Source organism: Streptomyces neyagawaensis, from assembly GCF_023516595.1.
In the GTDB taxonomy this organism is placed as follows: Bacteria; Actinomycetota; Actinomycetes; order Streptomycetales; family Streptomycetaceae; genus Streptomyces; species Streptomyces neyagawaensis.
Genome location: NZ_JAMGBG010000173.1, coordinates 1 through 47,583, shown reverse-complemented (window position 1 = coordinate 47,583; position 47,583 = coordinate 1). Strand labels below are relative to the sequence as shown.

The 47,583-nt window shown below is 71.0% G+C and carries 39 protein-coding genes and 1 pseudogene; 22 read left to right on the top strand and 18 right to left on the bottom strand.

Annotation, left to right across the window (positions count from 1 at the left end; all coding sequences use genetic code 11):
* From M8J73_RS41310 to M8J73_RS41285, 6 genes and pseudogenes are all read right to left on the bottom strand, one after another.
* A pseudogene (locus M8J73_RS41310) lies at positions 1-306 on the bottom strand (amidohydrolase family protein); the annotation flags it as partial.
* A 36-nt stretch (positions 307-342) separates the two neighbouring features.
* The gene (locus tag M8J73_RS41305) at positions 343-690 is read right to left on the bottom strand and encodes an L-rhamnose mutarotase (RefSeq protein WP_055538179.1); all 348 of its coding nucleotides are present in this window, start codon (positions 688-690) and stop codon (positions 343-345) included.
* Positions 687-2,702 (bottom strand): DUF8034 domain-containing protein, encoded by a 2,016-nt coding sequence (locus tag M8J73_RS41300; RefSeq protein WP_055538180.1) that lies wholly within the window; start codon positions 2,700-2,702, stop codon positions 687-689. The genes M8J73_RS41305 and M8J73_RS41300 overlap by 4 nt, the downstream gene beginning before the upstream one ends.
* Before the next feature lie 117 nt (positions 2,703-2,819).
* On the bottom strand, positions 2,820-3,698 hold the full coding sequence (locus tag M8J73_RS41295; RefSeq protein WP_055538181.1) for a carbohydrate ABC transporter permease: 879 nt from the start codon (positions 3,696-3,698) through the stop codon (positions 2,820-2,822).
* Complete coding sequence (locus tag M8J73_RS41290) at positions 3,688-4,602, bottom strand: carbohydrate ABC transporter permease (RefSeq protein ID WP_055538182.1); 915 nt, start codon at positions 4,600-4,602, stop codon at positions 3,688-3,690. Before M8J73_RS41290 ends, M8J73_RS41295 begins: the two co-directional genes overlap by 11 nt.
* Positions 4,599-5,963: an ABC transporter substrate-binding protein gene (locus M8J73_RS41285; protein ID WP_055538183.1), complete on the bottom strand. Its 1,365-nt coding sequence runs from the start codon at positions 5,961-5,963 to the stop codon at positions 4,599-4,601. Before M8J73_RS41285 ends, M8J73_RS41290 begins: the two co-directional genes overlap by 4 nt.
* A gap of 393 nt (positions 5,964-6,356) precedes the next feature.
* On the opposite strand from M8J73_RS41285, the gene M8J73_RS41280 reads away from it, so the two are divergent.
* The 7 genes from M8J73_RS41280 (at position 6,357) to M8J73_RS41250 (ending at position 14,313) form a co-directional block, all read left to right on the top strand.
* Complete coding sequence (locus M8J73_RS41280; RefSeq protein ID WP_055538184.1) at positions 6,357-7,154, top strand: FadR/GntR family transcriptional regulator; 798 nt, start codon at positions 6,357-6,359, stop codon at positions 7,152-7,154.
* Positions 7,155-7,576: 422 nt separating this feature from the next.
* Positions 7,577-9,628, top strand: a complete 2,052-nt coding sequence (locus M8J73_RS41275; RefSeq protein ID WP_055538185.1) for a family 43 glycosylhydrolase — start codon at positions 7,577-7,579, stop codon at positions 9,626-9,628.
* A gap of 161 nt (positions 9,629-9,789) precedes the next feature.
* Positions 9,790-10,431 (top strand): superoxide dismutase, encoded by a 642-nt coding sequence (locus M8J73_RS41270; RefSeq protein WP_055538186.1) that lies wholly within the window; start codon positions 9,790-9,792, stop codon positions 10,429-10,431.
* 318 nt (positions 10,432-10,749) lie between these two features.
* Complete coding sequence (locus M8J73_RS41265; protein WP_055538187.1) at positions 10,750-12,225, top strand: FG-GAP-like repeat-containing protein; 1,476 nt, start codon at positions 10,750-10,752, stop codon at positions 12,223-12,225.
* Positions 12,226-12,245: 20 nt separating this feature from the next.
* On the top strand, positions 12,246-13,172 hold the full coding sequence (locus M8J73_RS41260; RefSeq protein WP_055538188.1) for an aminoglycoside phosphotransferase family protein: 927 nt from the start codon (positions 12,246-12,248) through the stop codon (positions 13,170-13,172).
* 159 nt (positions 13,173-13,331) lie between these two features.
* Entirely contained in the window at positions 13,332-13,472 is a 141-nt protein-coding gene (locus M8J73_RS41255) for a serine hydrolase (protein WP_107423946.1), read from the top strand.
* 184 nt (positions 13,473-13,656) lie between these two features.
* Complete coding sequence (locus M8J73_RS41250) at positions 13,657-14,313, top strand: hypothetical protein (RefSeq protein ID WP_055538189.1); 657 nt, start codon at positions 13,657-13,659, stop codon at positions 14,311-14,313.
* 87 nt (positions 14,314-14,400) lie between these two features.
* On the opposite strand, the gene M8J73_RS41245 is transcribed toward M8J73_RS41250, so the two are convergent.
* Positions 14,401-15,363, bottom strand: a complete 963-nt coding sequence (locus tag M8J73_RS41245; protein WP_055538190.1) for a helix-turn-helix transcriptional regulator — start codon at positions 15,361-15,363, stop codon at positions 14,401-14,403.
* A gap of 215 nt (positions 15,364-15,578) precedes the next feature.
* Between M8J73_RS41245 and M8J73_RS41240 the strand changes: the two genes are divergently transcribed.
* Positions 15,579-16,265 (top strand): alpha/beta fold hydrolase, encoded by a 687-nt coding sequence (locus M8J73_RS41240; protein WP_055538191.1) that lies wholly within the window; start codon positions 15,579-15,581, stop codon positions 16,263-16,265.
* A 285-nt stretch (positions 16,266-16,550) separates the two neighbouring features.
* Positions 16,551-17,885, top strand: coding sequence for a glycoside hydrolase family 68 protein (locus tag M8J73_RS41235; protein ID WP_240501171.1), 1,335 nt, complete (start codon positions 16,551-16,553; stop codon positions 17,883-17,885).
* Positions 17,886-17,991: 106 nt separating this feature from the next.
* Here M8J73_RS41235 and M8J73_RS41230 read toward each other — a convergent pair whose 3' ends face one another.
* Positions 17,992-19,155, bottom strand: coding sequence for a magnesium and cobalt transport protein CorA (locus M8J73_RS41230; RefSeq protein ID WP_206187812.1), 1,164 nt, complete (start codon positions 19,153-19,155; stop codon positions 17,992-17,994).
* 175 nt (positions 19,156-19,330) lie between these two features.
* Between M8J73_RS41230 and M8J73_RS41225 the strand changes: the two genes are divergently transcribed.
* A complete protein-coding gene (locus M8J73_RS41225; protein WP_055538193.1) occupies positions 19,331-20,476 on the top strand; it encodes a winged helix DNA-binding domain-containing protein in 1,146 nt (381 codons plus the stop codon).
* A gap of 141 nt (positions 20,477-20,617) precedes the next feature.
* Here M8J73_RS41225 and M8J73_RS41220 read toward each other — a convergent pair whose 3' ends face one another.
* The 3 genes from M8J73_RS41220 to M8J73_RS41210 all read right to left on the bottom strand — a co-directional run bounded on the left by M8J73_RS41220 (position 20,618) and on the right by M8J73_RS41210 (position 25,840).
* Entirely contained in the window at positions 20,618-21,415 is a 798-nt protein-coding gene (locus M8J73_RS41220) for a S1 family peptidase (RefSeq protein WP_249829787.1), read from the bottom strand.
* 375 nt (positions 21,416-21,790) lie between these two features.
* Positions 21,791-24,652, bottom strand: coding sequence for a helix-turn-helix transcriptional regulator (locus tag M8J73_RS41215; RefSeq protein WP_249829786.1), 2,862 nt, complete (start codon positions 24,650-24,652; stop codon positions 21,791-21,793).
* A 345-nt stretch (positions 24,653-24,997) separates the two neighbouring features.
* Positions 24,998-25,840 (bottom strand): helix-turn-helix transcriptional regulator, encoded by an 843-nt coding sequence (locus M8J73_RS41210; protein ID WP_055543167.1) that lies wholly within the window; start codon positions 25,838-25,840, stop codon positions 24,998-25,000.
* Positions 25,841-25,995: 155 nt separating this feature from the next.
* On the opposite strand from M8J73_RS41210, the gene M8J73_RS41205 reads away from it, so the two are divergent.
* Positions 25,996-27,675, top strand: a complete 1,680-nt coding sequence (locus M8J73_RS41205) for an AMP-binding protein (protein ID WP_055543168.1) — start codon at positions 25,996-25,998, stop codon at positions 27,673-27,675.
* Positions 27,672-29,282: an AMP-binding protein gene (locus M8J73_RS41200; RefSeq protein ID WP_055543169.1), complete on the top strand. Its 1,611-nt coding sequence runs from the start codon at positions 27,672-27,674 to the stop codon at positions 29,280-29,282. Before M8J73_RS41205 ends, M8J73_RS41200 begins: the two co-directional genes overlap by 4 nt.
* A 188-nt stretch (positions 29,283-29,470) precedes the next feature.
* Here the strand turns inward: M8J73_RS41200 and M8J73_RS41195 are convergent, their stop codons facing one another.
* A complete protein-coding gene (locus M8J73_RS41195) occupies positions 29,471-30,193 on the bottom strand; it encodes a hypothetical protein (RefSeq protein WP_206188080.1) in 723 nt (240 codons plus the stop codon).
* Between the two features lie 258 nt (positions 30,194-30,451).
* Here M8J73_RS41195 and gcl point away from each other — a divergent pair, with 258 nt between their 5' ends.
* The gene (gene gcl / locus M8J73_RS41190; RefSeq protein ID WP_055543170.1) at positions 30,452-32,236 is read left to right on the top strand and encodes a glyoxylate carboligase; all 1,785 of its coding nucleotides are present in this window, start codon (positions 30,452-30,454) and stop codon (positions 32,234-32,236) included.
* Between the two features lie 494 nt (positions 32,237-32,730).
* The gene (locus M8J73_RS41185; protein ID WP_240501525.1) at positions 32,731-34,011 is read left to right on the top strand and encodes a Shedu anti-phage system protein SduA domain-containing protein; all 1,281 of its coding nucleotides are present in this window, start codon (positions 32,731-32,733) and stop codon (positions 34,009-34,011) included.
* A 389-nt stretch (positions 34,012-34,400) separates the two neighbouring features.
* Here the strand turns inward: M8J73_RS41185 and M8J73_RS41180 are convergent, their stop codons facing one another.
* Both M8J73_RS41180 and M8J73_RS41175 read right to left on the bottom strand, forming a co-directional pair.
* Positions 34,401-35,294: a 2-hydroxy-3-oxopropionate reductase gene (locus tag M8J73_RS41180; RefSeq protein ID WP_055540463.1), complete on the bottom strand. Its 894-nt coding sequence runs from the start codon at positions 35,292-35,294 to the stop codon at positions 34,401-34,403.
* Positions 35,295-35,341: 47 nt separating this feature from the next.
* The gene (locus tag M8J73_RS41175) at positions 35,342-36,181 is read right to left on the bottom strand and encodes a TIM barrel protein (RefSeq protein ID WP_055540464.1); all 840 of its coding nucleotides are present in this window, start codon (positions 36,179-36,181) and stop codon (positions 35,342-35,344) included.
* Positions 36,182-36,433: 252 nt separating this feature from the next.
* Here M8J73_RS41175 and M8J73_RS41170 point away from each other — a divergent pair, with 252 nt between their 5' ends.
* The 8 genes from M8J73_RS41170 (at position 36,434) to hypA (ending at position 43,271) form a co-directional block, all read left to right on the top strand.
* Positions 36,434-38,263: a hypothetical protein gene (locus M8J73_RS41170; RefSeq protein WP_372504101.1), complete on the top strand. Its 1,830-nt coding sequence runs from the start codon at positions 36,434-36,436 to the stop codon at positions 38,261-38,263.
* Between the two features lies 1 nt (position 38,264).
* The gene (locus M8J73_RS41165) at positions 38,265-39,353 is read left to right on the top strand and encodes an NADH-quinone oxidoreductase subunit B family protein (RefSeq protein ID WP_055543377.1); all 1,089 of its coding nucleotides are present in this window, start codon (positions 38,265-38,267) and stop codon (positions 39,351-39,353) included.
* Positions 39,354-39,492: 139 nt separating this feature from the next.
* Positions 39,493-41,286 (top strand): nickel-dependent hydrogenase large subunit, encoded by a 1,794-nt coding sequence (locus M8J73_RS41160; protein WP_249829785.1) that lies wholly within the window; start codon positions 39,493-39,495, stop codon positions 41,284-41,286.
* Positions 41,279-41,839: a NifU-related iron-sulfur-binding protein gene (locus tag M8J73_RS41155; protein WP_055541481.1), complete on the top strand. Its 561-nt coding sequence runs from the start codon at positions 41,279-41,281 to the stop codon at positions 41,837-41,839. The genes M8J73_RS41160 and M8J73_RS41155 overlap by 8 nt, the downstream gene beginning before the upstream one ends.
* Positions 41,836-42,432, top strand: a complete 597-nt coding sequence (locus M8J73_RS41150) for a DUF5947 family protein (RefSeq protein ID WP_055541480.1) — start codon at positions 41,836-41,838, stop codon at positions 42,430-42,432. The genes M8J73_RS41155 and M8J73_RS41150 overlap by 4 nt, the downstream gene beginning before the upstream one ends.
* Positions 42,433-42,473: 41 nt before the next feature.
* Positions 42,474-42,680, top strand: coding sequence for a hypothetical protein (locus M8J73_RS41145; RefSeq protein WP_055541479.1), 207 nt, complete (start codon positions 42,474-42,476; stop codon positions 42,678-42,680).
* A gap of 32 nt (positions 42,681-42,712) precedes the next feature.
* Positions 42,713-42,907: a hypothetical protein gene (locus M8J73_RS41140; RefSeq protein WP_157873286.1), complete on the top strand. Its 195-nt coding sequence runs from the start codon at positions 42,713-42,715 to the stop codon at positions 42,905-42,907.
* 7 nt (positions 42,908-42,914) lie between these two features.
* On the top strand, positions 42,915-43,271 hold the full coding sequence (gene hypA, locus M8J73_RS41135) for a hydrogenase maturation nickel metallochaperone HypA (RefSeq protein WP_055541477.1): 357 nt from the start codon (positions 42,915-42,917) through the stop codon (positions 43,269-43,271).
* Between the two features lie 105 nt (positions 43,272-43,376).
* Here hypA and hypE read toward each other — a convergent pair whose 3' ends face one another.
* The 4 genes from hypE to hypF form a co-directional block, all read right to left on the bottom strand.
* Complete coding sequence (hypE, locus tag M8J73_RS41130) at positions 43,377-44,447, bottom strand: hydrogenase expression/formation protein HypE (RefSeq protein ID WP_055541476.1); 1,071 nt, start codon at positions 44,445-44,447, stop codon at positions 43,377-43,379.
* Positions 44,440-45,585 (bottom strand): hydrogenase formation protein HypD, encoded by a 1,146-nt coding sequence (gene hypD, locus M8J73_RS41125; RefSeq protein WP_055541475.1) that lies wholly within the window; start codon positions 45,583-45,585, stop codon positions 44,440-44,442. Before hypD ends, hypE begins: the two co-directional genes overlap by 8 nt.
* Entirely contained in the window at positions 45,582-45,863 is a 282-nt protein-coding gene (locus M8J73_RS41120) for a HypC/HybG/HupF family hydrogenase formation chaperone (RefSeq protein WP_055511614.1), read from the bottom strand. The genes hypD and M8J73_RS41120 overlap by 4 nt, the downstream gene beginning before the upstream one ends.
* A gap of 3 nt (positions 45,864-45,866) precedes the next feature.
* Positions 45,867-47,583 (bottom strand): carbamoyltransferase HypF (gene hypF / locus M8J73_RS41115; protein WP_249829784.1); only part of this gene is annotated, 1,717 nt, incomplete at its 5' end.

Here is a 47,583-nt window from a genome sequence, read left to right as displayed (position 1 = left end):
CGTGTCGCCGATCGCCGGCGAGGTGAGGTCCGCCCAGCCGACCACCGCCTCGATCAGTGGCTCCCGCTCCGCGAGGGCGAGCAGGTCCTCCGTCTCGGGCACCTCCGGCACGCACTGCACGGCCACCGTGCCGTGGAGGTGACGGCCCGCGATGGGGCGGGTCGCGGTGGAGCGCAGGTCGTCGGGGGTGAAGGTGCGGCGGATCGACGTCAGGTCGGGGTCGTCGAGCCAGGGCTGCGGACGCTGGTCGAGGTCCCACAGATGGTGGTGCGCGTCGATGAGAACGGGGGCGGGGGCGGAGGTCATGGCGGTTCCAGTCGGGTCGGTCCGGCGCGGTCCGTGTCAGACGGTGGCGTTCTCGCCGGGCGGGCCGAGGTGCCAGATCTCGGTCAGTTCCGTCCACTGGCGGGAGTCGCCCCGGTCGGGCCAGGGCTCCTGGCAGGGGTCGGTGAGCTTCCACCACTCCTGCGTCTCGGGGTCGGCTTCGAGGACAGCCATGTCTGCCTCGAAGTCGTCGCCGTGGTACTCGAGGTAGCCGAACAGCACGTCACCGTGGAGGAAGATGCCGAAGTTGCGGATGTTCGCCCGGTGCAGGGCGGCCTCCACGCCGGGCCAGACCGCCGCGTGGAGTCGCAGGTACTCCTCCCGGTGCTCGGGCCGGAGCCTGATGGTCTGGGCGATGCGCTTCACGCCGTGCTCTCTTCCGTGCCGGGGGCGGGCTCGCCTGCGTCGGTGTCGAACGGGGTGCGGTAGCTGGGGGTGTTGGCGCGCAGGTCCAGCCGCAGGACGAGCTTGATCCGGGTGGACGCGGGCAGCCGGACGGTCAGGAAGGGGCTGTCGCAGGACAGTTCTTCCTCGGTGACGACGGGCTCGGTGTGGCCGTAGTCGTACATGTCGCCGATCCAGCCGTCGTCCGGGCAGACCGTGTAGCGGACGGCGGTGATGGTGTGCTCGGCGAAGGCGCCGGCCTGGACGATCACGGTGCGGTCCGTCTCGGGGGCGAGGTTGACCAGTTCGACGGTGGTCGCCTCGGGGTCGATGGAGCTGACCAGCGCGGCCACGTCCTGCGGTAGACCGGCGCGGCGGGCCTCGGCGTCGTGGTAGCGCAGTCGGGCCTGCTGCAGGCCGCCGTTGTAGAGCACCTGGGGGCCGCCCCAGGTCAGCTGGACGAGGGCCTCGGTGGCGACGGGGTTGGACTGCTGCCAGACGTGGATGTCGGCCTCGGGCACGTCCAGGTCGCGGTAGCGGTCGACGCGGCGCAGCCGGTGGCGGATCTGGGCCTGTGCGGTGGCGAGGATGCGCTCCGGATAGTCGGGGTCGTCGCCGGCCAGGAAGGCGAACCAGGCCTTCTCGTGGCCGGACTCCTCCTTGGCGCGGAACGGCCGCAGGGTGCGCCAGTCGATCGCCTCGGCCTCGCGCAGGTTCTCCAGCCGCTCGCGGTCGGCGTCCGAGGCCGAGTGGTGCCACAGGGCCACCGGTACGGGCGGGGTGGTCGGGTTGTAGTCGAACCAGCCGTTGTCGTTGTGCCGGAACGGCACGTGGAGCGTGGGGATGTCGGCGTCCGGGCCGAGTTCCACGGCCCACTTGGAGGGCAGGCTGGAGTCCGCCTCGGTGTGGGGCATCACCTTGCCGCGGGCGATGAGCGAGTCGAGCGTGGTGCGGACCATGGACAGGAAGTCGTCGTCCCCGGTGACCGTCGCCGCCGCGAGCGCCGCCACGCAGGCCGCGGATCCGATGCTGTGCCAGCCGTGGGGCCAGGACCAGCCGTAGTGGCCGCCGTACCAGCGGCCTTCGAGGAGTCCGCCGACGACTCCGTCCGGGCTGACGTTGTCGGGGATGACACCGTCGTTCGCCTCGGTGCGCTCCCGCCACGCGCCGACGTACTCGACGATCCAGTCGCGGTAGCGCTCGTCGCCGGTCAGGATCCAGGCGTTGAGGACCAGACCGGTGGCGCCGAGGTTGAGCGCGGTGTCCCCGACGCCCATCCGGTCGCGCATCTGCGCGCCGAGACGCGGGTCGGAGGAGAGCGGGAACGGACCGCCCTGCGCCTCGGGGATCCACTCGAGCGGGTACCCGTAGGTGTCGGCCTCCTTCTGGAGCCAGGGGTAGACGTCGCCGTCGAACAGGCCCGTGCGGTCGGGGTCGCTGCCGTTGTGCGGGCGGGTGATGATGCGGTGCTCGGGGTCGTAGTTGCCCTTGGCCGGGTCGACGTACAACTCCGCGAAGCGCAGGGCGCGTTCCGACCAGCGCTTGGGGTCGGCCATGCACAGGAAGAAGAGCAGCAGCAGGCTCTCGCCCTGGTGGAACCAGTCGTAGCCGCGCTCGAACTCGTCGCGCAGCATGCCCAGTTCGGTGAGCTGCTTGGTCACGCCCTCCCAGTGCTTCTCGCTGGCGGGCAGCAGGTCGTCGGCGCCGCCGAGGAGGTAGAGCTGGGGCCAGTTGAAGAACACCTCGTAGAAGTCGTCCGCACCGTCGCGGGTGGTCAGCTCCCCGGTGTAGTTCAGCCGTCCGTCCGGGCCGGTGAAGTCGCGGGCGAAGCGCCGCCAGGCGTGGTCGAGCAGGTCGAACAGCGCACGCTGCGACACGGCCCAGCCGGGCGGTTCGAGTACCGGCACCCCCGCCTCGATCTCGGGTTGCGGGGCGGGCTGCCCGGAGACCGGGATGTCCCCGTTCGAGGCGGGGCCGGAAGAGGTGAAGGGCATGGGACGGAGCTCCGTTCGGGGGGCGGCGGGGTGCGTGCGCCGGGGTGCGTGCGCCGGGGACGACGGTCGGGCGGACGACGCCGGATCGGTATCAGGGTCGGGACGGCAGGCCGGGGCCTACTCCTTGGTGGCGCCGGCGAGCATCCCGCTGACCAGGAAACGCTGGGCGAAGAGGAAGACGACCAGTACGGGTGTGATGGCCACGAGCGTCGCCAGGGCCAGCTGCGGCCGCTCGATCGCGAGGGCGCCGACGGCGGGATTGAAGGACGGCACATTGCTGAGCAGGGTGCCGACCCCGACCTGGATGGGCATCTGGCCGCTCTCGGGCAGCATCACGTAGGGCAGGAAGTAGTTCGTCCAGTTGGCGACGAAGCTGAAGAACCCGACGAGCGCGACGACCGGTGTCGCCAGCGGCAGGGCGATGTGCCGGAAGACGCCGAACTCCGAGCAGCCGTCCATCCGTGCCGCCGCCAGCAGGTCCTTCGGCACCGCGGTGGTGAAGTAGATGTACGTCAGATACACGCCGAAGGGGTAGAACGAGTACGGCAGGATGATCGACCACATCGTGCCGATCAGACCGACCGCGTTGATCTCCAGGAACAGCGGCACCACCAGCGTGGCGGTCGGCATGAGCATCACGACCAGGGTCGCGACGAGCAGGGCGTGCCGTCCGCGGAACTCGGTCATGGCCAGCGCGTAGCCCGCCGGGATGGCCACACAGAGCGTGATGACCAGCGAGATCAACGCGTACAACGTCGAGTTGCCGAGCCACTGCAGGACGGCGTTGTCCTGGAACGCGGTGAGGGCGTCCCAGTTGGCCTTGAAGGTGTGCCAGGAGCCGAAGGAGAGCGGGCTGCCGTGGACGAGCTGCTGATCGGTCTTGGTCGCCGCGAGGACGAGCCACAGCACCGGCAGCACGAAGAACACCAGGAAGACGAGCAGGACGGAACCGGTCAGCAGACGGGGCACGAGGCGGCGCGGGGAACTAGTCGGCATCGAAGAACCCCGATCGTGCGACGAAGACGGCGGCGACCGACACACTGACGACCAGGAGCTCCACCGAGACCGCGGCGGCGCCGTTGACGTTGTTCATCTGGAAGGCGAAGTCGTACGTCAGCTGGTTCAGCGAGTAGTCGCGTCCGGCCACGCCCACACTGGCGAGGGACAGCAGCTGGGGCTCCACGAAGAGCTGCGCACCGCCCGCGAAGGCCAGGATCACCATGTACACGATCCACTTGCGGAGCATGGGGATCTGGATGTGCCAGGCGGTCTGCCAGGCGCCCGCGCCGTCGATGCGCGCGGCTTCCATGACGTCGGTGGGGATGTTGTTGAGCGCGCCGTAGATGACGACGATCCAACCGCCCGCGCCGGTCCAGAACGCGATGACCGTGAACAGCAGGGGCAGGTTGCCGGGCGCGATCACCTCGCCGAAGGTGTCGTACCCCAGCATGCCCAGGAGCGAACTGACCGGGCTCACCGTCGGGTCGAGCATGAACAGCCACACCAGCACACTCGCGGCGCCGGCGAGCGCTCCTGGGATGTAGAAGAGGAAGCGCAGGGACTTGCTGACGGTGCCGGAGGCGAGGCGGTGCAGCAGCAGCGCCAGGCTCACCACGAACACCACCAGGGAGACCAGCCAGAACAGCAGGTACAGCGCGACATGGCCGACGGCGTCCATGAAGCGGAAGTCCTGTGCGGTGGTGACGAAGTTGCTGAAGCCGGTGAACGTGCCCCCGGCGTCGGTGAACGCGAAGTAGACGGCGTACCCGGTCGGCAGGATGCCGAACGCGATCAGGAGCAGTACATAGGCCGCGACGAAGGCGACGCCGGCGCGGCTCTGCCGGCCGGTGCCGCTGGGGCGCCGACGGGCAGAGCCGGACGGGGAGTGGCTGAGGGTCACTGCTCGACCTTGTATCCGTTGGACTTGGCGTGCTTGACGATGGCGTCCTGCCAGGCCGGCAGCATCGAGACGATGGACTTGCCCTGGGTCAGGCCCGGCTTGACGGTGGCCGCCCAGATCGCCTCCTGGCTGAACTGGCCCGAGCCCCACTCCGGCCACACCTGGGAGGCGGCGGTGGAGAGCGCGCTCAGGTCGCTGGCGAAGTAGCCGGAGGCGTCCTGCTGCTTCAGCCAGTTCTCGGCGGCGGGAGCGTAGGCCGGGAAGCCGGGCGACTTCTCTCCCTGGTAGGCGTTGTCGGTGGTGACCCACTTCAGGAAGTCGGTGGCCGCCTTGAGGTGGGTGGAGTGCTGGGACAGCAGCCAGGTGCCGCCGCCGACGTTGCCCGTGGACGTCTCGGAGTCGCCCTGCCACTGCGGCATGGGCGCCGCCCCGATCTGCTTGGCGGGGACCTTGAGGGTGTCCTTGAAGACCGCGCCGCCGTACCAGGCCGGGCCCGGCATGAGCAGGACCTTGTCGGCCTTGTTCTTGCCGAAGTCGGTGCTGAAGACGCCGCTGATGGACATGGACTTGTTCTTGATCAGTACGTCCAGGAGCTTGGCCATCTTGGTGCAGGCCTCGCTGGTGGTGTTCACCGACACGGACTTGGGGCCGGTGATGTGGTTGGCGCCGCACTTGCTCGCCCACAGATAGATCTCGGGGGTGAAGGAGTCACCCGCGTCACCGACGAGATAGCCCGGGTGCTCCTTGGCCACCTTCGTGCCGAGCTTCTGGTACTCCTCCCAGGTCGTCGGCACCGTGTAACCGAACTTCTTCAGCAGCGGCGCGTTGTACCAGAGCACCGCCTGGGAGAGGTCGTTGCGCAGACAGTAGACGGTGCCGTCGACCGTGCAGACGTCGTTGGCGCCCTTGGCGAACTTCCCCAGGGTCGACTCGGGGATCAGACCCTTGTTGAGCGGAGCGGCGAAGCCCGCGTCGACCGCCCAGGAGGTCTCGTTGTTCTGGGAGCTGAACACGACGTCCGGCCAGCCCTTGCCGGTGCGGTTGAACAGCTGGACCTTCGTCTGCAGGTAGTTGGACCCGTTGGCGTCGCCGTCATAGCTGACGATGTCGAGCTTCACCCCCGGGTGCAGCCGCTGGTACAGCTTCGCGGCGTCCATCCGGGTCGCGTCCACCCAGACGGTCAACGCCCCGTCCTTCTGCGGCGCCTGGGCGAAGCCGTCCTTGGTGGTCTTGCCGGCGGTACCGCCGCCGCCACAGGCCGTCACGGTCAGCAGCACCGTGACCGCGCACCCGGCCAGCGATGCCGCTCGCTTCCTGCCGAGGGCTCTCTTCGCGCTGGACGAGGACTGGTTGACCGTCATGAGTGACTCCACTGGTTGAGCGGGTGCCCCGAGCAGAAGGGGCAGGCGGCGCGAGCAGGTGGGCGAGTGGCGCGAGCGGGGACGACGCTGGGCGGCCCGGAAACGCGACGGAAACGGAAGAGGCGGTGTGCTGCAATCAGCGTGGAAGAAATTAGCCGCCTTATCGAGTGGTACGTCAAGGGTGCGTGCAGCGCCTCTTTGCTGGATTTCCGGCGGCGGGCGAGTAGTTGCGCCAACTATGCCCGATAAGAACTGTTTGCTTACTCGGGTGTCCATGGTTCTCCCTACGGATCTTGGTCAGAATGAGTACGACTTATCTCTGCTGTGCGCTACGATGATGCGGCTCCACCGCGATCAGTCGCGTGAGCAGAAGTCACCCGGGAGGCAGCGCAGATGCACGACACGCCAGCGATCGAAGCGGGCCTGCCGGCTCAAGTCCCTGCTGCCGCGCCCGCGAGGGCGGCCGGCCCGGACGAGCGGCGGGACTACCGCCCCGGGTACGAGGTCGTGGCGGAGCGGATCCTCGCGTACATCGCCGAGCAGCGACTGACGCCGGGCGACCGGCTGCCCACGGAGATCGACCTCGCCCGGACGCTGGACACCAGCAGGGCGGTGGTGCGGGAAGCCGTCAAGATCCTTTCGGCGCTGGGTCGGGTGCGGGCGCACAAGGGGCGGGGTCTGTTCGTCGCGGACGACGAAGGCATGCTCATCACCAGTCGGTGGGGAGGCTTCTTCCGCCCCGTCGACATCGACCACGTGCTGATGCTGTTCGAGTTCCGCAGGGTTCAGGAGATGGCCGCCAGCAGCCTGGCGGCCACCCGCGCCACCCCCTCGGAACTGCGCAGCATCGAAGTCGCCATGGAGCAGTGCCGGCACGGGTTCGTCCACGGCCAGGTCGACGTGTTCAACCAGGCGGACGAGGACTTCCACATGGCCGTGTCGGCGGCCTCGCACAACACCTTCCTCGTCAGCGCCGTGCGGGACGCGCGGCGCCTGCAGCGCCAGTCCAGCGCCATCGGTATCCATGACTCGTTCGGGGAGAACACCCAGGCGGCCATCGAGGAGCACGGGGCGATCTACCGGGCCATCCGTGACGGCCGCCCCGAGGAAGCGGCGCAGGCCACCGCGGTACACCTCGACCGAACCCTGGAGGACTACCGGCGCGAGATCCAGCGCCGCCTGTTCGGCTGACGCCGTCTGTTCTGTTCGGCCGACGCCGCCCGTCGGTGCGCTGTGTGCGCCCCGTCCCGGCCGCCGCACGTCTCTGGAAAAACGCGGACGATCCGTTGACTTCCGTGCGGCCGGGACTCTAACTTCGGCGTCGACCGGTTCGACAAGCCGATAGATGTTCGGAATATCGACCAACTGTCGTTCCGTCCTCGGTCGTCGCGTGTCCCAAAGGACTCGTTGCCCAGGCGTCCGGGGGGTGCCTTCGTCATGCCGCCACCCCCGCACCACGCGGGTGAGGGGCGTCGGCCCGCTGGGACGGCGGGCGCGACGCGAAGGCCGTGCCCCTTCGACGTTCTCCCTTCGACGTTCTCCCTCCCGCGTTCTCCTCGCGGTGTCCACCCGACGCTCCCCGCACCTGATGACCTCCAGCCAAGGACTGCATCGTGGACCTCACCAGAAGACAACTCGGCCGGCTCGCCGCGGTCGGTACCGGCGCCCTCCTCCTCCCGGGCCTGCTCCCGTCGAGCGTGGCGGCGGCGGACTCGTTCCCGGCCGGCACCTGGGGTGACCAGGGCGACGGCACCTACGCCAACCCGATCGTCCCGGCCGACCTCAGCGACTGGGACTGCATCCGGGTCGGTGACGACTACTACGGCATCACCAGCACGTTCGGGTACTCGCCCGGCATGGCCGTCCTGCACTCGAAGGACCTGGTCAACTGGCGCCCGATCGGCGGCTCGGTCGACGACGTCACCCGCATCGGACCGGAGCTGAACTGGGACCGGATGAACCGCTACGGCCGCGGCGTGTGGGCCGGGGCGATCCGCTTCCACGCGGGGCGGTACTGGGTGTACTTCAACACGCCCGACGAGGGCTTCTTCATGACGTCGGCCCCGTCGCCGGAAGGGCCCTGGGAGCCGCTGCACTCGATGTGGCGGACCTCCGGCTGGAACGACGTGTGCCCGTTCTGGGACGACGACGGCCAGGGCTACCTGGTCACCACGCACTACTCGGACGCCTACAAGATCCACCTGTACAAGCTGTCCGAGGACGGCAAGTCGCTGATCGGCCCGGCCCCGGTGATCCACCAGTCGAACCGCAGCGAGGCCAGCAAGCTGTACAAGATCGACGGTGTCTACTACCACCTGTTCAGCGAGGTGAAGCCCGAGGGCCGGGTCCTCATGATGAACCGCGGCTCCAGCATCCTCGGCCCCTTCGAGACCCGGCAGTTGCTGCATGTCAACACCTCTGTCGACCGCGAGCCCAACCAGGGCGGGCTGATCCAGACCCCGGGCGGCGACTGGTACTTCGTGACCCACCACGGCCACGGCGACTGGGAGGGGCGCGTGCTGTCCCTGCTGCCGGTGACCTGGGTGGACGGCTGGCCGATCATCGGCACGGTCGGCTCGGACGGCATCGGCAACATGGCGTGGAAGGGTCAGTTGCCCGGCATCGGCACCCCCGGCCTCCCCGTCGACGCGCTGCCCGCCGTCGTGACCAGCGACTCGTTCACCGACACCCGCCTCAAGCCGCAGTGGGAGTGGTACTACCAACCCCGCGCGGGCTACTGGTCGTTGACCGAACGCCCCGGCTATCTGCGCCTGAAGGCATTCGCGCCGCTGAACGGAAACAACCTGATGAAGGTGGGCAACACCCTCACCCAACGAGTGCTGCGCACCGCGGGTGGCGCCACGGTGACCGTCCGCCTCGAACTCGCCGGCCTCGCCGACGGCCAGCACGCCGGGCTGTGCCACTACGCCGCGACCTACGCCGGACTCGGTGTCCGGCGTACGGGGACCACCACCACGATCGAGCACAACGCAGGCGGCACCCTGACCAGCGGCGCGGACATCACGCAGAACGCCGTGTGGCTGCGCACCACATGGGACGTGAACGGGGTCAGCCGCTTCTCCTACAGCCTCGACGGGAGCACGTTCACCCAGGTCGGTGGCACCTACCAGCTCACCTGGGGCGGCTACCGCGGCGACCGGATCGGCCTCTACACCTACAACGCGGGCGGCACCGGTTACATCGACGTGGACTCGGTGCAGTACACCATCGCCCCCGCGCGGACGTACACATGCGTCAGCGTGCGCAGCGGCAAGGTGGCCGACGTCTCCGGTGGGTCCGGCGCGGACGGCGCCGCCGTGATCCAGTGGACCGGCAACGGTGCGACGAACCAGCAGTGGGCCTTCCAGTCCACGGCCGACGGCTACCACACCATCACCTGCGTCCGCAGCGGCAAGGTGCTCGACGTGGCCGGGTCCTCCACGGCGGACGGCGCGCGGGTCGTTCAGGCGACCCCCGACGGCAGGACCAGCCAGCAGTGGCAGCTGCGCCCGCTGTCCGGCGGTGTGTTCCAGGTGGTCAACCGCAACAGCGGCAAGGTGCTCGACGTCAGCTCCGGCAGCACGGCCGACGGCGCCGCGCTGATCCAGTACACCAGCAGGGGCAGCACCAACCAGCAGTGGACGTTCCGCCGGGTCACCGGCTAGCACACCGATCCCGCCCGCCGGCTGATACGAGCCGGTGCGGTCACGGCCCGGCCCGACGGCTCCTTCGCCGTGGGGTCGGGCCGTCATGCGTGGGGCCGGCCGCCTCTTGCTGGTACCGTGCAGTTGCACATCTGTTGCAATAGTGTCGGAGGATGTTGGACATGGCGGTGTACACGCTCCCGGAGCTTCCCTACGACTACGCGGCGCTCGAACCGGTCATCAACCCGCAGATCATCGAGCTGCACCACGACAAGCACCACGCGGCGTACGTCAAGGGCGCGAACGACACGCTGGAGCAGTTGGCGGAGGCGCGGGACAAGGAGCAGTGGGGTTCGATCAACGGTCTGGAGAAGAACCTGGCCTTCCACCTCTCCGGCCACATCCTGCACTCCATCTACTGGCACAACATGACCGGCGACGGCGGCGGCGAGCCCCTGGAGAAGGACGGCGTGGGCGAGCTGGCGGACGCCATCGCCGAGTCCTTCGGCTCGTTCGCGGCCTTCAAGGCGCAGCTGACCAAGGCGTCGGCGACGACGCAGGGTTCCGGCTGGGGTGTGCTCGCGTACGAACCGCTCAGCGGTCGCCTCATCGTCGAGCAGGTCTACGACCACCAGGGCAACGTCGGCCAGGGTTCCACCCCCCTCCTGGTCTTCGACGCCTGGGAGCACGCCTTCTACCTCCAGTACAAGAACCAGAAGGTGGACTTCATCGACGCGATGTGGGCCGTCGTCAACTGGCAGGACGTGGCACGCCGTTACGCCGCCGCCAAGGAGCGCGGCGACAGCCTGCTGCTCGCCCCCTGAACGGGCTGACGCATGACGCCGCGACCGTGGCGGCGTCCGCACCGACGTCCTGCTCGTGATCGTCTTCTCAACCTTCACCGGCAGGCGGTAGGAGGAAGGGCTCCCACGAGGACGTGACTCGCGGGAGCCCTTCTGCCACCCGGCCGCCGGCAGGACATGGTCGCCGACCAGGCTCTCGGGGCCGTCCCTTCCTCACCGGCGCGCCGTACCCGCTTCACCCGGCTGTCATCGCACAACCATCCACCGTTTCCAGGTGTCTTGGAGGTGAATCACACCGTGCGAGGCATCTCGATGTCGCTCGCGCTTTGAGGAGGAGCAGTGGGAATCCGCCGACCTGCCGTATCGACCGCCGTGGCCGCCGCCCTGATCGGATCGTTCGGCGTGCCGCTCGTCGCGGGCACCGCGTCCGCGAAGGACGGCGTCGCGACCGTGCGCGAGGACTTCAACGGCGACGGCTACCAGGACATCGCCGTCGCCGCCCCGGGCGCCACCGTCGGCGGGCATGCCCGCGCCGGATACATCGCGGTCACCTACGGCTCCCCGCAGGGCCTCGACCCCAAGCGCACCAAGGTCATCACCCAGGACACCACCCACGTGCCCGGCGCCTCCGGCGACAACCACGTCTTCGGCTACGCGATGGTCTCCCGCGACCTGGACGGCGACGGCCTGACCGACCTGGCCGTGGTCGCCCGCGACTACCGGCCGGAGAACAACGTCAACGGGTCGGTGACCGTCCTGTGGGGCCGGAAGACCGGCCTGTCCGGCGACGGTGCCGTCAGCGTCGGCGCACCGGCGAACGCCCAGGTCGGCGACGACCTCACCGCAGGCGACTTCGACGGCGACGGGTACACGGACCTGTTCATGGGCAACGGGGACGAGTACGACTTCCACGACGTCCTCTACGGCCCCTTCGGCCGCAACGGCGCCCCCACCCGCACCCAGCAGGTGCAGGTGTACAGCACCGACAACTCCATCAACTCCACCGCCACCGGCGACTTCAACGGCGACGGCGTCGAGGACCTCGCGACGTTCTACGTCTACGAGAACCACGCCGAGGGCGGCAAGCTGTGGCTCGGCTCCAAGTCCGGCCTGTCCACGGTCCCGCAGCGGCTGAACTCCGCGGCCGGCACCGCCGTCGCCGACTTCGACCGTGACGGCTACGCCGACCTCGCCACCCGCGTCTTCATCAACGGCGACACCGAGGGCACCGAGGAGGACCCGGGCACCGTCAAGATCTACTACGGTTCCGCGTCCGGCCCCAGCCAGACCCGTACGCAGACGATCACCCAGAACACGGCGGGTGTGCCCGGCGCGAGCGAGAAGGGCGACCAGTTCGGCGGACGGCTGCACGCGGGCGACGCGAACGGTGACGGATACCCCGACCTGGCCGTCGGCGTCCCCGGCGAGGCGATCGGCTCCAAGGCCAGGGCCGGCGCCGTGGTGCTGCTCAAGGGAGCCAGGGGCGGGCTCACCGGCAAGGGCGCGCAGGCGTTCCACCAGGACACGACGGGAGTTCCGGGTGCCGCGGAGTCCGGCGACGTGTTCGGCGCGGCACTGCGGCTGCTCGACCTGACCGGCGACGGCAAGGCGGACCTGGTCGCGGGCGCGCCGGGCGAGAACCTGGGCAGCGTCGTGAACGGCGGCGCGGTATGGCTGCTGCGCGGCACGGCCACCGGCGTGACCGCCTCCAAGTCGGTCGCGGAGAACCCGACGGACATCGGGGCCCCGGCGCCGAGGGCGCTGTTCGGCGCGAACCTGAGCGACGACAATGGTGCGGGAGTGGTGATCCCGTAGCCGAGGAGTCGCGACGCCGCATGAGCGACACCGAGCTCGGCACCGTTACCGAGACCGGTACCGATACCGAGATCACCGCAGACCTGGTCCGCGACCTGCTGCGTGAACAGCATCCGGACCTCGCGGGGCTGGCCGTCCGTGAGGTGGCGGGCGGCTGGGGCAACCAGATGTGGCGCCTCGGGGACGAGTTGGCCGTGCGCATGCAGCGCATGGACCCCACTCCGGAGCTTCAGCTGAAGGAGCGGCGGTGGCTGCCGGTGCTGGCGCCGCGCCTGCCGCTCCCGGTGCCGCGCCCGGTCAGGTTCGGCGAACCGTCCGAGCGCTTCCCCAAGCACTGGACCGTGATGACGTGGGTCCCCGGCGAGCCGCTGGACCATGGCCGGATCAGCCGCGGCGACCACGCGGCTGACCGGCTTGCGGCCTTCCTGCGGGCGCTCCATGTGGAGGCGCCCGCAGAGGCGCCGGTCTCCACGGACTTCGGTGCCCGTCCCAGGAACTGCACGGACGGCTTCGAGTACTTCTTCGAGGCCGTCGTCCCCGACGACATCGCCACCGAGGTCCGGGCTGTCTGGGACGACGCCGTCGCGGCCCCCGCATGGGAGGGCCCGCCGGTGTGGGTGCACGGCGACCTCCATCCCGCGAACGTCGTCGTCTCGGACGGAACGCTCTCGGGCGTCATCGACTTCGGTGCCCTGACCGCCGGCGACCCGGCATGGGACCTCGCGGCCGCATGGGTCCTGCTGCCCGAGGGCACGGCCTCACGGTTCTTCGACACGTACGCGGACGCGGACGAGGCGGCGATCCGGCGCGCCCGCGGGCTGGCCGCCATGAAAAGCCTGTTCCTGATACTCATGGGCCAGAACGGAGACCGGGGCCTCCCCGGCGGCAAACCCCACTGGGGCCCCGCGGGCCGAGCCGCATTGGACCGTGTCCTGAAAGGCGTTTGACGCACGCTGCTACGGACCTGGTCGAGAGCCCGCTCCCTGATCGCCGAGTAAGAGCCGCGTGCTGTCCAACGTCGCAGCAGAGCAGATCAGTCAGGGCCATGACCCCGAAGTCCTGGCAAGTCGGTTCCCTGCACGAAGATCCTCACGGGCACGCTGCTCATGCGACTGGCGGCCGAGGGAACGGTGGACCTGGACGATCCGGCGGAACGTCGGCTGTACCCCCGCGGTACCGGCATTACGCTGCGCCGCCCGGCCGACCACACCTCCGACCTTCCTCGCCTACCGCCCAGCGCGCCGTAGACCGGTCAAGGCGGACGGTGGGGGCCATGTGGATGTCACTGAGCCGTTGACCGACCCCTGGGGTTTGGGCCAGAACATCCTGGGCCTCGGTACCGTATTGCGCGGGATCCTTGATCATCTTGGCTGCAAACCGGGTTACCGTGGCGCCTGTCGTATGCCATCTACCGCTTGAAAGGGTAACTCCGTGAGCACATTTGACGGTTCGCAACCGGCGGCGACCGCACAGCCTGGGGACCTTGAGCGGCTACTGGTCACCGCAGCGGATCTGGCCGACGCGGGCCTCGACGACTTCACTGTGCTGGCGTCGCCCTCGTCCGACGAGGACCCGCCGCCGATGACCGGTCCGACCCCGGAGCTCACGGCCCTGCTGAACAGGGCGTTCAGCGACAAGGCCGCGAGAGAGGTCAGGACCTCGTTCATGAACGCCGACTCCTCTCTCGTCGTCGACGAGGGGGTCTCGGAGCGAGTAGCAGGGGCTGCCGTGGCCTGGATGGCCGACATGCGGCAGGTGTACGCCCAGTGCCCCGCCTGGACGATGAACATCGGCGATCAGGAGATCACCGTCCACGTGGTGGATCCGGCCGATGATCCGAGCGAGCCGCTCAAGGTGGAGCAGCGGTTCGGTGACGAGGCCTTGATGCGTACGATGCTCGCCGGTCCGGTCGGGCAGCAGGCCCAGATCACCACCCTTCTGGTGCGGGGTGGTGACCGTGCTCTGGAACTGACGTTCCGTTGCTTGGCGGGCGAGCCCGGTGGGCCCGAGGCGGCGCGGCTAGCCATCGCGATGTCGAAGTTCCTTGAGCTGGCTCCGGCAAAGTTCCTGAATCGGCCGCTCGTCTAGAGTCTCTCGCGACGTGGAGATGTGACGAATGGGCACATGGACAGGGCCGGCTTGAGCTGTTGCCACCGCCTGCTCGGCCCGGAGCTCTTAGGGCTGGTCGGCCACGGCGGCGGTGAAACGCGCCACGAGGGCCGCCACCGCGGCACGCAGCTCTTCTCCGCCCTCGACGCGGAAGGCGAACGGCAGACTCGCCAGCCATTCCTGCGCGTACATCGCTGGGTTGCGAGTGCTGCCGACCAGAACGCATCCGTCCCCCAAGGCTTCGAGCCGTCCCATGGGCGGCCGGATCCAGGGGGCCACCTCGGTCAGGGGGAGGTCGAACACCACGCGGGTGGAGAACTCCCATCCGAGGCCCAGGTTCTCCTCCAGCACCGCCACCGGGTCGAGACCTTCGGGCGGTTCGAACCCATGCCCGGTCCGCCGGACCGCGCGGACCCGGTCGACCCGGTAAGTGCGGATCGCGTCCGCGCGATGGGAGTGGCACAGCAGATACCAGCGCCCGTAGCGGACGACGAGGGACCAGGGATCCACCTCGGCCTCCCACTCGTTGCCGACCTCGCTGCGGTACGTGACCCACACGCGGTGCCGGGCTGCGACGGCACCGACGAGTTCGCTGGTGATGGCCGGATCCGGGCGGGACACGTACGGGTCCGGTGCGGCCGACGCGTACTCCCGCAGCATTGCCGCATGGTGGCCGACGCTCTCCGGCAGCGCCTTGATGACCTTGCCCAGGGCGGTGCTGACCAGGTCGTCGGCACCGGCTGCGCTCGGCTGGCCGCTGAGTACGGCCATCACCAGGCCGAGGGCCTCGGTCTGCGTGAAATGCACAGGGGGCAGCCTCGTCCCGCGCCCCAGCCGGTACCCGCCATGCGGCCCCCGGGCCGACTCCACGGGGATGCCGGCCTCTCGGAGTATCCCGACGTATCGGCGCGCGGCTCGCTCCGTGACGCCCAGCCGTATGGCAAGTTCTCCGGCCGTCGTACCGGGGCGGGACTGGATGATCTCCAGGGCGCGCAGCGCTCGCGCGGTGGGGCTGAGATCGTTCGGCACGGGAGCAGGCTAATCCGCTCCGCCGAGATCCAGGGTCAAAGGAGTCCGCGGGATTCCCCGGGCCCCTGGGGCGAGGGTGGGCGGGGCTGGTTCCCGGACTTGGCCGCCACCGGATGACGCCCAGGCGCTTGGACGGTCGCCGGACAAACCGGCAGTGGATTGTCCGGATCTCCTCCTACGGTGACATCCGTGAAGCAGAAGAAGGGGAACTGACCATGAACATCCTGCTCATCGGCGGCCTGTGGCTGAACGGAGCCGTGTGGGGCCCTGTCGCCTCCGCGCTGCAGGCGCACGGCCATCGCCCAGTGCCGCTCACCCTCCCGGGCCAAGGGGACGGTTCCGCGTCCGCCACGCTCGACGACCAGGTGGAGGCGGTGCTCGCCGCCGTGGACGCAGCGCCCGGCAAGCTCATGGTGGTGGGGCATTCCGCCGCCGCCTCGCTGGCCTGGCTGGCCGCCGACCGGTGGCCGGGGCGGTTGGCCAAGGTCGCCCTCATCGGCGGCTTCCCGTCCCCCCACGGTCAGCTGTACGCCGACTTCTTCGAGGTGAGAGACGGCGTCATGCCCTTCCCGGGCTGGAGCCCGTTCGAAGGACCGGACGCCGCCGACCTCGACGACGAGGCCAGGCGAGAGCTGGCGGCTGCCGCGATCCCCGTGCCCCAAGGCGTGGCCAAGGGCGTGGTGCGGCTGACGGACGACCGGCGGTTCGACGTCCCGGTCGTGGTCGTTTGCCCGGAGTTCACGCCCGCGCAGGCGCAGGAGTGGATCAACGCCGGCGACGTCCCGGAGCTCGCCCGCGCCAAGCACGTCGACTTCGTCGACATCGACTCGGGCCACTGGCCCATGGTCACCAAGCCCACCGAACTGGCCCGGATCCTGGCTGCGGCAGCCAACGCGGCCTGACGGGACGCCTGCCGGGCAGGAGCACGGCACGCCGGGCCTGCACCAAAGTAGCCGCCGCATGGGTCGGGCCGAGCGGCACTCGACCGTGTCCTGAAAGGCGTTTGACGCACGCCTCACGCAGCCGCGCCGCCATGGGTGCGGACACCCTTTCATCCCCCAGCGCCCGAAGTTAATTGCCAGTAACAGAAGTTGATGGCGTGTCAGGCGAGAAGGGGGGTAGCCGCGAAACGGAATCGCTCCCCACGGTTCTGTTCCGTTCGGTCACCCGCTTTGGAAGGACGACGCATGCGCAGATCACGGAGAGTGCTGATCCGGCTGGCCACGGGCTTGATGGCCCTCGCGGTGCTGGGCGGTGTGGCGACACCGGCTTCCGCCGACGAACCGACCTCGTCCCAGACGGGAACACGGCAGTACAGCGCGGCCGACGACTACCACGCCGTCTGGTCCCGCGCGGATGCGTTGAAGCTCCGGCAGAACAGGACCAACACCGCCCCCCGCGTGTCGCCGGACTTCCCGGTGATGACCGACAAGGTGTGGCTCTGGGACACCTGGCCGCTCACCAAGCTCAACACCCGCACCGCCACCTACAAGGGCTGGCACGTCATCTTCTCGCTGACGGCACCGCGCTCCGTGCCGTTCGGCGACCGGCACTGGTACGCGAAGATCGGCTACTTCTACTCGCGTGACGCCAAGAGCTGGAAGTACGGCGGTGACCTGTTCCGGCCCGGCACCTCGTTCGGCTCACGTGAGTGGGCCGGCTCGGCAGCTCTCGTCGGCGACAAGGTGTACTCCTTCTACACCGCCTCCGGGCGCGACAACGGTGGGGTCGACCCCAACGACGCCCTGCAGCGTCTGGCCCAGGCGACCGGCAAGATCCACGCGGACAGGAACCGCGTGTGGTTCAGCGGCTTCCGGGACCACCGCATCATCGCCGAGGCCGACGGCAAGCTGTACCAGACCCTGCAGCAGTCCCAGGCGGGCCCGATCATCTACGCCTTCCGTGACCCGTTCGTCTTCCGGGACCCCCGGGACCGCAAGATCCACCTCTTGTTCGAGGGCAACACGGGCGGTGTCGCCGGCACGTACCAGTGCACCAAGCGCGACATAGGTGACGTCCCGGCCGGCCATGAGGTGCCGGAGGACGCGAAGTACTACACGGGCAACATCGGGCTCGCCACGGCTGCCGACGGAAGCATGGACACATGGCGACTGCGACCCCCGCTGCTCTCGGCCAACTGCGTGAACCAGCAGACCGAACGGCCCCACCTGGTCATCCGTAACGGCAAGTACTACCTGTTCACCATCAGCCACAAGTTCACGTTCGCACCCGGGCTGAGCGGTTGGGACGGCCTCTACGGCTTCGTCGGTTCGTCCCTACGCAGCGACTACAAGCCGCTCAACGGCAGTGCACTGGTCCTGGGCAACCCGGAGGACGCCCCGACGCAGCAGTACTCGCACTACGTGATGCCCAACGGGCTGGTGGAGAGCTTCATCGACACGGTCCCGACCGCCGACGGCGGGACCCGCTTCGGCGGCACCCTGGCCCGCACGCTCCTGGTGTCCCTGAAGGGCGACCAGACCAAGCTCATCACACAGTTGGACTACGGCTTCATCCCGTGACCCACCACAGTCGAGCAACCCGCCGTGGCCGGCCACGCCGCATCGTGGCCCCACGGTGGTGTTGTCGCAGCGACGGGTCTTGCGGTAGCCGGTGGTGCTCTGGCGGTCAGAGCCAGTCCCGCCGTTTGAAGATCACGTACAAACTGACACAGACGATCCCCATCAAGCCGATCGCGAAGGGGTATCCGAAGGTCCAGCTCAGTTCGGGCATGTGCTGGAAGTTCATGCCGTAGACCGTCCCGACGAGTGTCGGAGCGAACAGGATCGCCGCCCACGAGGAGATCTTCTTGATCTCCTCGTTCTGTTCGAAGCCCGCCTCCGCCAGGGCCCGCATCTCCGCGTTCTGTTGCTGGGTCACCAGCGTCGCGTTCACCGTGAGGATGTCCGTGAGGGCCTGGCGGAAGCCGTCGACGCGTTCGCTGGTGTGGGTGACGTGGTCGGCGACGTCGCGGAGGTAGCTCTGGAGTTCGTCGTCCGTCTCGTACTTGGTGAAACCGGCCATGAGGCCGTGCAGCATCCCGACCAGAGGGCGGGTGGCCCGCTGGAACTCGACAACCTCGCGGGAGAGTTCGTAGATGCGGCGGGACACCTCCGGGTCGCCCCGGAACACCTCGGTCTCGATCTCGTCGATGTCGTTCTGCACGCCGGCGACGACCGGCACATAGTCGTCCACCACCGCGTCGAGGATGGCGTACAGCACCGCCTCCGGGCCCAGCTTCAGGAGTTCCGGCGTCTCCTCCATGCGGCGGCGCACCGCCGACAGGTCCGGCGCCGCGCCATGCCGGACCGTGATGACGAAGTCCGGCCCCACGAACACGTGCAGCTCACCGAAGTCGACCTCCTCCGGCGCGTCGAGATAGCGGGCGGCGCGCAGTACGACGAACAGGGTGTCGCCGTAGCGCTCCAGCTTGGGGCGCTGATGGGCCTCCATCGCGTCCTCGACGGCGAGCGGATGGAGGTCGAACTCCGCTGCCAGCGACAGCAGTTCACCCTCGGTGGGGCGGGCCAGCCCGATCCAGGCCATGCCCGACGGTGCCTCCCGCAGTGCGCGGTAGGTCTCGGCGAGCGTCGCGGGCGCGGTGACCCGTACACCGTCCTCGTACAGGACCGCCTGTACGACACTGGCCGCCCGGTCCGGCCGATCCGGTTCCGCCGGTCCGGGGCGAGGCGCCGGCGGTCGGCCCGCGGGCGGCGCGGGCGGGGTCAGCGCGCGGCGCCAGCCCGACACCCTGGCGCTCTTCGAGGCTGGGCGGGCACGTCGTTCGGCCATCGGTTCGCCTCCGGAGTCGCACATCTGTCTGTGTGATCTTCGAACAGGATATCCGGGGCAAACCGTGGCACGGGCCCCGGGAGTTCCGAGCCCGCCGGGCGTCCCCAACGGCTTCTGCCCGTCCCGCCGGGCGTCGCGGACAGAAGCTGTCCGCAAGGGCCGTTAGCGTTTCACCATGACGAAGAAGGCGACCTCGACCGCACCCCTGCTCGGCGCCCGCGCCCTCAACCGCGCCACCCTCGCCCGGCAACTGCTGCTGCGCCGCACGCCGGTGGCCGAGATGTCGGTGAGCGGAGCCGTCGAGCATCTGCTCGGGCTCCAGGCGCAGAACGTCAAACCGCCGTACTACGCCCTCGCCGCCCGCCTGGAGGGCTTCGCCCCCGAGCAGCTGTCGACGCTGATGGCGGAGCGCGCCGTCGTCCGGATCGTCACCATGCGGTCCACCATCCACACCCACACCGCCGAGGACTGCCTCACCCTGCGGCCCCTCGTGCAGCCCGCCCGCGAACGGGAACTGCAACTGTTCCGCAAGGGCCTCGTCGGCGTCGACCTCGACCGGCTCACCTCCCTCGCACGGGAGTTGGTGGAGGAGGAGCCCCGCACCCTCAAGCAGCTGCGCGAGGCCCTGCTCGTCGAGTGGCCTGACGCCGATCCGCTCGCCCTCGGCATCGCCGCGCGCTGCCGGCTGCCGCTGGTGCAGGTCACCCCGCGCGGCCTCTGGGGCAGGAGCGGCCAGGTCGCGCTGACCACCGCCGAGCACTGGCTGGGTCGCCCGGCCGCACCCGCCCCGGCGCCCGAGGCCGTCGTACGCCGCTATCTCGCCGCCTTCGGGCCCGCCTCCGTCAAGGACATGCAGACCTGGGCCGGGGTGACCCGGCTGCGCGAGGCGTTCGAGCGGCTGCGCCCGGAGCTGGTCACCTTCCGCGACGAGAACGGCGTCGAACTCTTCGACCTGCCCGACGCGCCCCGCCCCGACCCGGAGACCCCGGTGCCGCCCCGTCTGCTGCCCGAGTTCGACAACCTGCTCCTCTCCCACGCCGACCGCTCCCGTGTCGTACCGCCCGACCTCAAGGGCCGCAGCTGGCAGGGCAATCAGGCGTACCGGACCTTCCTCGTCGACGGTTTCCTGGCCGGGATCTGGAAGTTCGACGGGCCCGCCGTCGTCCTGGAGCCGTTCGTCCGTCTCACCGCGGAGCAGCGGACCGACCTCGTCGCGGAGGCCGAGCGCACCCTCCGGACACTCCCCGGTGAGGGCGAGAACGAGGGCGAGGGCGAAGACGGCGACCCGTACGACATCCGCTTCGGCACCGTCGCGAACTGACGCGACCGGGACGCGACCCGGACATGGCGGACGTGGCGGACGTGGAGAGGGGGCGCTGCGAACCGCTCGTGGCAGGTTCGCAACGCCCCCTGGTATCACCTGAGGACGTGCCTCAGGAGCTCACGGGCCGGCGTGTTCCGCTCAGGAGTTGACCTGCGCGGCCACCGTGCTGGAGAAGGTGGTCAGCCGGGTGTAGATACCGGGGTACTGCGCGTCGGCGCAGCCGTAACCCCAGGAAGTAATACCTGCCAGGACGCCCCCGATCATCAGGGGACCGCCGCTGTCGCCCTGGCAGGTGTCCACGCCGCCGGACGTGTAACCGGCGCACACCATGTCGCTCGCGATGAACTCGGAGCCGTAGGAACTGGAGCTGCCGCAGACCGAGTTGGCCACGATCGGCACGGTCGCGGTGCGCAGCTGGTTGGAGGAGGAGCCGCCCGAGGAGGTGGTGCCCCAGCCGAGGATGCGGGCGGTGGTGCCGGCCGCGTACACGCTGGTCTGCGACGAGGTGACGTACGAGACCGGGGTGTACGGCATCGACGACGACAGCGTCAGCACGGCCACGTCGCTGCCGTTCTCGGCGGACGTGTAGTTCGGGTGGATCCAGATGCGGCTGACGGACCGGACGGTGCCGTCCGTGCCGTTGCGGTAGGTGCGGCCGCCGACGACACGGGTGTTGCTGGTCGTTCTGCCGTCGACACAGTGGGCCGCGGTGATCACCTTGGTCGCGGACACCAGGGTGCCGCCGCAGAACTGGCTCTGCGAGGAGTTGGTGATCTGCATGACGTACGGGTACGCGCTCGCGGTGGTGGTCGTACCGCCGACGATGGGCTGGGGAGCGGCGACGGCGCCGGGGGCGGCCAGCAGAGCGGCGGCGGAGGCCGCGGCGGTCGCAGCGGCGGCGACGATCGTCTTCCTGGCACGGTTGAACCCGAACATGGTTCTCCTCATGGGGGGAGGGAGTTGCCGGTGGGGGACGCGCGGGTGGGGGTGGTGCACAGGAGCCCTGCGGGTACCGCCCCCGCTCGGGGGAGCCGAGCGGGGGCGGTGGGCCGGTCTGTGTGCCCTGGCGTGCGGCACGGCGTAAAACGTATGACCGGTTGTGAACGTCCCCCAATGGGGGATCCCCCTAAGGGAGTTGGGGAGGGAAAACCCTCGATGACCCGAGGTGTGGTGTGAGCCTAGGCTGGAGCCGGAAGGGCTTCCGCCAGGGCGGGCCGATCGGGCCCCGGCCAGGGCAGGGTCGCGTCAGGGCCGGCGTGAAGCCTTCGCACACGGGTCCCCGGGAGGGGTCGTAGACCGGTCCCGGGGAGGTCAGTTCGTACGGTGTCCCGCCGCCAGTCGCACGATGTCCACACGCGACCGGATCCCCAACTTCCGGTAGACGCGCGTGAGCGTCGCCTCGACCGTCTTCACGCTGATGTACAGCTTCCCGGCGATCTCCCGGTTGGTGGCGCCCTCCATCACCAGCTCGGCGACCTGCCGTTCCGTGGCCGCGAGCCCGGCGAGGGCGTCCAGCGCCGACGGGGCGATCGCGGGCTGCGGCACGGGCGCCGGCGTGGTCGAGATCTGCTCGACCTGACGCAGCCACGGCAGGGCACGGCAGCGGCGGAACAGCCGGGACGCCTCGTCGTACGCGGCCGGACCGGGCACGGGGGCCACCCCCGCGCGCGGAGCGACACCGAGCGCCTGGGGCATGGCGCGCAGAGACGCCAGGGCGTACGCGGCCCGCGCCTCCTCCAGCCCGCAGCCCAGCTTCGCCAGCTGGTCCTGAGCCGACGTCAACTGCCGTACGGCGGCGTCGTGTTCACCGCGCGCCGCACGGACAAGGGCCTCCGCCCGGTCGAGGACGGCGAGGATGCTCTCGCGGCCCAGACGCATCGCCCGCTGCCGGGTGACGTCGATGACGTCCTGCGCCTCGGCGATCTCCCCGACCCGCACCAGCGCCTCGGCGAGATCGGCCTGCCAGCGGCCGCGGGCCGGGTCGGTGACCCCCAGCCCCTCCTCCAACTCCCGTACCCGGCGCAGCGACTGCACGGTGCCGGCCGCGTCCCCGGACACCAACTGGGCGTGGCCGAGGGCGCCCAGGGCGCGCGAGAGGTACATCAGGTCGCCGTCCTGCTCGGCGTGCTCGGCGGCCTCCCGGGCCAGCGCCTGCGCCCGCTCCACATCGCCGCCGGCGGCCTCGGCGAGCGAGGTGAGCATGGCGGAGGCGCCCTCGCCTATGCCGGAGTCGCGGGCGAGCCCGTACCCCTCACGGGCGAGGTCGAGGGCCCGACCGCAGTGTCCGGTGCGCAGTTCGATCTCGGCGAGGAAGCGCACGTAGTGCACCTCGCTCTCGACCATGCCGCGGCGCCGTACCTCGCGCAGCAGCGCGGTGGCCGTGGCCCGGGCGTCGCCGAACTGGTCGCTCATCATCAGCCAGCGGAAGCGGGTCGCGCCCGCCCCGTTGTGGTGACAGGCCAGCTGGGGGTCCTGCGGCTCCTTCAGCGCCTTCTTGATCGTCGCGGGTGCGTCGGGGTGCCCCATCAACGTCTCGACCTGCGCCTGGTGGGCGAGCGCGAGCAGTTCGGTACGGCGGTCCCCGGCCCTCGCGGCCAGTTCCGCGGAGCGCGCGGCCTCCTTGCGGCCCGCCGCGAAGTCGCCGTCGATGACCAGCGCCCGCCACGCCAGCTGGTAGTGGACCAGGGCGAGCAGCCGGGGGTCGTCGCCCGCGTCGGCGAGGGCCTGCGGGTACACGGCGTCGACCTCGGCGATCGACTGGCCGGCCGCCTCGATCACCACCATCCAGGCGCGGACGCGTTCGGCGGGCTCGGTGGCGCGGCTCAGCACCTCGCGGGCGATGTCCCGGGCGAGGTCGTTCTCCCCGGCGGTCAGCGCGTCCTCGGCGGCCTGGAGCCTCCGCTCGTCCGGCGACGGCGTCGCGTCGGCCGGGGTGTGCCGGGCGGCGAGCAGACCCAGCTCGGCGGCGACCGAGGGCGCGCCGCGGTCCCTGGCCACCGCGGCGGCCTCACCGAGCCGGGCGGCGACCTGCGGATCGGCGCCGGTCGTGGCCAGCGCCAGATGCCGGGCCCGCTCGATGGGGTCGACGGCGGCGGTGGACAGCGCGGCGTGGGCGGCCCGCCGCTCCTGGGCGGTGGCCTCCGCGTACAGCGCGGCCGACACCAGGGGGTGCGCGAAGCGCACGCCGGGGCTCTCCCGCTCGGGTGCCAGCAGGCCCAGCTCGACGGCCCGCGCGGTCTCCGCCTCGGCGTTCTCCCGTCCGGCGGCACGCAGCAGGGCCAGGGTGGGCCGGGCACCGGCGCTGGCGACAAGCAGGGTGCGGCGGGCCTCCGCAGGGAGCATGTCCAGCCGGTTCAGTACGAGGGTCCGCAGCGAGGTCGGCACCGGCAGCGGCTCGCCCGGGCGGGGCGGGGTGAGGCTGTCGGCGAGGGCGCGGCCCAGCTCCAGCGCGAACAGGGGGTTGCCGCCGCTGGTGCGGTGGATGTCGCGCACGGTGGAGCGGGGCAGACCGGTGTAGCCGCGGTTCTCCAGCAGCTCGGCGACGTGCGCCCGGGACAGCGGGTTGACCCTGAGGGCCAGGGTGTCCGACGGGGACGCGCGTAGATACCTGTCCTGCTCGTGGCCATGGGGGTCCGTCGAGGTGCGGACGGCGCACAGCATGCGGACCGGCATCTCGCCGAGGCGGCGGGCGGCGAATCCGAGCAGCTCGACACTGGCCGGATCCAGCCACTGGAGGTCGTCCGCGACGATCAGGACGGGGCCCTTGGCGGCCAGGGCGCGCAGGGTCGACAGGACGGCGAGACGCAGGGCCAGACCGTCACGCTGGAGCGTGGACTCGCCCCGTCCGGTGAGCGCCGATTCGAGGGCCGTGCGCTGGGGGGCGGGCAACTGGTCGGAGACCTCGTCGACGACGAGGCCCAGCAGATCGGTCAGGGCCAGGAACGGCAGATGCGACTCGGATTCGGTCGCCGAGCACCGCAGGACCGTACGGGCCGTCGTGTCGTATTCAGCGGCGAGCGCGCGCAGGACGGTCGATTTACCGATACCGGCCGAGCCGTGCACGAGGACGCTGCCGCCGCGCGCGAGCTGCTCCCGCGCCGCGGTGAACAGCTCCTCCCTGCCTATGACCAGGTCGGGGCGGGGTCTCCCAGGCTCCTTGAAGTCCCGATGCACGGGCCACCGCTCCCCTCTGTGTCGTGTCCGGGCCAATATTAGGCAACCAGTCCTTGAATTTCGGAACGCAGCGTGGTGAGGGAAATAACAGGAAGGGTACGGCATAAGGAATTTCACACGCCCGAAACATGAATCCCGAACCACCGCCCAACCCGTCTCTCACCGCCCCGAGCCACCGATGCGCGCCGGCCGTGATCGACCCGGCTCGGCCCCGCGAGGGCCGACAACGGCCTCCGTCCGCCCATGAGGGCCGACAACGTCTGTCTGCCGGTGAGGGCCGACGGCGGACGCCGCTCCACCACCATCCTCCACCCGCCCCGGCACGCGGCGGGCGTCGGCGGAGTCCTACGGCAGCAACCCCGCCCTGCGGGCCGCCACCACCGCCTCCAGGCGGGTGTGGGCCTCCAGCTTGCGCATGGCGGAGCGGAGGTAGCCCTTGACCGTCTCGGGGCGCAGGCCGAGGCGGTCGGCGGTGGTGGCATTGGTCGCGCCGAGCGCCACGCAGGACAGGACGTCCAGCTCGCGGGGGGTGAGGGTGACCCGCGGCCCGCCGGACGGGGCGGGCGCGTCGGGCGTGGCGGGTCCGGCGGTGTCCGCGGCGGCGGCACCGGCCAGCCGACCGCACACCTGGAGGAGCTCCCGCCGGAGCTCCGGGTCGTCGATGCGGGGGGCCAGCGCGCGCAGCGCCCCGTGCGCCTCGCGGACCTCCTCCCACGCCCCAGGTGACCCGTCCTCCGGCGGCCGTGCCGCCGCCAGCAGGTTCCGGGCCTCGTCCTGCACCACCAGGGCCTGCTCCATGTCCCGCGCGGCCTCCATCGCCGCCCCGACCGTGCGGTCGCCCAGCGGCTGGGGTGCGCGCAGGGCGCCGTACAGCACTCCGCGCACCCGGCGCCGTACGACGACGGGGACGGCGAGGACCGAGCGGATGCCCTCGGCGGCGACGGCGGCGTCGTACTCGTGGCTGATCTGCCGGGACGAGGAATAGTCGGTCACCCAGCAGGGGCGGGCCAGCGCCACCGCCTTGCCGCCCAGCCCGTTCCCGGAGTGCACGGACAGCCCGCTGAGCGAGGTCGTCCGGTTGCCCTGGAGTTCGCTGATGCGCAGTTGCCCGGGACCGGGCTCGACCAGCCCGGCGAAGGCCAGCGGCAGCCCGGTGGCCAGCCTTAAGCGGTTCAGCGCGCCGCGCATGTCCGTCGAACCGGATGAAGCAGGATCGACGGGACCGAAGGAATCCACTGCCACGAAGTCGTCCTTTCCGCGCGGCGCACCCCCGTTCGGGGGTAGTGAGACGCGTATCACGCATTACACGATGTCAGGCGACGGTCCGGCAATGAGGAGGACACATGTCGGCGAGGACGAGCGCCACGGAGGAGTTCAGGGCGGCCAGGGACTTCCTGCTGGCCCACCGGGAGGACTACGCCACGGCCTGCAAGGGCTTCACGTGGCCGCGCCCCGACTTCTTCAACTGGGCACTCGACTGGTTCGACGAGATCGCACGCGGGAACGACCGCACGGCCCTGCACATCGTCGAGGAGGACGGCACGGAGACCCGGCTGACCTTCGCCGAGATGTCCGAGCGTTCCTCCCGCGCCGCGAACTGGCTGCGCGCCCAGGGCGTACGGGCCGACCACCGGGTCCTCGTCATGCTCGGCAACCAGGCGGAGCTGTGGGAGACCGCCCTCGCCGCGATGAAGCTGCGCGCCGTCGTCATCCCCGCCACCCCGCTGCTAGGCCCCGCCGACCTGCGCGACCGCGTCGAGCGCGGCCGGGTCCGGCATGTGATCGCGCGGGCCGAGGACACCGCCAAGTTCGAAGAGGTGCCCGGCCGCTACACCCGGATCGCCGTCGGCGGCACCGCGGACGGCTGGCGCCCCTACGAGGACGCCTACGCGGCCCCCGCCGACTTCACGCCCGACGGCGAGACCAACGCCTCCGACCCGCTGATGCTGTACTTCACCTCGGGCACCACCGCCCGGCCGAAACTGGTCGAGCACACCCATGTGTCGTACCCCGTGGGCCACTTGGCGACGATGTACTGGATCGGTCTGAAACCCGGGGACGTCCACCTCAACATCTCCTCGCCCGGCTGGGCCAAGCACGCCTGGTCCAACCTGTTCGCCCCGTGGAACGCGGAGGCGACCGTCTTCATCCACAACTACACCCGCTTCGACCCGGCCCGGCTGCTGTCGGAGATGGAACGCGCGGGCGTCACCAGCTTCTGCGCCCCGCCGACCGTGTGGCGGATGCTGATCCAGGCCGACCTCACCCAGCTGCGCACCCCGCCCCGGGAGGTCGTCGCTGCGGGCGAGCCGCTCAACCCGGAGGTCATCGAGCAGGTGCGCCGCGCCTGGGGCATCACGATCCGGGACGGCTTCGGCCAGACCGAGACCGCCGTGCAGGTCTCCAACAGCCCCGGCCAGGAGCTGAAGACCGGCTCGATGGGTCGGCCCAGCCCCGGTTTCAAGGTCGTCCTCCTCGACCCCGTCTCGGGCGCCCCCGACGTCGACGAGGGCGAGATCGCGCTCGACCTGTCCGACCGTCCCGTGGGCGTGATGACCGGCTACCACGGCGACCCCGACCGCACCGCGGAGGCCATGGCGGGCGGTTACTACCGCACCGGCGACATCGGCTCCCGCGACCAGGACGGCTACATCACCTATGTGGGCCGCGCCGACGACGTGTTCAAGGCGAGCGACTACAAGATCAGCCCGTTCGAGCTGGAGAGCGCCCTGCTGGAGCACGAGGCGGTCGCGGAGGCGGCCGTCGTGCCCGCGCCGGACGAACTGCGGCTCGCCGTGCCGAAGGCGTACATCGTGCTGGCGGCGGGCTGGGAGCCGGGCCCCGACACCGCGAAGATCCTCTTCGAGCACTCCCGGACCGTCCTCGCGCCGTACAAGCGGGTCCGGCGGCTGGAGTTCGCCGACCTGCCGAAGACCGTGTCGGGCAAGATCCGCCGTATCGAGCTGCGCGAGGCCACCGCCGCGGGCTCGGACGCCGAGTACCGCGAGGAGGACTTCCGGTGAGCGGCAGCGGCGGGCCCGCGGGAGCGTCGTCGTACGCGCACGGGACGAGCGGCACGGCCCTCCTCGGCGACACCATCGGCGCCAACCTCGACCGCGCGGTGGCCGCCTGGCCGGACCGCGAGGTCCTCGTCGACGTGCCGTCCGGGCGACGCTGGACCTACGCCCGGTTCGCGGCGGACGTCGACCGGCTGGCCTACGCGCTGGTCGCGAGCGGGATCGCCAAGGGCGACCGGGTGGGCATCTGGGCGGTCAACTGCCCGGAGTGGGTGCTCGTCCAGTACGCCACCGCGCGCATCGGCGCGATCATGGTGAACATCAACCCGGCCTACCGCACCCATGAGGTCGAGTACGTCCTCAACCAGGCCGGTGTCTCGCTGCTGTTCGCCTCGCTCAGCCACAAGACGAGTGACTACCGGGCGATGGTGGAGCAGGTGCGCGGGAACTGCCCGCGGCTGCGGGAGACCGTGTACATCGGCGACCCGAGCTGGGACGCGCTGGTCGCACGCGGCATCCCCGTGCCGTTCGAGGAGTTGTCCTGCGACGACCCGATCAACATCCAGTACACGTCGGGCACCACGGGTTTCCCCAAGGGGGCGACCCTCTCCCACCACAACATCCTCAACAACGGCTACTTCGTGGGCGAGTCGATCGCCTACACCGAGCAGGACCGGGTGTGCGTCCCCGTCCCCTTCTACCACTGCTTCGGCATGGTCATGGGGAACCTGGCGGCCACCTCGCACGGCGCCTGCGTCGTCATTCCGGCCCCGTCCTTCGACCCGAGGGCCACCCTGGAGGCCGTCCAGCAGGAGCGCTGCACCTCCCTGTACGGCGTGCCGACGATGTTCATCGCGGAGCTGAACCTCCCCGACTTCGACTCCTACGACCTGTCGTCGCTGCGCACCGGCATCATGGCGGGCTCGCCCTGCCCGGTGGAGGTGATGAAACGGGTCGTCGCCGACATGCACATGGCCGAGGTGTCCATCTGCTACGGCATGACGGAGACGTCGCCCGTCTCCACCCAGACCCGGCGCGACGACGACCTGGAGCACCGCACGGGCACCGTGGGCCGGGTCCTCCCGCACATCGAGGTGAAGATCGTCGACCCGGCCACCGGGGTCACCCGACCGCGGGGCACCGCGGGGGAGTTGTGCACCCGCGGCTACAGCGTGATGCTCGGCTACTGGGAGGAGCCCGAGAAGACCGCCGAGGCCGTCGACGCGGGCCGGTGGATGCACACCGGGGACCTCGCGGTGATGCGTGAGGACGGGTACGTCGAGATCGTCGGCCGGATCAAGGACATGATCATCCGGGGTGGCGAGAACATCTACCCGCGGGAGATCGAGGAGTTCCTGTACGGCCACCCGGGGATCGCCGACGTGCAGGTGGTCGGGGTGCCGCACGAGCGGTACGGCGAGGAGGTCCTCGCCTGCGTCATCCCGCGCGACCCCGCGCGCCCGCTCAGCCTGGAGGAGCTGCGGGCCTTCTGCGACGGGCAGTTGGCGCACTACAAGATCCCGAGCGCGTTGCGGATCCTCGACGCGTTCCCGATGACGGTGTCGGGGAAGGTCCGCAAGATCGAACTGCGGGAGCGGTACGCGGCCGAGTAGGCGGCGTGCCGCTGCCCGGGACCCCGCCGGGCGCGCGGGGGTTCGGGTGCGGCCCGCGTGTCCGGCGCGCCGTGGCCGAACTGCCCGCCGCCGTGTGCCTGACCGTCCGTCGGCGTGTGCCGAACCGTCCGCCGCCGTGTGCGGGACCGTCCGCCCCCGTCTGGCCAACCGGTCGGGTCAGCGGCTGATCACGTTCCCGCGCCGGTCTCGACCAGTGCCACCGCGGCCGCGTTCACCGGCTGCGGGGTGCCCGTGAGGTCCAGGACGAACAGGGCGACGCCCAGGCCGTCGGCGCGGGTCCGGGCGTCGTCCGTGTATCCGGCGAGCGAGAAGCAGGCACAGTCGCAGGACTCGGCCATCGCGGTCAGCCACAGGCACTCGACGTCACGCGGCGCGGCCGGCTGGACCAGCGGGTGCACCTGCACCAGGACGCCGCGCGCGGCGAGACCGATGCCGTGCGGCTGGCGCTGGTCGGCCCGGCGGATGTCCTTGTAGCCCAGCCAGCGCAGATAGAGGGCGACGGCGGTGACCGCGTCGCGCGCGGTGCGGATCGTGACGGGCTGGAACGTGGCCCGCGACGCGGCGGGTTGTTCCCCTTGCTCCACGGGCGGTTCGGCCGGGTCGCCGCCCCCGATGCCCAACGGCTGGGCGGCGGCCGTGACGGGCACGCGCAGCACGGTCCCGCAGGAGCAGCCCAGCTCCGGATGGGGCCACTGGTCCGCGCGACCGCAGCTCCCGCAGCGGACGGTGACCCAGTCCTCGTCCCAGGTGCGGTGGGTGACGCAGACGGGGGCGGCGCGCCGGTTCAGGGGCGGCGCGACCGGGGTGCCGCACGCACAGGGGTAGGCGGGCGCGGCGTACTGGTGCTCCCGCCCGCACTCCGGGCATCGCACCGCCATGGTCTCGCTCATGTCCCACCCCACCACCGAGCTCACCGGGTCCCGTCGCACCAGCCCCCTCATCGTCCTCCAGCCGGGGGCGCACCGGCAGGAGAACACCACAGGCACGGGCGATTCGGCGGCCCCGCCCTTGACGGCCTCCCCACCGACTTCTAGATTACTTCCAGATAGCAGAAATCAACTTCCGCAATACGGAAAATAGGATCACGGAAGTGCTCGCGGCGGGGCGCGACGGGAGCGCGAGTCCGGCAGCTGAAGCAGGAGTACGCAATGGCTCGTATGACCGCTGCCCGCGCGGCAGTCGAGATCCTCAAGCGCGAGGGCGTCAGCGACGCGTTCGGCGTCCCCGGCGCCGCGATCAACCCCTTCTACGCCGCCCTGAAGGCCGCCGGCGGCATCCACCACACCCTCGCCCGCCATGTCGAGGGCGCCTCGCACATGGCCGAGGGCTACACCCGCACCCACCCCGGCAACATCGGGGTCTGCCTCGGCACCTCCGGACCCGCCGGCACCGACATGATCACCGGCCTCTATTCCGCCACCGGTGACTCGATCCCCATCCTCTGCATCACCGGCCAGGCACCCACCGCCGTGATCCACAAGGAGGACTTCCAGGCGGTCGACATCGCCTCCATCGCCCGCCCGGTCACCAAGATGGCGGTGACCGTCCTGGAGGCGGCGCAGGTCCCCGGCGTCTTCCAGCAGGCGTTCCACCTGATGCGCTCCGGCCGCCCCGGACCGGTCCTCGTCGACCTCCCGATCGACGTGCAGCTCACCGAGATCGAGTTCGACCCGGAGACGTACGAGCCGCTCCCCGTCTACAAGCCGGCCGCGACCCGCGCCCAGATCGAGAAGGCGATCGGGATGCTCAACGCCGCGGAGCGGCCGCTGATCGTCGCGGGCGGCGGAGTCATCAACGCCGACGCGAGCGAACTGCTCGTCGAATTCGCCGAGTTGACCGGTGTCCCGGTCGTGCCCACCCTCATGGGCTGGGGCGTCCTGCCCGACGACCACGAGCTGAACGCCGGCATGGTCGGCCTGCAGACCTCCCACCGCTACGGCAACGCGACCTTCCTCGCCTCCGACTTCGTCCTCGGTATCGGCAACCGCTGGGCCAACCGGCACACCGGGAACCTGGACGTCTACACGGCCGGGCGGACGTTCGTCCACGTCGACATCGAACCCACCCAGATCGGCAGGATCTTCGCCCCCGACTACGGCATCGCCTCGGACGCCGGGGCCGCGCTGGAACTGTTCGTCCAGGTCGCGCGGGAGCTGAAGGGCAAGGGGCGACTGCCCGACCGCTCCGCGTGGGCGGCCGAGGCACAGGACCGCAGGGCCCGCCTCCAGCGCCGTACCCACTTCGACGACGTCCCGATCAAGCCCCAGCGCGTCTACGAGGAGATGAACCGGGCCTTCGGCCCCGAGACCCGGTACGTCACCACCATCGGCCTCTCCCAGATCGCCGGCACCCAGATGCTGCACGTCCACCGGCCGCGCCACTGGATCAACTGCGGCCAGGCGGGCCCGCTCGGCTGGACCGTCCCCGCCGCGCTCGGCGTCGCCAAGGCCGACCCGGAGGCCTCCGTCGTCGCCCTCTCCGGCGACTACGACTTCCAGTTCATGATCGAGGAGCTGGCCGTCGGGGCGCAGCACCGGATCCCGTACGTCCATGTCCTGGTGAACAACTCCTACCTGGGCCTCATCCGGCAGGCGCAGCGCGCCTTCGACATCGACTTCCAGGTCAACCTGGAGTTCGAGAACGTCAACTCGCCCGAGCTGGGTGTCTACGGCGTCGACCACGTCAAGGTCGCCGAGGGCCTCGGCTGCAAGGCGATCCGGGTGACCGACCCGGCCGACCTGGGCGCCGCCTTCGAGGAGGCGAAGAAGCTCGCGGCGCGGTACCGGGTGCCGGTGGTCGTCGAGGCCATCCTGGAACGGGTCACCAACATCTCGATGTCCACGACCAACGACATCAGCGCCGTCGTGGAGTTCGAGGAACTGGCGACGGAGCCGTGGCACGCGCCGACGTCGATCAGGACGCTGAAAGCCTGAAGGTCTGACGGGGCGGCTCGCCCGAACGGGGAGGGTTGCCGGGGGCTTCCGGCAGGGATCCTCGAACGTGGGCGGGGACCGTGCGTCGGTGTGACCTCGCATGATGCGAGCCGCTTTTGTCACACCGCCGCACGGCCCCCGTTTCCCCCGTGCCCCCCGTTTCCCCTGATCCCGCGAACCTCTTTCCCCCGTTCGCCGAACCCGCGATCCCGCGGACCTCGATTCCCCCGTGCCCGCGAGGGCGCGTTCCCCCGTACCCACGGCGGAGCTCTCTCCCCCGTCGAGGCCCGCCGCCCCCGTGCCGGCGGGCCTCGTGTGTCGAGGATGTGCCCGCACCCAGGGGCAGTTGAAGCCCTTCGACGGTGGTTCAGAGGTTGATTTGAGGGTTCCGTAGGCGCTCTACGCCCCCTTGCGTAGACGGGCGGGTCAGGAGCGCGCCGGCCCCGAACATCGGCCCATGAGGGATTGTCGGACCCGGGCCGCACAATCCCTCCATGGCGACACGATGCGACATGGCGCTGGAGTGGCAGCTGGAGAAGGTGGCGGAGGCGGTGGCCGGCCAGGCGGTCCAGGACGCCCTGAGCGCCGTCCTCGCGCACATCAACGGCGGTCCCGGGCGCGGCCGCAGGGGCGGCAAGGAACTGGAACGGCTGCTGGCGGCGGCGCGCGGCACGGCGGCCGACGCGGGGGAGTGGCACGTGGTGCGCATGCTCCAGGACGCTCTGGACTACGCCCAGGGCCTCATCCTCCGGCCCGACTTCGACGAGCGCTACCGGCTCACCCGCGACGGCAGGCGCGACCGGATCAGCCGCGACTACCTCGGCAGGACGGTGTGGGTGACACACCGGTGGATGGTCGAGGAGGGCCGCGCCTACCTGCGGAAGCAGCCCGACGCGAGCGTGGCGGAGTTCCTGGACCACTTCCACGCCCAGGGGGAGGACGCCCTGTTCATGGAGGCCCCCGAGGACCGGCCCGGCCGCTGGGTGATCCCGCGCGGCCGGGCCGAGACGGCACTGTGGCTGGAACGCATCTTCCGGGACGGCCGGGTCGACATCGAGGACCCCGCCCTCGCCGCCCGGGACATCGCCGCCTCTCCGGAGGCGCTGGCTCTGCTCGCGGCCGACCGCAAGGGCCGACTGGTCATCCAGGCGGCCGAGTTGCGTCGTCGCGCCGCCGGACTCGACGAGCTGCGCGCGGTGGTCGAGGACCCGAACGCCTCGGAGCGGGAGCTCCAGCGGGCTCTGGAGGGCCAGCACTGGATCTTCGGCGGCCGGTTCGTCGGCGAGGCCGCGCACCGCAGGCTCGTACCGGGCGACGAGGTCGACATCCCGCTGATACGGGGCGACGGCGCCCTGCACATCGTCGAGCTGAAACGCTCGATGGGCCTCAAGCACCCGTTGGTGGTCCGCCACCGCAATGCCTGGGTGCCCGGGGCGGAGGTGCACAAGGCGGTGGGGCAGGCCGTCAACTACCTGGTCGGGCTGGACGAGGACCGCCACCGCATCCGTGAGGAGTTCGGCATCGAGACCCGGCGGGCCGGTGCCCTCGTCCTCGTCGGCCACCCCGCGCTGCACCCCGAGGTGCCGGAGGAGGAGATCACCGAGGCCCTGCGAACGTTCAACGACCATATGAGCCGCGTCGAGGTGCTCACGTACAAGGAGTTGCTGGACAACGCCCGGCGTTCGCTGGGCGGCCCGGACGAGCGGCGGTCCGAGGCGCCGGCCGCGGTGCCGTGGGCCGGACGGGAGCTGTTGCCGTTGCCGCCGGCCCTGTGACCGGGAGGGGTGTGGGCGGCTAGGACCGCGGCGGCGCACGACGGCATCGGCCCGGCGCCCCTCACGTCGAGACGGGGGGCCGATGCCTTGCGCCACCGCACTGGCGTGCACGCCGCCGCGGTCCTCGCCCTGCCCGCGCGCGCCGGACCGGATGACCCCTCATCCACGTGATCCGGCGGGGTGCGCGGGCGGTGCGTCCGTGCAACACATTCCTGATGGGCAATCAGGAGCCGGACGCAGTCAGGTGGTTCATCGATTTCATCGAGTGTGTCGGGTTCGTCGAGGGTTCCGGTCCGCGGTGGCGCCTGGGCGCGACAGGACAGATGTCGGCGCCGCCGCGGACCGGAAGTTCGGGGAGGCTCCGGCCCTCGGGACTCGGCCCTCGGGTCTCAGAGCCGGGCGCCGGAGAGGCGCTCCACGGTCCGCAGCAGGGCCGAGTGGTCCAGGCCGCCGTCGCCCTGCGCGCGGAGCGACGCCACCAGCTGGGCCAGCACGGCGCCGACGGGGAGCGCGGCACCGACGGTGCGGGCGGCGTCGGTGACGATGCCCATGTCCTTGTGGTGCAGGTCGATCCGGAAGCCCGGCTTGAAGTCCCGGTTCAGGAAGTTGTCCTTCTTGCGGGTCAGCACGGTCGAGCCGGCGAGCCCGCCGTTGAGGACGTCCAGCGCCGCCCCCAGGTCCACACCCGACTTCTCCAGGAAGACCACGGCCTCGGCGCACGCCTGGATGTTCACGGCGACGATCAGCTGGTTCGCGGCCTTCACCGTCTGCCCGGAGCCGTGCGGGCCGCACAGCACGACGGTTGTGCCGAGCGCCTCCAAGAGCGGCCGGGCCTCGTCGAAGTCGACCTGCTCACCGCCCACCATGATGGACAGCACGGCCTCCACGGCCCCGGCCTCGCCACCGGAGACGGGCGCGTCGAGGACCCGGATGCCCTTGTCCTTCGCCGCCCTCGCCAGGTCGATCGAGGTCTGCGGGGTGATGGACGACATGTCGATCAGCAGGGTCCCGGCCCGCGCGTTCTCCAGGATGCCGTCGGGGCCGTACGCGACCGCCTCGACCTGCGGGGACGCGGGCACCATCGTGATCACGACGTCGGCGTCCCGCACGGCCTCCGCGACGGAGGCCGCCGCGGTGCCGCCGGCCGCCGTCAGCCGGTCGAGCTTGTCCTGCTCCAGGGTGTGGCCCGTGACGTCGTAGCCCGCCTTGATCAGGTTTTCGGACATGGGCGAGCCCATGATGCCGAGTCCGATCCAGGCGACCTTGGGAAGACTGCTGCGCATGATGAGGGTGCCTCTCTGACTGCTCTGCTACGTCTGGTCGGTGGCGCTCAGCGTCCCCCGCGGGCCTCGCGGGGGAGCCACTCGAATGCCTCGGCGCTCGGCCGGTCGCCCGGCTTGTACTCCAGGCCGACCCGACCCTCGTAACCCGCCTCGCCCAACTGGTCGAGGAGGTCGGCCAGCGGGAGGGAGCCCGTGCCGGGCGCGCCTCGACCGGGGTTGTCGGCGATCTGCACATGGCCCGTCCGGTCGGTGTACCGCTCGATCACCGACGGCAGGTCCTCGCCGTTCATGGACAGGTGGTAGAGGTCCATCAGGAAGCGGGCGTTGCCCAGGCCGGAGGCCCGGTTGACCTTGTCGACGACCTCGACGGCGGCGGGGGCCGAGACCAGCGGGCAGAGCGGGGACTCCACCTTGTTCAGGGCCTCGACCAGCAGGATCGCGCCCACCCGGTCGGCGGCACGCGCGGCGAGGACCAGGTTCTCCAGCGCGAGCGCGTCCTGCTCGGCGGGGTCCACGCCCTTGACGCGGTTGCCGTACAGGGCGTTGAGGGCCGTGCAGCCCACCGACCGCGCGAAGTCGGCGACCACGTCGACGTTGGCGCGGAACCGCTCCGACTCCTCGCCGGGGATCGACAGGGCGCCGCGGTCCGGGCCCGGAAGCCGCCCGGCGTAGAAGTTGAGCCCCGTCAGCCGGACACCGGCGCCGTCGAGCGCGCGCCGGAGGGCGTCCAGCTCCGACTGCTCGGGGGTGGGGGAGTCGACCCAGGGCCACCACAGTTCGACCGCCGTGAAGCCGGCCGCGGCGGCTGCCGCGGGGCGCTCCAGGAGCGGGAGTTCCGTGAAGAGGATCGACAGGTTGACGTTGAAGCGCTGCGCCGCGAATCCCATGGGGCCTCAGACGCTCCCTTCCATGTCGCTTCCGAGTATTTCCACATTCTGTTTCCATATTGCGGAAATTAGTTTCTGCTTAACGGAAGACTGTCGCTCGTTGTCCGGGCTTGTCAAGAGGGCGCGGCGGAAGTCGGCGTGCCGGACGACCCTCGAACGGCTCAGTGCGCTCCGCCGGAGGAGGCGGGAGAGCGTGAGCGGTGTGACGGTGGTGGAAGGGATGAGCCGGCACGCGAGCAGAAGGAGGGCGCGATGGCGTACGGACCGGTCGAGAGCGGCACGGTGTGCCCGGCCACGGGCATGGACACCGGCCTGCCGCCGGACCCGTCCCACGGCGTCTTCGAGCAGATCACCGCCGTCGCCGACGCCGTCCTCTACGAGGGCTACCTCCTGTACCCGTACCGGCGGTCCTCCGCGAAGAACCGCGTCCGCTGGCAGTTCGGGGTGCTGTTCCCCCGCCAGTGGGTGGAGGCGGACGGCCCCGTCGTCCCCGGTGTGTCCGGCTCCGCCGACTCCTGGTACCAGCGGACCGAGTGCCTGCTGCGCGTCCTGCGGCCCGGCGCGAGCGTCCGGGTGAGGCTGCGTCACCTGCATACGCAGCACAAGCAAGTGGAGGAGGCCGGCCCCGACGGCGGCCACCGCCCGGTCGCCTCGCTGCGGACCGGCGACGGCACCGTCCATCTGACCTTCGACGAGGCGGTGCCGCGCGAGACCGAGATCGTCGCCCAGCTGGACGACCTGCTGCGCGGCGAGAGCACCGTCCCGGTGGAGGCGGCGGCCGGCGAGGACATCGAGCCGCTGCCGGGTCGCGCGGGCCGGGTGGTGCGGCGCCGCGAGGAGGTGAGGGCGAGCGTCACCCTGACGGCCGAGCGACTCGCGGACGACGTGTTCCGGCTCCGCGTACGCACCGCGAACGCCGTGGACGGCCTGGAGCCCCGGGCACCTCGCGACGAGGCGCTGCGGCGGGCGCTCATCGCCACGCACACCCTCATCGGCGGTGAGGGCGTGGAGTTCGTCTCGCTGATCGACCCGCCGGCGGACCTGGCCGACCAGGCGCGGGCCTGCCGGAACGAGTTCACCTTCCCCGTACTCGCAGACGAGCCCCCCGTCGGGCCCGTCGTGCTCTCCGCGCCGATCATCCTGCCCGACCACCCCCAGGTGGCCCCGGAGAGCCCGGGAGACCTGCACGACGCGGCGGAGATCGACGAGATCCTCACGCTGCGGACCATGCTGCTGACCGACGAGGAGAAGCGGGAGGCGCGCGCGACCGACCCGCGGGCCGCCGCGATCCTCGACCGAGTCGACACCATGCCCCCGGAGATCTTCGCCCGCCTCCACGGAGCGGTCCGCTCCCTGACCCCGGTCCCCACCGCTCCCGTTCCCGAGTCCATGGTTTCGGTCCCCGCCGTTCCTGCGGCTACGACTTCGGCCGCCGCCGTTCCCGAGTCCACGGCTTCGGCCACCGCCGCTCCCGCGGCCACGCATTCGGTCACGGCCCCGTCGGCCCCCGCCAACGTCCTGTCCACCACCCCCGCCACCGCCCCGTCGCCCCCGGTCGCCGCCGCGCAGGCCCCGGGCCCGGCCCCGCACACCGACCCGGCAGCCCAGTTTCCGGTCACCACCACCCCGGCCCCCGCACCCCCCTTCGCCGCGTCCGAGGCGGTCGCGGCGTCCGCGTCCGAGCGCCCCGTCTGGTGGCAGGAGGGGGCCGACGACGGGCTCTCGCCAACCACCGAGACCGTGGTCGTCGACGGGATGCCGGTCGGCGGCGGCAGCCGGGTGCGGCTACGGCCCCGCAGGAGTGCCGACGCCCAGGACATGTTCCTGGCCGGGCGCACCGCGGAGGTGGCCGCCGTCTTCCACGATGTCGACGGCAGCGTGCATCTCGCCGTCACCCTCGACGACGACCCCGCGTCCGAACTGCACACCTGGTACGGCCGCTTCCTCTACTTCCGGCCCGACGAGCTCGAACCACTGGAGCCCGCCACATCCCGGGACGAGCCGTCGAAACCGGCTCCCGCCGCAGCTTCGGCGCGGCACACGACAACCGACTCCGAGACCCACCGCAGCGGAGGCCGATGACATGACCACCAGCAGCAGTACCACCGACGTCAGCGAGGAACCCAGCCGCGGCGAGGACCGCGAGGGCTTCGACGAGATCACGATCCTGTGGATCTCCGAAGGCATGAGCTGTGACGGCGACACCGTCTCGCTGACCGCCGCGGGCCAGCCCTCCATCGAGGACGTGGTCCTCGGGCTGATCCCCGGCCTGCCGAAGGTGAACCTCGTCAACAAGGTGCTGTCCCCCAGCCTGGGCGGCGAGGACTTCCTCGCCCCCTACCGGGCGGCGGCACGCGGCGACCTGGCCCCCTTCATCCTCGTCATCGAGGGCTCGATCCCCAACCAGAACATCATCGAGGGCGACGGCTACTGGACGTCCTTCGGCAACGACCCGGAGACCGGTGAGCCACAGACCCTCAACTGGTGGATCGACCAACTCGCCCCGAAGGCCTGGGCGGTGGTCGCCGCCGGCACGTGCGCCACCTTCGGTGGCATCCACGCCATGTCCGGCAACCCGACCGGCTGCATGGGCCTCGCCGACTACCTGGGCTGGGACTACACCTCCCAGGGCGGGCTGCCCGTGGTCAACGTGCCCGGCTGCCCGATCCAGCCCGAGAACTTCATGGAGGTCCTGGTCTGGGTCCTCTACCACGCGGCCGGTTCCGCGCCCCCGCCCCCGCTGGACCACATGCTGCGCCCGCAGTGGCTGTTCGGCAAGACGGTCCACGAGGGCTGCGACCGGGGCTCGTACTACGAGCAGGCCGGCTTCGCCAAGGACTACAACTCGCCCAAGTGCCTGGTGAAGACCGGCTGTTGGGGGCCCGTGGTCAACTGCAACGTGCCCAAGCGCGGCTGGATGGCCGGCATCGGCGGCTGCCCGAACGTCGGCGGCATCTGCATCGGCTGCACCATGCCCGGCTTCCCCGACGCGTTCATGCCGTTCATGGACGAGCCGCCGGGCGGCACCCTGTCGTCGCTCGCCATCAAGCCGTACGGCGCGGTCATCCGCCGACTGCGCGGCATGACCAACGAGCTGGTGAACCACGAGCCGAGGTGGCGCCACAACAAGCGCAAGCTCACCAGCGGCTACAACCCGCGCTACCGCCCCTGACACACCGGGCGCACCGCGTCCCACCGCCCGCGGGACCGACCACCCGCGGCCCCCCCAACACCCCAAGGCACCCCCTACACCCCCATGCACCACCGGACCCCCACCCACACCACGCCGACAGCGAGGGGCAGCACCGCACATGACCACCACCGAGGCCCGGCCCACCGAGCGCAAGCCGCCACAACTCGTGGACATGTCCTGGGATCCGATCACCCGGATCATCGGGAACCTGGGCATCTACACGAAGATCGACTTCGCCAACCGGGAAGTCGTGGAATGCCACAGCACCTCGTCGCTGTTCCGCGGCTACTCGGTGTTCATGAAGGGCAAGGACCCCCGCGACGCGGGCTTCATCACGTCCCGGATCTGCGGCATCTGCGGCGACAACCACACCACCTGCTCCGACTACGCCCAGCAGATGGCCTACGGCGTCAAGCCGCCCCCGCTGGCCGACTACATCGTCAACCTCGGCGAGGCGGCGGAGTACATCTTCGACCACACGATCTTCCAGGACAACCTGGTCTTCGTGGACTTCTGCGAGGCGATGGTCAAGTCCACCAACCCCGGTGTGCTGGCCCGCGCCGAGGCCACCTCGGCACCCCGCGGCGACATCCACGGCTACCGGACGATCGCCGACATCATGCGGGCCTTCAACCCCTTCGAGGGTGAGGTGTACAAGGAGGCCCTGAAGGTCAGCCGCATCACCCGTGAGATGTTCTGCCTCATGGAGGGGCGGCACGTCCACCCGTCCACGCTGTACCCGGGCGGCGTCGGCACGATGCCGCAGCCGACCACCTTCACCGACTACCTCAGTCGCCTCATGCGGGTCATCGACTTCGTGAAGAAGGCCGTCGCCATGAACGACGACGTCTTCGACTTCTTCTACGAGGCGCTGCCCGGCTACGAGGAGGTCGGCCGCCGCCGCATCCTGCTGGGCTGCTGGGGCGCCTTCCAGGATCCCATGACCGTCGACTACCGCTACGAGACGATGAACACCTGGGGCAAGCAGATGTACGTCACCCCGGGCGTCATCGTCGACGGCGAGCTCGTCACCAACAACCTCATCGACATCAACCTCGGCCTGCGCATCATGCTGGGCAGCTCGTACTACGAGGACTGGGTCAACGAGAAGCCGTTCGTCACCCACGACCCGCTCGGCAACCCCGTCGACATGCGCCACCCGTGGAACCAGACCACCGTCCCGGTGCCGCAGAAGCGGAACTTCGACGACAAGTACAGCTGGGTCATGAGCCCCCGCTGGCTCGACCCGCGCACCGGGGACCACCTCGCCCTCGACACCGGCGGCGGCCCCCTCGCCCGCCTGTGGTCGACCGCGCTGAGCGGCCTCGTCGACACCCCGTACGTCAAGGCCACCGGCCACAGCGTGCGCATCTCCCTGCCCAAGGGCGAGACGCTCCCGGAGACGACCTTCGAGTGGCGCATCCCGCAGTGGAGCAACACCATCGAACGCGACCGCGCCCGGCCGTACTTCGTCGCCTACGCGGCCGCGATGGCCCTCCAGTTCCTGGAGGAGGCCATGGGCCTGGTGCGGGCCGGCGAGACCAAGGTGTTCGAGAACTTCGAGGTGCCCGACGAGGCGATCGGCTGCGGCTTCCACGAGGCCGTGCGCGGCGTCCTCTCCCACCACCTGGTCATCAAGGACAAGAAGATCGCCAACTACCACCCGTACCCGCCCACCCCGTGGAACGCGAGCCCTCGCGACAAGTTCGGCACCCCCGGCCCGTACGAGGACGCCGTCCAGGGCCAGCCGATCTTCGAGGAGAACGGTCCCGACGACTTCAAGGGCATCGACATCATGCGCACCGTCCGCAGCTTCGATCCCTGTCTGCCGTGCGGCGTCCACATGTACGTCGGCAAGGGCAAGACGCTGACCACGCTCCACTCGCCGACGTACGGGGCGAACCATGGCTGAGGCCGCCGCCCCCGCACGGCTCGCGGACCCCGATGTCGAGGCCCGGCTGGCCCGCCTCGACGCGCTGCTGGAGGAGGTCGAGTCCGCGCCCGGCCCCGCCGCACGCGCGGCGACCGACGCGGTACGGCTGCTCACCGAGGTCTACGGCGAGGCCCTGGCCCGCGTCCTGGACCAGGCGGACGCGCCGCTCGCCGAACGCCTCGCCGACGACGAGCTGCTCGGCCATCTGCTGGTGCTGCACGACATCCACCCCGAGCCCCCCGAGCAGCGGGCGGCCCGCGCGGTCGAACGCCTGCGGCCCGCCGTGCGGGAACGCGGCGGCGACGTCGAATGGGCCGGAATGGAGGGGGAGGTGGCCCGGGTACGGCTGACGTCGGGCGGCGGCTGCGGATCCGGGTGCGGCGGAGGAGGCGGCGGCGACGACGTGAGTGCCGCCGTCCGCGAAGCGGTGCTCGCCATGGCTCCCGAGCTGACGGCGGTGGAACCGGTCCCGGAGGCCCCGGCCCCCGCGTTCGTGCCGCTGACCACGCTCAAGCGCCGGGTTGCCCCATGAGCACCGAGGGTGCGCTGGCCCGCCTCATCCGTTCCTCGGCCGACCGCGCCACGGCGGCCGGGGCGGAGGTGTGCGACCTGTGCGCCGCACCGGTCGCCGACGAGCACGCCCACCTCTACGACACCGGGCAGGCGGAGGTGCGCTGCGTGTGCGGCCCCTGCTCGGTGCTGTTCGCCGACGCCAAGGCGGCGGAGGGCCACCACCGGCTCGTGCCCCGGCGCCGGGTCCGGCTGCCCCACCTGGACACCGCCGTCCTGGGGGTGCCGGTCGGCCTGGTGTTCTTCGTGCCCCGGACCGACGGCACGGTCACCGCCGAGGGCCCGAGCCCCGCGGGCGCCATGCGGTGGGAGGTGGACGCCTCGGCCTGGAAGGAGCTGACCGGGACATGCCCGCCGCTCGCCGGCATGGAACCCGATGTGGAGGCCCTCCTGGTGAACACCGTCCACGGCCTCGACCACCACTGGATCGTGCCGATCGACGACTGCTACCGCATGGTCGCCCTCGTACGCCGCGAGTGGCGCGGCTTGTCCGGCGGAGGCCGGGTCTGGCCCGCCGTCGAGGAATTCTTCGAGGACCTCACCGAGCGGTCATGACCACGCACTCCGCAGGTCGGAGGCGAGGAAGGAGAACACCGATGGGCAGCATCAGAGTGGGCCGGGCCCAGGCCAGGCCCGACACGCCCCGGCACGTCACCGGTATGCACCAGGGCAACCGGGGACCGTACAAGGACCAGAAGGGACACCACGAGGACGGCACCGCCGACGCGCGCCGTTCCACCGGGATCCAATGGAAGCGGCATGACACCCTCGCGGAGACCATGCCGAACATCTCACCGGGATGAGACAGCAGGGAGTCGCCGCAATGATGACGTACATGCGTGCACGAAGGCCCGCCGCCGCCCACCGCGGACGCGGCGGGATGACCGGACAGCGGGTCCTGATGGCCGAGGCCGCCATGGTCGGCGGTCTGGCCCTGGCGCTGCTCCTGTCGGAGCTGCCCAGCCTGCGGCGCGAGGCGCGGATCTGGCGGATGGCCGGCGGCTTCCGCGCCGGGCACCGGTATCCGTGAGCCGACCGTGCACGAACTGTCGATCGCGACCGCGATCATCGAACGGGCCGATGAGATGGCCCGTGCGGACGGCACGGACTCCGTCTCGGCGGTGACCGTCCGGGTCGGGGAGCTGGCGGGCGTCGTCCCCGACGCCCTCGGCTTCGCCTTCGAGGTGGCCCGTGACGGCACCGCCCTCGCCGGGGCCCGGCTCCAGGTCGAGCAGGTCCCGGCACAGGCCTGGTGCGGCCCGTGCGCCGAGGAGTTCGCGGTGGGCATGCCGCCGTTCTTCTGGTGCCCGCGCTGCGACCGGCCCTCCACCGAGCTGCGCAGCGGCCGGGAACTGGAGATCACCGCGATCGAGCCGGCCCCGGCCACCGCGTAGTCCGAGGACCGGCACCGGCCACCGCATGACACGGGGTCGACACCGGCCACCGCACAGCCCGGGGGCCCCGTCGGGTACCGGCGGGGCCCCCGGACGTCGTCCTCCTCAGCAGATGCGCGGCAGTTGCTCGCCGAGCGGCAGGTCCACCACCCGTGTGCCGCCGAGACCGGTGGCGACCACGACCATCCCCGGATGGTCGGCGACGCACTCGCCGATCAACGTGGCCCCGGCGCCCTGCGGATGGGCGCGCATCGCCGCCAGCACCTCCTCCGCCGCCGACGGCGGCACGAACGCCACCAGGCGGCCCTCGTTGGCGACGTAGAGCGGGTCGAGCCCGAGGAAACCGCAGGCGTTGGCCACCGCGTCCGGCACCGGAATCGCGCGCTCCTGGAGCCGGACGCCGGTCCCGGAGGCACGGGCGATCTCGTTGAGTGAGGCCGCGAGGCCGCCCCTGGTGGGATCGCGCAGCACATGGATGTCGGGGGTGACGGCCAGCATCGCCGCGACCAGATCCGCGAGCGGCGCCGTGTCGCTGGCGACGTCCACCCCGAACTCCAGTCCCTCCCGCACGCTCATGATCGCCACCCCGTGCAGACCGATCGGCCCGCTGACGATGACCGCGTCACCCGGCCGTGCCCGCTGCGGCCGGATGTCCACGCCGTCCGGGACGAGGCCCACACCGGCGGTGGTGACATACACCCCGTCGCCGTGCCCGGACTCCACCACCTTGGTGTCCCCGGTGGCGACCATGACACCTGCGGCCCCGGCCGCCGCCCCCATGGCGCGCGCGATCCGCTCCACGACCGTCAGCTCCACGCCCTCCTCCAGTACGAAGGCGGCGGACAGGTACGCGGGCCGGGCACCGCTCATCGCCAGGTCGTTGACGGTGCCATTGACCGCGAGGTCACCCAGGCAGCCGCCGGGGAAGAACAGTGGCCGGACCACATAGGAGTCGGTGGAGAACGCCAGCCGCGCGCCGCCCAGTTCGAGGACGGCGGAGTCGGCGAGCGAGGCCAGGACGGCGTTGCCGTAGGCGGGGGCGAAGACCTGCTCCACCAGTTCCGCCGACAGCGCGCCCCCTCCGCCGTGCCCCATGACGACGACCGGCTGGTCGCGCAGGGGAGCGGGACAGGTCCAGGCGGACGGATCGACCACATCGGCGAGTTGTTCAGGCAACGGGGTTCATCTCCTCCCGCGCGACCGGAGCGGCCTGCGGTGTCGGGCCGTCGTTCATCCGGCGGTACAGGTAGTACGCCGCGCAGGCGCCCTCGCTGGACACCATGGTGGCGCCGAGCGGGGTGCGCGGGGTGCAGGTGGTGCCGAACGCGCCGCACTCCGTGGGCTTGATCAGCCCCTGCAACACCTCGCCGCTGCGGCACTCGGCCGGCTCCTCGGTACGGATCCCGGTGACGTCGAAGCGGTGCTCGGCGTCGAACGCGCGGAACGCGTCGGTGAGCCGCCAGCCACTCCCGGGGATGCGTCCGATGCCCCGCCAGTTGCGGTCGGTGACCTCGAACACCTCCTCGATCATGCGGACGGCGGCCGGGTTGCCCTCGTCGCGCACGGCACGCGCGTAGGCGTTCTCCACCCGGTGCTCACCGCGCTCCAGCTGGCGGACCGCGCGGCGGATGCCCTCCAGGATGTCCAGCGGTTCGAAGCCGGTCACCACGATCGGGACGCCGTACCGCTCGGCGAGTGCCGGGTACTCGGCCGTGCCCATCACACTGCACACGTGCCCCGCGGCCAGGAAGCCCTGCACCCGGCAGGTGGGCGCCGTCATGATGGCCTCGACGGCCGGGGGCACCCGCACATGCGACACCAGCAGGCTGAAGTTGGTCAGGCCCAGCCGGCGCGCCTGGTGCACGGCCATCGCGTTGGCGGGGGCCGTGGTCTCGAAGCCGATGGCGAAGAAGACCACCTCCCGGTCCGGGTTGCGGCGGGCCAGCTCCAGCGCGTCGAGCGGCGAGTACACCACGCGGACGTCGCCGCCCCCGCCCTTGACCCGGAACAGGTCCCGGTCGGTCCCGGGCACCCGGAGCATGTCCCCGAAGGAGCAGAAGATCACCCCGGGACGGGCGGCGATCTCCAGCGCCTTGTCGATGACCTCCAGCGGTGTCACGCACACCGGGCAGCCGGGGCCGTGGATCAACTCCACCTCGTCGGGCAGCAGACGGTCGATGCCGTGCCGGACGATCGAGTGGGTCTGCCCGCCGCACACCTCCATCAGGGCCCACGGCCGGGTGGCGGTGGCACGGATCTCGTCCAGCAGCCGCCGCGCCAGAGCGGGGTCGTTGAACTCGTCGATGTACTTCACGGGGTTCCCGCCTCCTTCGCCGCCTGCTCCCAGGCGTCGCCGAACTCCTCCTCCAGCAGCCCCAGTTCCTCGAAGAGCTTCAAGGAGGCCAGGGCCGACTCCTCGTCAAGGCGCTGGAGCGCGAACCCGACGTGCACGATGACGTACTCACCGACGCGCACATCGGGCACGTACTCCAGACACGCCTGCTTCTGCACACCGCCGAAGTCGATCAGCCCGGTGAGGGGGTCGGCGCTGTCGTCGATGGCCACGACCTTGCCGGGCACTGCCAAACACATGGGTCACTCCTCTTGTCGTCGGTGAGCCGCGACCACCAGTTGGCCGAGGGCCAGCCCGCCGTCGTTCGGCGGGACCTCGCCGTGCCGCAGCACCGTGAAGCCCGCCCCGGCCAGCAGCCGCGCGCACTCCTCCTCCAGCAGGGCGTTGGCGAAGACGCCGCCGCTCAGCGCGACGACGGCAAGGCCGGTGTCCCGGCGCGCCCGTCCGCAGAGCTCCACGACGGCCCGTGCGACGCCCCGGTGGAAGCGCGCCGCGAGGACCGCGGGCGGGGTGCCCCGGCGCAGGTCGGCGACGAGCGCGCCCAGCACGGGAGCGGGGTCCCACACGCCGTCGCCGATGCCGAAGGCGTACGCCGAGGTGTCCGCGTCCCAGACCGAGGCCGCGGCGGCCTCCAGCTCCAGGGCGGCCTGCGCCTCGTACCCCGCGCGGTGGCACACACCGGCGAGGGACGACACGGCGTCGAAGAGACGGCCCATGCTGGAGGTCGCCACACAGGCCAGCCCGCGCGTCAACTGCCGTTCCAGCACGTGAAGTTCCTCGCGGGTGCAGGCGGTCGTGCAGGGCAGGTCGGGGTCCCACGGCAGGCCCGCCGCCCACAGCCGGGCCAGCGCGAGACGGCAGGGGTTCGCCACACCCGCGTCGCCGCCCGGCAGCGGGGCCGGGGCCAGATGGGCGAGGCGCCGGTGGCCCGCGTAGTCGGCGAGCAGGACCTCACCGCCCCAGACGGTGCCGTCGTCGCCGTAGCCCGTGCCGTCGAACGCGACGCCGATGACGGGCGTCGTGCCGTCGAGGCCGTGCTCGGCCATCGCCGACGCGATGTGCGCGTGGTGGTGCTGGACCAGCACGGGTCTGCCCCCGGCCAGCCGGGCGGCCCAACGCGTGGAGTGGTATCCGGGGTGCCGGTCCGCGGCGACCAGCTCGGGGCTGACGCCGGTCAGGCTCCGCATCCGCGTCTCCGCCCTGCGGGCCGCCTCCAGGGTGGTCAGGTCGCCCATGTCGCCGATGTGCGGGCCGAACCACGCCTGGTCGCCCTCGCCGACGCACAGGGCGTTCTTCAGATCGCCGCCCACCGCGAGCGCGGGCCGCACCGCCACCGGCAGCCGCAGCGGGCGGGGCACGTACCCGCGGGAGCGGCGCAACACCTGCTCGGTGCCGTCGACGCGCACCCGCAGCAGGGAGTCGTCGCAGGGCGCGGAGACCTCCCGGTCATGGGCGAGCCAGGCGTCCGCGAGCCCCGCCAGCCTGGTCAGCGCCTCGTCGTCGTCCGTGACGATCGGTTCCCCCGAGCGGTTGCCGCTCGTCATCACCAGCACGCGCGGTCCCGGCGGATCGCCGGGCAGCCCGAACAGCAGCGTGTGCAGCGGGGTGTACGGCAGCATCACGCCGAGGTGCGGGCTGCCGGGGCACACCCCGGGCGCGAGCACCCCCTGCCCGGCGCGCGGCCGCAGCAGGACGATGGGACGCCGGGGGCCGGTGAGCGTCGCCGCCTCGGCCGCGGAGACGGCGGCGATCCGCCGTACGGTGTCGAGGTCCGCGCACATCACCGCGAACGGCTTGCCGCCGCGTGCCTTGCGGGCGCGCAGGGTGTCGACGGCGGTCGCGTCGCCGGCGTCGCACGCCAGGTGGTAGCCGCCGAGGCCCTTGACGGCGACGATCCGCCCGGCGGCCAGCAGCGCGCGGGCCGCTGCGAGGGCGTCGGCGCCGAGGGCGGGCCGGGCG

Bases quoted from the DNA above. Each gene is read 5' to 3' on its own strand.
- M8J73_RS41140 (WP_157873286.1), top strand. From the start codon at position 42,713: ATGCGTGCACGAAGGCCCGCCGCCGCCCACCGCGGACGCGGCGGGATG.
- M8J73_RS41145 (WP_055541479.1), top strand. From the start codon at position 42,474: ATGGGCAGCATCAGAGTGGGCCGGGCCCAGGCCAGGCCCGACACGCCC.
- M8J73_RS41155 (WP_055541481.1), top strand. From the start codon at position 41,279: ATGGCTGAGGCCGCCGCCCCCGCACGGCTCGCGGACCCCGATGTCGAG.
- M8J73_RS41175 (WP_055540464.1), bottom strand. From the start codon at position 36,181: ATGGGATTCGCGGCGCAGCGCTTCAACGTCAACCTGTCGATCCTCTTC.
- M8J73_RS41185 (WP_240501525.1), top strand. From the start codon at position 32,731: ATGGCGACACGATGCGACATGGCGCTGGAGTGGCAGCTGGAGAAGGTG.
- M8J73_RS41205 (WP_055543168.1), top strand. From the start codon at position 25,996: ATGTCGGCGAGGACGAGCGCCACGGAGGAGTTCAGGGCGGCCAGGGAC.
- M8J73_RS41260 (WP_055538188.1), top strand. From the start codon at position 12,246: ATGAGCGACACCGAGCTCGGCACCGTTACCGAGACCGGTACCGATACC.
- M8J73_RS41285 (WP_055538183.1), bottom strand. From the start codon at position 5,963: ATGACGGTCAACCAGTCCTCGTCCAGCGCGAAGAGAGCCCTCGGCAGG.
- M8J73_RS41160 (WP_249829785.1), top strand. From the start codon at position 39,493: ATGACCACCACCGAGGCCCGGCCCACCGAGCGCAAGCCGCCACAACTC.
- M8J73_RS41210 (WP_055543167.1), bottom strand. From the start codon at position 25,840: ATGCGCGGCGCGCTGAACCGCTTAAGGCTGGCCACCGGGCTGCCGCTG.
- M8J73_RS41195 (WP_206188080.1), bottom strand. From the start codon at position 30,193: ATGAGCGAGACCATGGCGGTGCGATGCCCGGAGTGCGGGCGGGAGCAC.
- gcl (WP_055543170.1), top strand. From the start codon at position 30,452: ATGGCTCGTATGACCGCTGCCCGCGCGGCAGTCGAGATCCTCAAGCGC.
- M8J73_RS41255 (WP_107423946.1), top strand. From the start codon at position 13,332: ATGCGACTGGCGGCCGAGGGAACGGTGGACCTGGACGATCCGGCGGAA.
- M8J73_RS41220 (WP_249829787.1), bottom strand. From the start codon at position 21,415: ATGTTCGGGTTCAACCGTGCCAGGAAGACGATCGTCGCCGCCGCTGCG.
- M8J73_RS41300 (WP_055538180.1), bottom strand. From the start codon at position 2,702: ATGCCCTTCACCTCTTCCGGCCCCGCCTCGAACGGGGACATCCCGGTC.
- M8J73_RS41270 (WP_055538186.1), top strand. From the start codon at position 9,790: ATGGCGGTGTACACGCTCCCGGAGCTTCCCTACGACTACGCGGCGCTC.
- M8J73_RS41280 (WP_055538184.1), top strand. From the start codon at position 6,357: ATGCACGACACGCCAGCGATCGAAGCGGGCCTGCCGGCTCAAGTCCCT.
- M8J73_RS41235 (WP_240501171.1), top strand. From the start codon at position 16,551: ATGCGCAGATCACGGAGAGTGCTGATCCGGCTGGCCACGGGCTTGATG.
- M8J73_RS41165 (WP_055543377.1), top strand. From the start codon at position 38,265: ATGACCACCAGCAGCAGTACCACCGACGTCAGCGAGGAACCCAGCCGC.
- M8J73_RS41240 (WP_055538191.1), top strand. From the start codon at position 15,579: ATGAACATCCTGCTCATCGGCGGCCTGTGGCTGAACGGAGCCGTGTGG.
- M8J73_RS41180 (WP_055540463.1), bottom strand. From the start codon at position 35,294: ATGCGCAGCAGTCTTCCCAAGGTCGCCTGGATCGGACTCGGCATCATG.
- M8J73_RS41295 (WP_055538181.1), bottom strand. From the start codon at position 3,698: ATGCCGACTAGTTCCCCGCGCCGCCTCGTGCCCCGTCTGCTGACCGGT.
- M8J73_RS41150 (WP_055541480.1), top strand. From the start codon at position 41,836: ATGAGCACCGAGGGTGCGCTGGCCCGCCTCATCCGTTCCTCGGCCGAC.
- M8J73_RS41230 (WP_206187812.1), bottom strand. From the start codon at position 19,155: ATGGCCGAACGACGTGCCCGCCCAGCCTCGAAGAGCGCCAGGGTGTCG.
- M8J73_RS41225 (WP_055538193.1), top strand. From the start codon at position 19,331: ATGACGAAGAAGGCGACCTCGACCGCACCCCTGCTCGGCGCCCGCGCC.
- M8J73_RS41120 (WP_055511614.1), bottom strand. From the start codon at position 45,863: ATGTGTTTGGCAGTGCCCGGCAAGGTCGTGGCCATCGACGACAGCGCC.
- M8J73_RS41170 (WP_372504101.1), top strand. From the start codon at position 36,434: ATGGCGTACGGACCGGTCGAGAGCGGCACGGTGTGCCCGGCCACGGGC.